The organism is Clostridiales bacterium (assembly GCA_017569285.1).
Lineage (GTDB): Bacteria > Bacillota > Clostridia > Christensenellales > Aristaeellaceae > Aristaeella.
In genome coordinates, this window is the sequence record CP069419.1 from 229,454 (window position 1) to 287,124 (window position 57,671).

Annotated in this window: 50 protein-coding genes and 1 other annotated feature (2 of these 51 running past the window's edge); of the genes, 38 read left to right on the plus strand and 12 right to left on the minus strand. The window is 55.0% G+C overall.

What is annotated here, in order from left to right; translation table 11 throughout:
- The 8 genes from JNO48_01095 to dnaX all read left to right on the plus strand — a co-directional run.
- Window positions 1-314, plus strand: the 3' end of a protein-coding gene (locus tag JNO48_01095; protein ID QTE68540.1) for a transketolase. It extends 499 nt beyond the left edge of the window; 314 of the gene's 813 nt are visible here — the last part of the coding sequence; the start codon falls outside the window, past its left edge; the stop codon is at window positions 312-314.
- 4 nt (window positions 315-318) lie between these two features.
- On the plus strand, window positions 319-1,236 hold the full coding sequence (locus JNO48_01100; protein QTE68541.1) for a transketolase family protein: 918 nt from the start codon (window positions 319-321) through the stop codon (window positions 1,234-1,236).
- A 24-nt stretch (window positions 1,237-1,260) separates the two neighbouring features.
- Window positions 1,261-2,130: a diacylglycerol kinase family lipid kinase gene (locus tag JNO48_01105; protein ID QTE68542.1), complete on the plus strand. Its 870-nt coding sequence runs from the start codon at window positions 1,261-1,263 to the stop codon at window positions 2,128-2,130.
- 23 nt (window positions 2,131-2,153) lie between these two features.
- Window positions 2,154-2,783 carry a hypothetical protein gene (locus tag JNO48_01110; protein QTE68543.1) on the plus strand — a complete coding sequence of 210 codons (630 nt, stop codon included), beginning with the start codon at window positions 2,154-2,156 and terminating at the stop codon, window positions 2,781-2,783.
- A gap of 139 nt (window positions 2,784-2,922) precedes the next feature.
- Complete coding sequence (locus JNO48_01115) at window positions 2,923-3,516, plus strand: hypothetical protein (protein ID QTE68544.1); 594 nt, start codon at window positions 2,923-2,925, stop codon at window positions 3,514-3,516.
- Window positions 3,513-4,919 (plus strand): cysteine--tRNA ligase, encoded by a 1,407-nt coding sequence (gene cysS, locus JNO48_01120; GenBank protein ID QTE68545.1) that lies wholly within the window; start codon window positions 3,513-3,515, stop codon window positions 4,917-4,919. Before JNO48_01115 ends, cysS begins: the two co-directional genes overlap by 4 nt.
- 163 nt (window positions 4,920-5,082) lie before the next feature.
- The gene (locus JNO48_01125; protein QTE68546.1) at window positions 5,083-5,277 is read left to right on the plus strand and encodes a helix-hairpin-helix domain-containing protein; all 195 of its coding nucleotides are present in this window, start codon (window positions 5,083-5,085) and stop codon (window positions 5,275-5,277) included.
- A 3-nt stretch (window positions 5,278-5,280) separates the two neighbouring features.
- On the plus strand, window positions 5,281-6,912 hold the full coding sequence (dnaX, locus tag JNO48_01130; GenBank protein QTE68547.1) for a DNA polymerase III subunit gamma/tau: 1,632 nt from the start codon (window positions 5,281-5,283) through the stop codon (window positions 6,910-6,912).
- 55 nt (window positions 6,913-6,967) lie between these two features.
- On the opposite strand, the gene yajC is transcribed toward dnaX, so the two are convergent.
- The 4 genes from yajC to JNO48_01150 all read right to left on the minus strand — a co-directional run bounded on the left by yajC (window position 6,968) and on the right by JNO48_01150 (window position 10,565).
- Entirely contained in the window at window positions 6,968-7,366 is a 399-nt protein-coding gene (gene yajC, locus JNO48_01135) for a preprotein translocase subunit YajC (protein QTE68548.1), read from the minus strand.
- 116 nt (window positions 7,367-7,482) lie between these two features.
- The gene (locus tag JNO48_01140) at window positions 7,483-7,839 is read right to left on the minus strand and encodes a DUF1667 domain-containing protein (GenBank protein ID QTE68549.1); all 357 of its coding nucleotides are present in this window, start codon (window positions 7,837-7,839) and stop codon (window positions 7,483-7,485) included.
- Window positions 7,840-7,843: 4 nt separating this feature from the next.
- Entirely contained in the window at window positions 7,844-9,103 is a 1,260-nt protein-coding gene (locus JNO48_01145) for an FAD-dependent oxidoreductase (protein QTE68550.1), read from the minus strand.
- Complete coding sequence (locus JNO48_01150) at window positions 9,096-10,565, minus strand: NAD(P)/FAD-dependent oxidoreductase (protein QTE68551.1); 1,470 nt, start codon at window positions 10,563-10,565, stop codon at window positions 9,096-9,098. Before JNO48_01150 ends, JNO48_01145 begins: the two co-directional genes overlap by 8 nt.
- 132 nt (window positions 10,566-10,697) lie before the next feature.
- Between JNO48_01150 and JNO48_01155 the strand changes: the two genes are divergently transcribed.
- The 27 genes from JNO48_01155 to rnhA all read left to right on the plus strand — a co-directional run bounded on the left by JNO48_01155 (window position 10,698) and on the right by rnhA (window position 45,062).
- On the plus strand, window positions 10,698-11,624 hold the full coding sequence (locus JNO48_01155) for a 1-phosphofructokinase family hexose kinase (protein QTE68552.1): 927 nt from the start codon (window positions 10,698-10,700) through the stop codon (window positions 11,622-11,624).
- 4 nt (window positions 11,625-11,628) lie between these two features.
- Window positions 11,629-12,084: a GNAT family N-acetyltransferase gene (locus JNO48_01160; GenBank protein ID QTE68553.1), complete on the plus strand. Its 456-nt coding sequence runs from the start codon at window positions 11,629-11,631 to the stop codon at window positions 12,082-12,084.
- A 12-nt stretch (window positions 12,085-12,096) separates the two neighbouring features.
- Window positions 12,097-12,876 (plus strand): alpha/beta hydrolase, encoded by a 780-nt coding sequence (locus JNO48_01165; GenBank protein ID QTE68554.1) that lies wholly within the window; start codon window positions 12,097-12,099, stop codon window positions 12,874-12,876.
- A 3-nt stretch (window positions 12,877-12,879) separates the two neighbouring features.
- A complete protein-coding gene (locus JNO48_01170; GenBank protein QTE68555.1) occupies window positions 12,880-14,481 on the plus strand; it encodes a UDP-N-acetylmuramoyl-tripeptide--D-alanyl-D-alanine ligase in 1,602 nt (533 codons plus the stop codon).
- A 62-nt stretch (window positions 14,482-14,543) separates the two neighbouring features.
- Window positions 14,544-15,761, plus strand: a complete 1,218-nt coding sequence (locus JNO48_01175) for a D-alanine--D-alanine ligase (protein QTE68556.1) — start codon at window positions 14,544-14,546, stop codon at window positions 15,759-15,761.
- 35 nt (window positions 15,762-15,796) lie between these two features.
- The gene (dxs, locus tag JNO48_01180; protein QTE68557.1) at window positions 15,797-17,671 is read left to right on the plus strand and encodes a 1-deoxy-D-xylulose-5-phosphate synthase; all 1,875 of its coding nucleotides are present in this window, start codon (window positions 15,797-15,799) and stop codon (window positions 17,669-17,671) included.
- Window positions 17,668-18,501 carry a TlyA family RNA methyltransferase gene (locus tag JNO48_01185; GenBank protein ID QTE68558.1) on the plus strand — a complete coding sequence of 278 codons (834 nt, stop codon included), beginning with the start codon at window positions 17,668-17,670 and terminating at the stop codon, window positions 18,499-18,501. Before dxs ends, JNO48_01185 begins: the two co-directional genes overlap by 4 nt.
- On the plus strand, window positions 18,498-19,325 hold the full coding sequence (locus JNO48_01190) for an NAD(+)/NADH kinase (protein ID QTE68559.1): 828 nt from the start codon (window positions 18,498-18,500) through the stop codon (window positions 19,323-19,325). Before JNO48_01185 ends, JNO48_01190 begins: the two co-directional genes overlap by 4 nt.
- 16 nt (window positions 19,326-19,341) lie before the next feature.
- Window positions 19,342-19,797 (plus strand): arginine repressor, encoded by a 456-nt coding sequence (locus JNO48_01195; GenBank protein ID QTE69647.1) that lies wholly within the window; start codon window positions 19,342-19,344, stop codon window positions 19,795-19,797.
- 21 nt (window positions 19,798-19,818) lie between these two features.
- On the plus strand, window positions 19,819-21,537 hold the full coding sequence (recN, locus tag JNO48_01200; GenBank protein QTE68560.1) for a DNA repair protein RecN: 1,719 nt from the start codon (window positions 19,819-19,821) through the stop codon (window positions 21,535-21,537).
- 139 nt (window positions 21,538-21,676) lie between these two features.
- On the plus strand, window positions 21,677-24,316 hold the full coding sequence (gene ppdK, locus JNO48_01205; protein QTE68561.1) for a pyruvate, phosphate dikinase: 2,640 nt from the start codon (window positions 21,677-21,679) through the stop codon (window positions 24,314-24,316).
- Between the two features lie 214 nt (window positions 24,317-24,530).
- Window positions 24,531-24,881, plus strand: a complete 351-nt coding sequence (gene rplS / locus JNO48_01210) for a 50S ribosomal protein L19 (GenBank protein QTE68562.1) — start codon at window positions 24,531-24,533, stop codon at window positions 24,879-24,881.
- Window positions 24,882-25,021: 140 nt separating this feature from the next.
- Window positions 25,022-27,091 (plus strand): glycoside hydrolase family 3 C-terminal domain-containing protein, encoded by a 2,070-nt coding sequence (locus JNO48_01215; protein ID QTE68563.1) that lies wholly within the window; start codon window positions 25,022-25,024, stop codon window positions 27,089-27,091.
- Window positions 27,092-27,105: 14 nt separating this feature from the next.
- Entirely contained in the window at window positions 27,106-27,789 is a 684-nt protein-coding gene (locus JNO48_01220; GenBank protein ID QTE68564.1) for a DUF2461 domain-containing protein, read from the plus strand.
- Between the two features lie 18 nt (window positions 27,790-27,807).
- Complete coding sequence (locus JNO48_01225; protein QTE68565.1) at window positions 27,808-29,319, plus strand: phosphomannomutase/phosphoglucomutase; 1,512 nt, start codon at window positions 27,808-27,810, stop codon at window positions 29,317-29,319.
- A 178-nt stretch (window positions 29,320-29,497) separates the two neighbouring features.
- Window positions 29,498-30,331, plus strand: coding sequence for a ribosome biogenesis GTPase YlqF (gene ylqF, locus JNO48_01230; GenBank protein QTE68566.1), 834 nt, complete (start codon window positions 29,498-29,500; stop codon window positions 30,329-30,331).
- Window positions 30,328-30,939, plus strand: coding sequence for a ribonuclease HII (locus tag JNO48_01235; protein ID QTE68567.1), 612 nt, complete (start codon window positions 30,328-30,330; stop codon window positions 30,937-30,939). The genes ylqF and JNO48_01235 overlap by 4 nt, the downstream gene beginning before the upstream one ends.
- Window positions 30,936-31,304, plus strand: a complete 369-nt coding sequence (locus tag JNO48_01240; protein ID QTE68568.1) for a YraN family protein — start codon at window positions 30,936-30,938, stop codon at window positions 31,302-31,304. Before JNO48_01235 ends, JNO48_01240 begins: the two co-directional genes overlap by 4 nt.
- A gap of 22 nt (window positions 31,305-31,326) precedes the next feature.
- Window positions 31,327-35,544: a phospholipid carrier-dependent glycosyltransferase gene (locus JNO48_01245; protein QTE68569.1), complete on the plus strand. Its 4,218-nt coding sequence runs from the start codon at window positions 31,327-31,329 to the stop codon at window positions 35,542-35,544.
- 28 nt (window positions 35,545-35,572) lie between these two features.
- Complete coding sequence (locus JNO48_01250) at window positions 35,573-37,111, plus strand: YifB family Mg chelatase-like AAA ATPase (GenBank protein ID QTE69648.1); 1,539 nt, start codon at window positions 35,573-35,575, stop codon at window positions 37,109-37,111.
- A gap of 6 nt (window positions 37,112-37,117) precedes the next feature.
- On the plus strand, window positions 37,118-38,236 hold the full coding sequence (gene dprA / locus JNO48_01255; GenBank protein ID QTE68570.1) for a DNA-processing protein DprA: 1,119 nt from the start codon (window positions 37,118-37,120) through the stop codon (window positions 38,234-38,236).
- A 27-nt stretch (window positions 38,237-38,263) separates the two neighbouring features.
- Window positions 38,264-40,387 carry a type I DNA topoisomerase gene (gene topA, locus JNO48_01260; protein ID QTE68571.1) on the plus strand — a complete coding sequence of 708 codons (2,124 nt, stop codon included), beginning with the start codon at window positions 38,264-38,266 and terminating at the stop codon, window positions 40,385-40,387.
- Window positions 40,380-41,690: a methylenetetrahydrofolate--tRNA-(uracil(54)-C(5))-methyltransferase (FADH(2)-oxidizing) TrmFO gene (trmFO, locus tag JNO48_01265; protein ID QTE68572.1), complete on the plus strand. Its 1,311-nt coding sequence runs from the start codon at window positions 40,380-40,382 to the stop codon at window positions 41,688-41,690. Before topA ends, trmFO begins: the two co-directional genes overlap by 8 nt.
- A gap of 13 nt (window positions 41,691-41,703) precedes the next feature.
- Window positions 41,704-42,243, plus strand: a complete 540-nt coding sequence (hslV, locus tag JNO48_01270) for an ATP-dependent protease subunit HslV (GenBank protein QTE68573.1) — start codon at window positions 41,704-41,706, stop codon at window positions 42,241-42,243.
- Between the two features lie 16 nt (window positions 42,244-42,259).
- Window positions 42,260-43,630, plus strand: a complete 1,371-nt coding sequence (gene hslU / locus JNO48_01275) for an ATP-dependent protease ATPase subunit HslU (GenBank protein ID QTE68574.1) — start codon at window positions 42,260-42,262, stop codon at window positions 43,628-43,630.
- A 100-nt stretch (window positions 43,631-43,730) separates the two neighbouring features.
- On the plus strand, window positions 43,731-44,543 hold the full coding sequence (gene proC / locus JNO48_01280) for a pyrroline-5-carboxylate reductase (GenBank protein ID QTE68575.1): 813 nt from the start codon (window positions 43,731-43,733) through the stop codon (window positions 44,541-44,543).
- Window positions 44,544-44,582: 39 nt separating this feature from the next.
- Window positions 44,583-45,062, plus strand: coding sequence for a ribonuclease HI (gene rnhA / locus JNO48_01285; protein QTE68576.1), 480 nt, complete (start codon window positions 44,583-44,585; stop codon window positions 45,060-45,062).
- Between the two features lie 46 nt (window positions 45,063-45,108).
- Here rnhA and JNO48_01290 read toward each other — a convergent pair whose 3' ends face one another.
- Window positions 45,109-45,612: an NUDIX hydrolase gene (locus tag JNO48_01290; GenBank protein ID QTE68577.1), complete on the minus strand. Its 504-nt coding sequence runs from the start codon at window positions 45,610-45,612 to the stop codon at window positions 45,109-45,111.
- A gap of 386 nt (window positions 45,613-45,998) precedes the next feature.
- On the opposite strand from JNO48_01290, the gene JNO48_01295 reads away from it, so the two are divergent.
- Window positions 45,999-47,123, plus strand: a complete 1,125-nt coding sequence (locus tag JNO48_01295; protein ID QTE69649.1) for a tyrosine-type recombinase/integrase — start codon at window positions 45,999-46,001, stop codon at window positions 47,121-47,123.
- Window positions 47,124-47,295: 172 nt separating this feature from the next.
- Here the strand turns inward: JNO48_01295 and JNO48_01300 are convergent, their stop codons facing one another.
- The 3 genes from JNO48_01300 to JNO48_01310 form a co-directional block, all read right to left on the minus strand.
- Entirely contained in the window at window positions 47,296-47,676 is a 381-nt protein-coding gene (locus tag JNO48_01300; protein ID QTE69650.1) for a hypothetical protein, read from the minus strand.
- Between the two features lie 43 nt (window positions 47,677-47,719).
- Complete coding sequence (locus JNO48_01305) at window positions 47,720-49,330, minus strand: MBL fold metallo-hydrolase (protein ID QTE68578.1); 1,611 nt, start codon at window positions 49,328-49,330, stop codon at window positions 47,720-47,722.
- Window positions 49,331-49,413: 83 nt separating this feature from the next.
- The gene (locus JNO48_01310) at window positions 49,414-49,608 is read right to left on the minus strand and encodes a hypothetical protein (protein QTE68579.1); all 195 of its coding nucleotides are present in this window, start codon (window positions 49,606-49,608) and stop codon (window positions 49,414-49,416) included.
- A 62-nt stretch (window positions 49,609-49,670) separates the two neighbouring features.
- Here JNO48_01310 and JNO48_01315 point away from each other — a divergent pair, with 62 nt between their 5' ends.
- Window positions 49,671-50,849 (plus strand): class I SAM-dependent rRNA methyltransferase, encoded by a 1,179-nt coding sequence (locus JNO48_01315; protein ID QTE68580.1) that lies wholly within the window; start codon window positions 49,671-49,673, stop codon window positions 50,847-50,849.
- A 12-nt stretch (window positions 50,850-50,861) separates the two neighbouring features.
- Here JNO48_01315 and era read toward each other — a convergent pair whose 3' ends face one another.
- From era to JNO48_01335, 4 genes are read right to left on the minus strand one after another with little or no spacing between them, the layout of a single operon-like run.
- Complete coding sequence (era, locus tag JNO48_01320; protein QTE68581.1) at window positions 50,862-51,761, minus strand: GTPase Era; 900 nt, start codon at window positions 51,759-51,761, stop codon at window positions 50,862-50,864.
- Window positions 51,758-52,657, minus strand: coding sequence for a cytidine deaminase (locus JNO48_01325; GenBank protein ID QTE68582.1), 900 nt, complete (start codon window positions 52,655-52,657; stop codon window positions 51,758-51,760). Before JNO48_01325 ends, era begins: the two co-directional genes overlap by 4 nt.
- Complete coding sequence (locus tag JNO48_01330) at window positions 52,644-55,013, minus strand: HDIG domain-containing protein (GenBank protein ID QTE68583.1); 2,370 nt, start codon at window positions 55,011-55,013, stop codon at window positions 52,644-52,646. Before JNO48_01330 ends, JNO48_01325 begins: the two co-directional genes overlap by 14 nt.
- A gap of 53 nt (window positions 55,014-55,066) precedes the next feature.
- Window positions 55,067-56,014, minus strand: a complete 948-nt coding sequence (locus JNO48_01335; GenBank protein QTE69651.1) for a PhoH family protein — start codon at window positions 56,012-56,014, stop codon at window positions 55,067-55,069.
- Window positions 56,015-56,209: 195 nt separating this feature from the next.
- Window positions 56,210-56,444: a binding site (T-box leader), on the plus strand.
- A 44-nt stretch (window positions 56,445-56,488) separates the two neighbouring features.
- Here JNO48_01335 and JNO48_01340 point away from each other — a divergent pair.
- A protein-coding gene (locus JNO48_01340) for a hypothetical protein (GenBank protein ID QTE68584.1) crosses the window boundary here: on the plus strand, window positions 56,489-57,671 show its 5' portion. It continues 236 nt past the right edge of the window; only the first 1,183 of its 1,419 coding nucleotides appear in the window; it begins with the start codon at window positions 56,489-56,491; its stop codon lies beyond the right edge, outside the window.

Sequence of the window (57,671 nt, forward strand, 5' to 3'; positions counted from 1 at the left end):
ATAACCTGACCGTCATCCTGGATCATAACGGAATGCAGATTGACGGAACCAATGACGAAGTCATGAGCCTTGGCGATATCAAGGCGAAGGCGCTTTCCTTCGGCTACGACGTCATCGAGGTGGCTGACGGAAATGATATGCAGCAGGTTGTGGATGCGCTTCGTGTTCCTGCCTGTCCCGGCAAGCCGCGCTATATTATCCTGAACACCGTAAAGGGGAAGGGCGTCAGCTTCATGGAAGGCCAGGTCGGCTGGCACGGAAAGGCGCCGAATGCTGAACAGGCCGCTCAGGCTTTGAAAGATTTGGAGGACTGAAACAATGGAAAAGAAAGCAGTTCGTGCCGCATATGGTGAAGCCCTGGTCAAGCTGGGCGAAAAAAACGACCGCGTCGTGGTACTGGATGCCGACCTGGCTTCCGCAACGATGACCGGCACCTTCAAAAAAGCATTCCCGGAACGTTTCTACGACTGCGGCATTGCCGAAGCCAACATGGTGGATATGGCAGCCGGTATCAGCACGATGGGCCTGATTCCGTTCTGCTCCACGTTTGCCGTGTTTGCCGGGCGGAACTATGACCAGATCCGGAACGGTGTATGCTATCCCAAATTCAATGTCAAATTCGGTTTCAGCCATGCCGGTATTACCCTCGGCGAAGACGGCGGCAGCCACCAGGCGATTGAAGATATCGCCCTGATGCGCGTTCTTCCGAACATGACGGTCCTTGTTCCTTCCGACGCAAATGAATGCTATCAGTGCGTGGAAGCAGCCGCACAGATTGAAGGCCCGGTTTATATCCGTACCTCCCGTCTGGCCACTCCGGTTTATGATCCCCGTCCTTTTACAGTCGGAAAGGGAACCGTAATCCGGGATGGTAAGGACTGTGCCATTTTTACCTGCGGCATCATGCTTGAGCATGTCCTGGAAGCCGCCGAGCTGCTGGCAGCCCGCGGAATTGACGCCGCCATCGTCTCATTCCATACGCTGAAGCCGTTTGATGAGGAACTGGCGCGTGCCTACACTGCCCGCTGCGGAAAAGTATTCACCGTTGAAGAACATTCCGTCATCGGCGGCCTGGGCGACACAGTCGCCTCTGCCATTATCGGAAACGGCGTAAAGCATTTTGAAAAGATCGGCATCAATGATATCTTCGGCCAGAGCGGAAAGCCGGCCGATCTTCTGGCAGAATACGGCCTGACCGGTCAGCAGATTGCGGACAGAATCGCCGGTGCTTTCTGAGCCCCGGCCCGGAGATAAAAGTCCATGCGGTATGAATTCATTCTCAATCCGGTTGCCGGAAACGGCTATTCCCTGCAGGCTATGAAGAAGGTGGAGGGTATTCTGAATACCCTGGGAGCTGAGTATCAGATCCATGAAACTTCTTTCCCGGGGCAGGCAACGGATATTGCCCATTCGCTGAGCGGTAATCCCGATATTTCCGCTGTCATTGCTGTCGGAGGAGACGGCACAGTGACGGAAGTGGCCGCCGGCCTTTCCGGCGGTTCCACTCCGATGGGAATTATCCCGGCCGGAACCGGGAATGATTTCATCAAGTCTGTCCGTATTCCGAAAGATCCTGAGACCGCAATGCGTTTTATGCTGGACCGTCCTGCCAGGCCGGTGGATACCGGTACCCTGAATGACGAATTCTTTCTGAATGTCTGCGGTACCGGGTTTGACGTAACCGTTCTGGAGTGCGCGGATGACAAAAAGAAAAAGTACCGGGGTCTGACACCGTATTTTCTCGGGCTTCTGCAGGCAATCCGGATTTTTGACCCGGTCAACCTGCAGATTTCCTACGACGGCATCCGTGCAGACGGTGAATACCTGATCTGTTCTGTTGCCAATGGCCGCTACATCGGCGGCGGGATCCCCATCTGTCCGGATGCGGATCCCGCGGACGGGAAGCTGAATCTGGTTATGATCCGAAAGCTTCCCCGATGGAAGATTCCGTTTTACCTTCCCGGACTGATGCTGTCCCGCGCATTGAAATTCAGGATTACCAATCATCAGCTCGCGGAATCGGTAACCATTCGCGGAAAAGGCCTCCGGTTCAATATCGACGGTGAAATCCGCCGCATGGATGAAGCGTGTTTTATGATCCATCCCAGATCACTGCTGCTGATCTGCTGATGAATCCCGGAAAGGAGAAACCCATGAGTGATTTCGGACTGAACCTCAGAGAACTGGTTTCAAAAGGAATGGAAGCCATCGGCAATACCGCGAGCAATATCGCGACATCAACCCGCCAGAAGGTGAATGAACTGAATACCGGTGCCCGGAAAAAAGAGCTCTATGAAGCGCTGGGGGAGCAGGTATATATCGCCTGGCTGAACGGCGAAGAATTCCCGGACACCATGACCGAAGCGCTGCGTGAACTGCTTCAGCTTGATCAGCATGACAGCAACGGCAGCCCGGCCGCGGAGAAAGAGCCGCAGGAGCCGGAAGTGCCCGAAGAAGAAGCAGAGCCGGCAGAACCCGTGGAATCGGTTGACTCTCCCGAACCGGAAGAGCCTGTTTCCATCCCTGCTGAAGAAAATCATTCCAATATTCCCGTGATCGAAATTCCGGAAACAGAGAAACCTGAAAAGGTGAATGAACCGCTGAGTTCTGCGATCAATTCACTGTTTGAACAGATACCGCCGGTCGACCAGCTCGCTGATAAGGTCAATGCGTCGCTGGATGAGATGGGGGAACAGCTGAAAAAGTTTTCTGATACTTTCGGAAAGCAGCTGAATGATATGACGGATGAACTGCTTGGAAAAAACGATCACCGGGATGAATAAGCCATCTGCTGCACACCGGCATCAGCATGCCGGCTGAGTTCCACGTAAAAACGCCTCTTCTTCGGAAGAGGCTTTTCCATTGAAATCCAGCCCTTATTTTGATATAATCCAGTAAGATTTTGAACGGAGGTGAACCCGTATGAAAGAGCGATGTTGCGCGCGATGTTTCATATTGCTGCTCCCTCTGCTGCTTTTCCTGATTTCATGTGCCTGCGCAGCCGGTATTACTTGTGAAATAAACCCGGCAGGCAGCTCCTGGATTCCCGGGGAATCCGCATTGTTTGAAGGCTGTATTTCCGCGGATGGAACCGTTTCGTCGGACAGCGCCACGATGAAGCTTTCCATCCGGACGGATCCTGTTCTTTCCGATCCCGGCACCATCGTTTTCTCGGAAGTGAACGGAAAGAAGCTCTCCATCCGAAACCAGAAGGATGAATACACGGTTTCCCTGCAGGCCGGCAGCGAGATCCGTTTTTCCGGAAGCTGGCTTATCCCGGAAAACATTCATGTTTCAGATATTGCGCTCGTCCTGACCGTTCTGGGCCCGGACGGCAGCATCCTGGATGAAGTGTCCGCACCCGTTTCCGGAAACGTGTCCGGTTCCGGCCCCTCCGGTACGATGTTTCCCGACTTGGCAGCCCCGATCCGATATGTATTGCTTGCCGCAGCAGCGGTCTGGATCCTGGCTGCCGTCCGAATTCTCATTCATCAAAAAAGGAGTAAACAAAAATGAATATATTCAACAGCATGTCCCGAAAGAAAGAAGAATTTATCCCGGTCCATGAAGGAAAAGTCGGTATCTACGCATGCGGTCCGACCGTTTATGACTATTTCCATATCGGAAACGCCCGTCCTTTCATCACTTTTGATGTGCTCCGCCGCCAGTTGGAGCGGGAAGGATATGATGTTACTTTCGTTCAGAATTTTACCGATATCGATGACAAGATGATCCGCCGCGCCAATGAGGAGGGCATCACCGTCAAAGAACTGGCTGACCGGTTTATCGGTGAATATTACACAGATGCCAGGGCGCTCGGCATCCATCCGGCTACCGTCCATCCCCGTGCCACGGAGCATATTTCCGAAATTATCACCCTGATCAGCCGGCTGATCGAGAACGGGCATGCTTACGCTGTTCCGTCCGGCGACGTCTATTACCGTGTTTCCGCTTTTCCCGGATATGGAAAACTTTCCGGACAAAACATCGAGGATCGTGAGATGGGCGCCAGCGAGCGCCTGAACGTGGAAACAGACAAGGAAAACCCGGCCGACTTTGCCCTCTGGAAGGCGCAGAAGCCGGGCGAGCCCGCCTGGGACAGTCCCTGGGGAAAAGGCCGTCCGGGATGGCATATTGAATGCTCTGCCATGAGCATGAAATACCTGGGAGAAACTTTTGATATCCATTGCGGCGGAAAGGATCTGCTTTTCCCGCATCATGAAAACGAAATCGCCCAGAGCGAAGGTGCTACCGGAAAGCCTTATGTCAAATACTGGATGCACAACGGATTCATCAACATCGATAATCAGAAGATGAGCAAGAGCCTGGGGAATTTCTTTACGATCCGCGATATTGCGAAGGAATACGATCTGGAAGCGGTACGCCTTTTCATGCTGAGCGCGCATTACCGCAGCCCGATCAATTTCAGCCGCGACCAGATCGAAGCCGCCAATGCCAGCCTCAACCGGCTTTACACTGCCCGTGACCATCTGCTTTTCCAGAAGGAAAACGGGGAGGACCGCCCGCTGAACGATGCGGAAAATGATTTCCTGGTTCGCGTTAAATCCTATGAGGACCGTTTTGACGCTGCTATGGATGACGATCTGAACACAGCCGATGCACTGGGTGCAGTATTTGAACTCGTCAAGGATGCAAATGTTTCCATCGGGGAAGGATCCTCCCGTCATGCCGCGGAAGCCGCACTGAAGAGCCTGAATGCCCTGTGCGGTGTACTCGGTTTCCTGACAAAGGAAAACAACGCGCTGCCGGATGAAATTGTCCGGATGGTCAGCGAACGGGAAGAAGCCCGGAAAAACAGGGACTGGAAGCGCAGCGATGAACTGCGGGACGCAATCCGCGCAGCCGGGTACATCATTGAAGACACCAAACAGGGGCAGAAGGTCCGGAAAGATGTCTGACCGTTTTCAGAAAGCCGCGTGTATCCTGCTGCTTGTTTTTGCAGGCTGTTTATGTTTCATTCCCGGAATCATGCAGCCCGTTCCTGATTCCGGTTCTGTTTATGCTGCATCCGGCCGTGATCTGTGGCCGCCTGTCCTTTCGCTGCCTTCGGGGACTGTTTCCGTGAATTCCGGAAGTGCGGAAGAGCTGCAGGCACTTCCCGGAATCGGCGAAACACTGTCGCAGCTGATCATATCCGAACGGGAAAACAACGGGAATTTCTACTACCCGGAAGACCTGACTGCCGTAAAAGGAATCGGAATAAAAAAGCTGGAACAGTTCCGTGAACTGCTGGACCTCAGCCAGGGAGGAGACTGAATCATGCCGTACCGTGCTTTATACCGCCAGTGGAGGCCGAAGGACTTCTCGCATGTGGTCGGCCAGAAAGCGATTATTGAAACCCTGCGGAATCAGGTAATCCATGATCGCATTGCCCATGCATACCTGTTCTGCGGCTCCCGCGGAACAGGTAAAACATCCACTGCCAAAATTCTTGCGAAAGCGATCAACTGCGAGCACCCCGTCAACGGCGATCCGTGCGGTGAGTGCAGCAACTGCCAGCGGATGGATCACGAGGAAAGCCTTGATATCATTGAAATTGACGCCGCCAGCAACAACGGCGTGGACGAAATGCGCGACCTGCGCGATACCGTTAAATATCCTCCCCAGTTCGGCCGGTACAAAGTATATATCGTGGACGAAGTCCATATGCTGTCTTCCTCCGCATTCAATGCCCTTCTGAAAACACTTGAAGAGCCGCCGGCCCATGTGGTTTTTATCCTGGCAACCACCGAACCGCAGAAGTTACCGGAAACCATTCTGAGCCGCTGCCAGCGCTTTGACTTCGGCCGTCTTTCCACTGCTGAAATCACTGGCCGCCTGAAGGAAGCATCCGAGCAGAGCGGCGCGGTTGTTTCCGACGGGGCACTGATGATGATTGCCCGTGCTGCCGAAGGCGGGATGCGGGATGCCCTGAGCATTCTCGATATGTGTCTGGGATACGGTGACCATATCGATGAACCCATGGTCCGAAGCATACTGGGAACCAGCGATCAGTCTTTCCTTTTTGATTTCGGAAAAGCACTGATTGATGAGAATCCCCCGGATGCTTTCCGGATGATTGATGAAATGATCCGGGACGGACGGGATCCTTCTGTATTCGCCCGTGAAGTCAGCCGTCATTTCCGCTGCCTGCTCCTGGCAAAAAGCTGTCCGGGGGATATCACCTCCATGCTGGATATTACCGAGGATGATGCCCGGGAATACGCCGGACAGGCATCCGGCTGCACCATGACCCGGCTGATGAAAATCCTGGACCTGTTTATGTCCCTGGAAACAGAAATGCGTTTCTCCGCCTCACCGCGCCTTGCGCTGGAAAACGCTTCCCTCAAATGCTGCATCCGGACTACCGAAGCTGATATGCAGGCGCTGACGGACCGGATTGCAGAACTGGAACAGAAAATCGCACAGCTTTCTGAGCAGGTCCGTTCCGGTATTTCCATGCCTGCCTCCAGCCCGGCTGAGAAGCCCCGCTCAGCTGTCGCCGCCGTCAAGGCTCCCGTACCTGCGGCATCCGTTTCCGGTTCTGTTCCTGCTGCCCCTGTTCCGGATTCCGGGCTGGCCGCCGTATGGAACCAGCTGATGGAATCCTACAAGAAGAATGATCCGGGAATCTGGAGCATGCTGAATCACGGAAAAATCATGGATGTCAGGGACAATGTCTTCCGCTGGCAGCCGAATTCAGAAAAGGACAGTTTCTTCCGAACCGCGCTTTCGGGTGAAGAGAAAAAGGCGCGGATCAGCAATGCCCTGACTGAGCTGGCCGGCAGGCCGTGTGTTTTTGAAACTGCCGAGCTGAACAACACTCCTTCTTCCACCGGTGACCCGGACCAGTCCTACATCGATTCTCTTTACCAGACATTCGGCAGGGAACCGGTAGACATTGTAGACTGAAAACAGCACAAAAAAAGCAGCCGAACGGCTGCTTTTTCAATTCCGTGGAACGCAATCAGTTCAGTTCCTGCGCGTCGTTTTCCACCATGACTTCTTCCACACCGCGGATTGCCCAGCGTGCAACCACCATGGACATATTGTCACGGCCGACTGACAGGGTCACATGATCATCCTTCAGTCCGGTAATCGTTCCGTAAATACCTCCGATTGTACAGATCCGGTCTCCGGCTTTGAGGTTGTTCAGCATTTCCTTGACCTGTTTGTCTTTCTTCCGCTGCGGGCGGATCATCATAAACCAGAAGATCACGAAGATCAGGATAATCGGTGCAAAGGTGAAAAGGTACTGCAGAGCGATCTGGCCGGGTTCCAGCTCAGCAGCAGCTTCCCCGGCGGCTGCGGCTTCCGTCGTTCCTTCCGCAATCGCAGCGCAGATTCCAAAGAGTTTGTCCAGCATGTCTTGAATTCTCCTTTCAAATCAGTAAATCGAGTATAACAAAAAAAACAGGCCTTATCAAGAACAAATCAGCAGCGGAAAGTGAATTTCAGGTGAATCTTCCATGAAAACACCCTTTACGGCAGATCCCGCGTCGCAATGATATCCGATCCGGTCTGAAGAATGTCCGGAACGATCACCTGTCCGGCACTCACCGGAAGCGTTATCTGAACATTGCCGAGGATATCCATCACCTGACGGATCATCGCCTTCGGAACCGGACGGGATGTCTTGACCGACAGCGGAACCGGCGAGCCTACTGCCGGGATCACCGCAGTGATCATACGGACCGGCAGTGTGCATTCCTGAACTGCATATTTTTCCCCGCGGGGACACGTATTTCCGCTTACGGAAAGCACATTCCCGTCCGGGGATAATTTTACTGTCATCCGGCATCCCATCGGGCAGTTGATACAGGTAATGTTCTGTTCCATTTTATCAGTTCCTTTCAATCCGGACCGTAATCCGGTTCCCGGGCAGCGTCCGGATCAGGTCCTTCTTCAGTACAACCGTCGCCATTTCGCCGGGGGTGAATACCAGGGCTTTCCGGGAGCATACCGTCTGTCCGCCGCATTCCACAACCGCTGTACTGTTCCTGAATACTGCAGAGGGTCGGAACATCAGACTTACGTCTTCATCTGTATTCCTGCGGATCAGCTGGGGAACCGTGCCGCGCACGCCGTCACCGTCCGCCACTTCAATCCGGCCACCTTCCTGTTTTCCGGAACGTACAAAAGCGGCAGCTGCTTTTCCGGCGCGGAAACTCTCGGCGGAAACATGATCCACCAGGTCATGCACATGCAGAACATTTCCGCATGCGAAAATACCCGGAACCGAAGTTTCCAGCGAATCATCCACCACCGCGCCGGATGTGGCTCCGGAAAGACATACGCCGGCTCCGAGGCTCAGTTCATTTTCCGGAATCAGGCCGCACGAAAGGAGAAGCGTATCACATTCAAAATCGATCTCCGTTCCGGGAACCGGATTCCTTCGTTCATCCACCCGGGATACCGTGACCCCCTCAAGCCGTTCGCGGCCGCGAATATCCGTTACCGTATGGCTGAGATACAGGGGAATCCCATAATCTTCCAGGCACTGAACAATGTTCCGGTTCAGCCCGGAAGAGTAGGGCATGATTTCCACACATGCCAGGACCTTTGCGCCCTGCAGCGTCATCCTGCGCGCCATAATCAGCCCGATGTCCCCGGAACCGAGGATTACCACCCGCCGGCCCGGCATCCATCCTTCCAGGTTTACAAACCGCTGGGCAGTACCGGCCGAATAGATTCCCGCGCACCGCGTGCCGGGTGTGCAAAGTGCACCGCGCGGCCTTTCGCGGCATCCCATCGCCAGAATCACCGCTTTCGCGTGAATCGTCTGAAACCCGGTGGCAGGGGAGACACACGTCACAACGTGATCCGGGGATACGGACAGAACCGTGGTGCCGCATTCCACCGGAATTCCCAGTTCCCGGACCCTGGCGATATCCCTGGCCGCATACTCCGGTCCGGTCAGCTCTTCCTGAAACCGGTGAAGCCCGAATCCGTTGTGAATGCACTGACGCAGGATGCCGCCGGGCGCATTCTCCCGCTCCAGAACCAGAATGGAGCTGATCCCGCTTTCCCGGGCAGCAATTGCCGCGGCCAGGCCGGCAGGGCCGGCACCGATAATCAGAATATCCACCTGTCTGTTACTCACGGTCTCCGCCTCCCTTCAGAAAAGAATCCAGCGGATCCGCGAGAATCCGGCTGCAGCCACCGTCCTTCGTCACTTCCGCCAGAGAACAGCCTGTTTCCTCTGCAATGATCGCAGCAACCCGGGGCAGACAGAAACCACCCTGACAACGTCCCATGCCGGCCCGGGTCCGGCGTTTTACACCATCAATCGTCCGGGCGCCGACCGGTCTCCGGACTGCCTGCCGGATCTCCGCTTCCGTCACCGTTTCACACCTGCAGACAATATTTCCGTAGAGCGGGTCTTTCCGAACCATTTCCGCGCGTTCTTCCGCCGTCATCGACGCGAATGCCTTCTCCCTTTTCAAGGCCGGACGAATCCCAATATCCGCTTTCCTGTTCCATTTCAGGTCTTCCGCAATCATTCGGCACAGATCCGCCGCGATTGCAGGTGCCGAGGACAGCCCGGGACTTTCAATTCCGACAGCCTCATACGCGTTTTTACACCCGCTGACCGGACCGACCATAAAATCATCCGTCGTCAGATGGGCACGGATCCCGCTGAAGTTCGTAATATTCGTCCGTGTGGAGATTCCGGGCCATGTTTTCCCGGCTTTCTGCAGTATTTCCGCCAGCCCTCCGGCCGTGGTTGCCGTATCCAGCGGATCATCAATATCCTCCGCCGTCGGTCCGAGCAGCAGATTGCCATGTACCGTCGGGCTGACCAGTACGCCTTTACCCATCCGGGAAGGGCACTGGAACACCGTCATGGCAAACGGCTGCTGTTCCGCCCGGTCCAGCAGGTAGTACTGGCCCCGGCGATGAATCATTTTCAGTTGAATATCCGAAATCATATTGTGCAGTTCCGCACCGGAAGCACCGGCACAGTTGACCACTGCCATGCATTCGTAGGTGTCTGTATCTGTACGGACATGCCAGCGGCCGTCTTCCGTTCTCCCGATGGACCGTACCGGCTGGCTGAACCGGAAATCAACACCGTTCAGCGCCGCATCATCCGCCAGAGCAAACGCCATTTCATACGGACTGACAATTGCGCTTGTCGGCACATAGAGGGCCGAACGGATATCCGGATTCAGGTTCGGTTCCATCTCCAGCGCCGCATTCCTGTCCAGAATCCGGAGTCCTTCCACGCCGTTTTGTATACCGCGGTCCAGGAGGTTCCGGAGTGTTTTCTCATCCGCCTCGTCAAAGCCGATCACCAGCGCACCGCAGCGTTTGTACGGAACGCCCAGTTCCCGGCAGAGCCCGGGATACGCTGCTGCACCGGCCACATTGTATTTTGCCTTGAGCGTTCCCGGAACCGCATCATAGCCCGCGTGTACGATTCCGCTGTTCGCCTTTGTCGCGCCTTCCGCCACATCGCAGGCGCGGTCAATTACCACACATGAAACATCATACCGGCTGATTTCCCGCGCAAGAGCGGTCCCGGTAATTCCGGCACCGATAATCAGGATATCCGTTGTCATATAACGAACCGACCCTTCGCTTTTCTTTACCGCCAATATACCATATTTCAAGCTTCCTGCGCAATGATAATATTGAAATAGGGCCTGTTGAATGGTATAATTGACAGGAATTTCACAAGGGGGTGGACCTGCGTGATTACCACCATCTGCATGAATCCTTGTTTTGACAGAACAGTCGAGGTGGACACACTTCAGATCAGCCGTGTCAACCGGATCCGGAATGCGCGTGACGACCTTGGCGGAAAAGGGATCAATGTCGCTGTGGTTGCCGGAAGGCTCGGCCTCGATGTCCAGTGCATCGGGATCATGGGGACTGACGGTTCTTCTGAACTCTGCGGCCTGATGGACCGTGAAGGACTTCAGCACCGTTTTCTGACTGTCCCCGGCCGCGTCCGTACGAACATGAAAATCTACAGCCGGGACGGACAGGGCGTTACTGAACTGAATGAGCCCGGCGCTGCTGTGGATGATTCCATTCTCCGTGAATTCTTTGAACTGACCCGTCAGGAAACAGCCGCCAGTGAAATTGTTGTGATGACCGGCAGCCTGCCGCCCGGATGCCCGGAAGGGACATACCGTGACCTGATGAACGCCCTGGACGGGAAAAAGTGCATCCTGGATACCGAAGGCAAAGAGCTTGAACTTGCTGCCAAAGGGGCAAAGCCTTATCTGATCAAGCCCAATCTGCGGGAACTGGAAACAACGCTCGGCATTGAGCTCCGCACAATCCGTGCGATCCGGGACGCCGCACTGCTGTTTATCCGTCTCGGCGTGGAACACGCCGTTGTTTCCATGGGCGAGATGGGTGCCATGTATGTATCCGAAAAGAAAACACTTTTTGCCCCCGCACTCCGGATTGAAGCCAAATCTACCGTCGGTGCCGGCGATGCGATGATCGGCGGTATGCTGATGGGATATGAAAAGACCGGCGACATGGCGAAGGCTTTCCGCTATGGAATTGCCGCAGGAGCCGCAAGCGTCATGACAGAAGGCACCCAGCTGATTGTCCGGTCCGATTTTGAAAAACTGCTTGCGCAGGTGAAAGTACAGGAAGTGTAAACGCTTGTTTTTTCGCAGAAACAGGGCGGAGTACTCTGACGGAATTATCGACCTGATTCCGCTCCAGGTCGCACCGCCTGATTCGGGACTGCAGTTCGGGCAAGAACGGGTCTGGAGAATTGCCGTCCACAACAGACGGAAGGAAATCGGCCAGCTCAGTTACCGCGACGGAGAGAGCCGGTGTGTCTATTATTTCGGCCATATCGGCTACCATATTGATCCACCGTACCGGGGTCATCACTATGCATGGCGGGCCTGCAGGCTGATCCGGGATGAAATCCTGATGAGCGGCAAGACCTCCGTTATCATCACCTGCGACCCGGATAACGAAGCAAGCCGAAAGACCTGTGAGCGGCTGAACTGTCTCCTGGAAGGGATTTCATCCGTTCCCCGGGATCTGCAGGAGAAATATGATCTCAGCAGCATGAAATGCCGGTATATCTGGCAGATCACAGCCTGACAGAAGGAACTTATGATAAAAGAAATTGACGGCGTCAAAATCCACTACGAAACTTCCGGGGACAGCGGAAGCCGTATCCTGCTCCTGCATGGATGGGGCTGCAGCATCCAGCTGATGAAGCCGGTTGCCGACCGGATCACCGGAAACCATCGTTTCATGATCATCGATTTTCCCGGGCACGGGGAGAGCAGCCGGCCTCCTGAACCATGGGGAGTTCCTGAATACAGCGAATGCCTGCTCCGTTTCCTCCGGGAAACCGGGTTTTATCCATGCCATATTATCGCGCACAGCTTCGGTGCCCGTATTGCCGCCTGGATTGCCTCCACACATCCGGAAATGGTGAACCGGATCATCCTGACCGGGGCTGCGGGCATCCGTCCGAAGCAGACGGAAGCCGCACGGAAACGCTCCGCGCAGTACACCAGGCTGAAGCATATCGCCGCCGCAGCCGGAAGGATTCCGTTCCTCCGCGGGATTTCCCGCAATATGGAGGAAGCACTCCGCCGGAAATACGGCAGCAAGGACTATAACAGCCTCGATGCGGAAATGCGGAAAACCTTTGTACGGATCGTCAGCCAGGACCTTACGGATCTTTACGGATCATTTCGCTCCGGCACACTGCTTCTGTGGGGCGACCGGGATACAGAGACACCGCTCTGGATGGGCCGTGAAATGGAAAAGCGGATCCCGGACAGCGCACTGATCATTCTGGAAGGCGGCACGCATTTTGCCTATCTGGAACAGGTGGACAGATTCTGCGCCATTGCTTCCGAATTCCTGAAGGAGGACTGATGCATGACCCCCCTGTCCCTGATCCTGATCCTGTCCCTCTCGGCCGGATGTGTCCTGGCCGGAAGAATTCTCTTTCATTATTTCCAGCTGGAGAGCTACCAGCACCCCGGGTATTTCCGGACAATCCGCCGCAATGCCCTGAAGGCGTTCCTGCCAGGCCTGATTGAAGCGCTGGCCTGGGCACTCTCCCTGCTGCTTTTCGCGGCTGTCATTCCGGAAGACAACGACTGGCTTCCGGTCGTCTGTGTTTCCGTTGTTGTCCTGGCCTGCGGCGTACTGCTTTACCGCCTGTCCCGGGATCAGAAAGCCAAGAAGCCGTTCCGGTTCACCCCGCGGATGAAACGGCTGTATGTCGTCTCATTTGTGGTTTTTGCCGGGATCCTGATTGCTTTCCGTTTCTGCACACCGCCGGCTGAAGCCGCCGCTGTCCTGCTGATGCTGTTCCCCCTGTTCCTCCCGGTATGGGTCGCGCTGGCCGGCCTGATTGCCTGGCCGATCGAGAAAGCAATCAGCGAGATGTATTTCCGTGACGCGCAGCGGATTCTCCGCGAACGGAAGGATCTGATCCGGATCGGCATTACCGGTTCCTGGGGAAAGACCAGCGTCAAATTTATCCTGGGAACAATCCTCAGCGAGAAATACAATACACTTGTCACACCGTCCAGCTTCAACACCCCGATGGGAGTCACCCGGGTAATCCGCTCTTCCCTGGAACCCGGTCACCGCGTTTTCATCGCGGAGATGGGTGCGCGGCATGTGGGGGACATTAAGGAGATGTGCCGCCTGGTCCATCCTGAAATCGGCATTCTGACTTCCATCGGACCACAGCACCTGGATACGTTCAAAACACTGGAACGTGTGACAAAAACCAAGTATGAGCTGATTGATGCCCTGCCGGACAACGGGCGGTGCTTTTTCCCGGATGACCAGGGGATCTGCCTGGAACTGTACCGGAAGACCGAAAAGCCGAAATGCCTGTCCGGCCTGGACAGCCAGGCAGATGACGTCTGGGCAGAAGATATCACCGTGTCACCCGAGGGGAGCCGCTTTACCCTTTGCACGCACGATTTCCGCATTCCCTGCCGGACCGCGCTGCTTGGTGAACTGAATATCCGGAATATTCTCCTGTGCGCATCTGTTGCTGTCAGCCTGGGACTCACCGGAGAGCAGATTGCCCGCGGGATCAGCCGGCTGACCCCTGTGGAACACCGGCTCCAGCTGATTCCCAATTCCGGCGGCATCACCATTATTGACGACGCATTCAACAGCAACATCCGGGGTGCGGAGCAGGCTTTCCACGTTCTGAAAGAATTCCCGCCGCAGCGCATCATCATTACTCCGGGCATGGTCGAGCTTGGCAAACTGGAGTATGAGATGAACCGTGAATTCGGGGAAAAGATGGCTGCCGGCTGCGATACTGCAATCCTGGTCGGCAAAAAGCGCAGCGCAGCCATTCGCGAAGGCCTGGCCGGATCCGGGTTTCCGGAAGAAAAGATCCGGATTGCCGAATCGCTGGACGAAGCCGTACGGATCATGCACGATATTGCCCGTTCCGGGGATACTGTGCTGTTTGAGAATGACCTTCCCGACAATTACAGTGAATAACTGTCCTGGGCCACCTGCCGGATACATCCGCTTTTCCGGTATATGAAACGGAGGAATCAGAATTGAAAAAGCAAATCGGCGTTATATTCGGAAGCCGCAGCTGTGAAAGGGAAGTCGCCATCATAAGCGCCATTCAGCTGATGCGCCATGCCGACACGGAGCAGTATGACGTGATTCCGGTTTATATTGATGAGCGCGGAAACTGGTATACCGGTGAAAAGCTGAAGGAGATTGATACCTTCCGGCCGTTCAAAGGCGAAACTGCCGGTATTGTCCGCGTATTTCCGGACCTGAGTTCCGGATCCGGCGCGCTGCTCCGCCTGGAAAAAGGCAAGGGGCTTTTCGGCCGGGAAAGGCTTGAGATCATTGCCAGGATTGATGTGTATATCGTTGTAATGCACGGTCTGAACGGCGAGGACGGCACCCTGCAGGGACTGCTGGAGCTGGCCAATATCCCGTATACATCCACCGGGGTTCCCGGCAGCGCAATCGGAATGGACAAAATCATCATGAAGCAGTTCTTCCGCGGCGCCGGTCTCCCGGTTCTTCCCGGAGTGGCTGTGACGCGGCATGAGTTTGAAAGCAGTGCCGATGATGTTGCCGCAAAGATCCGGAGTGAACTGGGATTCCCGGTATTTGTAAAACCAGCCAACCTGGGAAGCAGCATCGGCGTCAGCCGGGCTGATGATGAAGGCGGCCTGAAGGACAGCCTGTCCCTTGCATTTGAATATGACCGGAGGGTCCTGGTTGAAAAAGGACTGAACCAGCCCATTGAACTGAACTGCAGCGTGCTCGGCTATGACGATGAAGTGATGGCTTCCTCCATTGAAATGCCGCTGAACAGCACCGAATTCCTGACTTTCGGCGAGAAGTATCTTGCATCCGGCGGAAGCAAGGGAATGGCCAGCCTTCACCGCGTCCTTCCGGCTCCGATCGATGACGGGCTGAAAACGGAAATCCAGAACATGAGCAAGGATATCTTCCGGATGATGGACGGGAAAGGTGTGGTCCGGATTGACTACATGTTTGACCGCGACAGCGAAAAGCTGTATATCACTGAAATCAACACGATTCCCGGAAGCCTTGCATTCTATCTGTGGGAATATGACGGAATCCGGTACCGTGAGCTGATTGACCGGATGATCCGGTTTGCAGAAAAAGCGCATGAAGACCGTAACCATGCCAATTATGCCTATACCAGCGACATCCTGAAGAGCGTCGGATCAGGTGCCAAAGGCAGCAAGGGAGCCAAGGGCAGCAAAGGCGGAACAAAGCTGTAATCCGGATGAATAAGGCAGAGAGAGGCGGAAGCAGCATGCTGGAGAAAATCAATTCCCCTGCGGATCTGGCCCGTCTGAGTGAAAAAGAAATACAGGAACTGGCCGGAGAAATCAGGGCCGAACTGATCCGAACCGTTTCCGAAAACGGCGGACATCTGGCATCCAACCTGGGGGTTGTGGAACTGACGCTTGCAATCCACCGTGTGTTTCATCTGCCGGAGGACAAGGTCGTGTTTGACGTCGGCCATCAGTCCTACGTTCACAAGCTGATCACCGGCCGGTACAGCCGGTTCAGGACGCTCCGGGAATACGGCGGGATTTCCGGCTTCCCGAAGCGGGATGAAAGTGAATACGACTGTTTTGAAACCGGACATGCCAGTACTTCCATTTCCGCCGCCCTGGGACTGGCGCGTGCGCGGGATTACCGGAATGAACACCATCATGTAATCGCGCTGGTAGGAGACGGAGCCATGACCGGCGGTATGTGCTATGAAGCGCTGAACGATGCCGGTCACAGCCATACACGCCTGATTGTGATCCTGAATGATAATGAGATGAGCATTGCGCCGAACGTCGGCGCCCTCAGTTCCTACCTGACAGACCTGAGAATCAGTGCCGGGTGGCAGAGTGCCAAACAGCGGGTCCGTCGCCTGAACCGTTTTCCGGTTTTCGGAAAACTGATCTACCGGGCAATGCATGGAACCAAGAAGCTGGTAAAATCCATGCTTCTCCGCAGCGGAGACCTGGGTTTCTTCGAAGCGCTCGGCTTTCAGTATTTCGGACCCATCAACGGACATGACCTGTCCAGCCTGGAAAAAACACTGAAAAAAGCCGGCGAATGCACCGGCCCCTGCGTCATTCATGTGCTGACCAAAAAAGGGTACGGATATGAGCAGGCGGAAGCCCGTCCGGAAGCCTTCCACGGAACACCGCCCTTCTACATCGAATCCGGAAACCGGATCCGGAAACCGGATTATCCTTCTGCCGGTCATGTCATGGCGGATACCCTGGCCGGGATGCGTTCCTCTGACAGCCGGATTGTAGCGATTACCGCAGCGATGAAACTCGGAACCGGCCTGGATCATTTCGCGGAAAAATACCCGGATTCCGTCATTGATACCGGAATCACCGAAGAGCATGCCGCCACACTGGCTGCCGGCCTTGCTGCCGGCGGAATGCGTCCCTATTACGCCGTTTATTCCACTTTTTTCCAGCGTTGTTATGATCAGATGATCCACGATGTCTGCATGCAGAACCTCCCGGTCGTTTTCCTGCTGGACCGGAGCGGGCTCGGCGGGGAAGACGGCCGGACCCATCACGGCCTGTTTGATCTTGCGGAAGTTCTGCCGGTTCCCGGTATGACCGTTCTGGCCCCCTGTGACGCACTGGAGCTCAGCGAGATGATCCGCTGGACGCTGACACAGGACGGTCCATGCACAATCCGTTACCAGAAGGACGGAACACCTGTTCCGTTCTGTCATCCGGAAGGCCGTCACTTTGTTCCCGGAAAATGGTATACCATTTTTGAGGGATGCGATCTGATGATCCTTGCTGCCGGCAATATGGTCCAGCAGGCGGTATCTGTCCGCTCCCTGCTCGAAAAAGAAGGGGTTTCCGCCGCGGTAATCCAGTGTACCTCCCTTAAGCCGGCGGACGAGGAATTCCTTTCCCGCATAAGTCCTGATACTCCTTATTTCACGCTGGAGGAGCACATGGAAACCGGCGGATTCGGGGCCTATATTTCCGGACTCTGCCGGAAAAAAGGGTTCCCGCAGCCGGCCGACTGCATCGGCGTTCCGGACTGTTGGATTGAACATGGGAACCATCAGCTGCTGATGAAAGATGCCGGACTCTGCCCGGATCAGATTGCCGGCAGGATCCTGCGCAAACTCGGGAGGGCTGAGCAGTGACGGAAAAAACACGCGCGGATGTCGCGCTGGTAGACCGCGGTCTTGCGGAAAGCCGTGAAAAAGCACAGGCTGCCATTATGGCCGGGCAGGTTTTTATCGGTGAACGCCGTGTGATGAAAGCATCCGAAGCAGTCCGGCCGGAAGATCCTCTGCTGATCAGGCAGCCGGAAAAAACCTATGTCAGCCGGGGAGCTCTGAAGCTTGAAAAGGCAGTCCGCGTTTTCAGCGCCAGCCTGAAGGACCGGGTGATTCTGGACGCCGGTGCCAGCACCGGCGGTTTCACCGATGTCTGCCTTCACAGCGGCGCACGGCATGTATACGCAGTGGATGTCGGATACGGCCAGCTGGACTGGAAGCTCCGGAATGATCCAAGGGTTACGGTTATGGAACGGACCAATGCCCGTTTCCTGACGGCAGACATGTTTCCGGAAAGGCCGGAAATAGCCGTGATGGATGTCAGTTTTATTTCCATCCGGCTGATCCTGCCGGCTCTGATCAGCGTTATCGGGGACCAGGGGGTCATCTATTCCCTGATCAAACCGCAGTTTGAGGCCGGCCGGGACAAGGTCGGAAAAAAAGGGGTGGTCCGTGACCCCAAAACCCATGAGGATGTAATCCGGACCATTTCCGAATTTGCCCGGTCTGTCGGATGGAATGTCCGCCGGCTGGATTATTCTCCGATCACCGGTCCCGAAGGAAATATCGAATTCCTGTCCGAAATCCGGAAATCGGATGATTCCTCTGCCGGAATCACAGACGCCGATATCCGTTCCGTTGTGGCGGAAGCCCATCGTAAACTGACGAATGAACAGGGAGATGGTCATCTTTGATTCGCTGTATCTGTCTTCTGGCAAATCCGGACCGACCGGATGCCATCAGCCTGGCTTCCACGGCTGAATCCTACCTGAAAGTGCATGGGATTGAATGTATTTCCCCGGAATCCGGCAATGAAACGCTTCCGGGCTGTGCAGGAATTATCCTGACGTTCGGCGGCGACGGAACGCTCCTGATCGGTGCCCGGTATGCGATGAAATATCACATTCCCCTGATGGGATTCAATCTCGGAACCACCGGATTCCTGACCGAGGAAGAACCGGAGCGCCTTCAGGAAGCCCTGGATGCAATCCTGGCCGGCCGCTACGAGACAGAAGAGCGGATGCTGCTGGATGTGACCAACGTCAAAACCGGCGAGCATTTCAGTGCACTGAATGACGCCGTAATCACCCGCGGCGGGTATGCCCGCCTGATCCGGGTGGATTGTACGGTGAGCGGGGAGGCTTTCGGTACATTCACATCCGACGGAATGATTGCCGCAACACCCACCGGATCTACCGGTTACTCTCTCTCTGCCGGGGGACCGATTGTGGAACCGTCCATGCGGTGTATCGTACTGACACCCGTATGCGCCCACAGCCTGCAGCAATGTCCGTGCGTTGTCTCAGAGGGATCAGAAATCCGTTTCCGCCTGCAGAAAGAGCGGAATCAGACTGCAGAACTCCAGATCGACGGCATGAACCGCGGAACCCTGGAGGCGGGGGATGAGATTATTGTGACCGGTTCCCCCGATACCGTACGGCTTCTTCGGCTGCACCCGTATCATTTTTACAGCCTGCTGCATATGAAGCTGCGGGAATGGGGTTCCAACCACGAGTAATGACGGAGGTGCAATGATGAAATCCACCCGCCAGAATGATATCATCCGGATCATCTCGGACAAGGAAATCGAGAAACAGGAAGAGCTCGCCGGCGAACTGCGCGCGCTCGGTTACCAGGTTACCCAGGCAACCATTTCAAGGGATATCAAGGATCTCCACCTGATCAAAGTCATCGGGGAAAGCGGCAAGTACAAATATGCCCAGCCGGACCGCAACCGTTCAGCCGTGAATGTCCGGCTGACGCGGATCCTGTCTGATTCCCTGGTCAGCGTGGAGCAGGCCGGCTATATGATTGTGGTCAAAACGCTGAGCGGATCAGCCGGCGTTGCCGGCGAAGCAATTGACACCATGCAGTGGTCCGGAATACTCGGGACTATTGCCGGAGACAATACCATTTTCATCGTCGCACGAAATGAAAAGGATGCCGATGAGATCACCGCGCGCCTCCGGAAGCTGTCCAGCGATGAATAACATGCGGGAGGAAAGCACGGTATGATTCAATCGATATCCATCCGGAATATTGCATTGATCGATCGCCTGACCATCTGTTTCCATTCCGGGCTGCAGGTGCTTTCCGGAGAAACCGGGGCCGGAAAAAGCATTGTTGTGGATGCCATGAAGCTGATCCTCGGCGGGCGGGCCGACCGTACACTGATCCGCTCCGGATGTGAAAAAGGATCGGTTGAAGCCGTTTTTGACATACCCGGCTCCGATACCGCAGCCCGGCTTCTGGAGCGGGAATCCCTTGAGTTTGATGGTTCTTCCATTACAGTTTACCGGGAAATATCTGCCACCGGAAAAAACATCTGCCGGGTCAACGGCGTAATGATGCCGCTGTCGTTCCTGAAGGAACTTTCACCGCTGCTCATGAATCTCCACGGGCAGAGTGAGCACCAGTTCCTTGCAGATCCGGAAACCCACCTGGCCTATCTCGATCATCTCGGAGACCAAGCCCATATGCTGCTTCTCGGAGATGTCCGCGATGCCTGTATGCGGTTTATGGCCAATCATCGTGAATATGCCCGCCTGGTCAGAATCAGCCGGGATAAGGAGCCCCGGATCCGGCAGATTACCCGGGAGCTGGAAGAACTCCGCAGTGCTGCGCTGCAGCCGGGTGAAGAGGAATCCCTTCGGGACAGTCTCCGTGGATTGGAAAAAGCCGGCCGGATCTCCGGCTCCCTGAAAAACGCATACGGCCATCTGGTACACGGAGAGGCATCGGAAGACGGCGCACTATCCGCTGTCCGGGAAGCCGGAAACGCGCTGAAATCGATCACAGAAGAGGATGATCTCATCCACGGACTTTCCGCCCGTTGTGAGAACCTTTATTATGAGCTGGAAGACATTGCGTTTCAGCTCTCCGGCCTGATCGAAAAGAATGATTTTGATCCCGTGCGGCTTGAACAGACGGAAAACCGCCTGGACCAGATCCGCCGGATTGAAAAAAAATACGGAACATCTGCGGATGAAGTCCTGCAGACAGAAGACAACCTGGCCGCCGAGCTGGAAGACCTGAACCGGCTGGACGACCGTCTGGAACAGATGGGTGCTGAACACCGGAAACTCCTGGCTGAATACCGGGAAGCCGCACGCAGGCTGACCGCTTCCAGAAAAGCACTGGCCGAAGTTTTCAGCATGCATATGATGCAGGAACTTCAGCAGCTTGGCATGGCCCAGACCGTTTTCAGTGTGCATTTTGAGGAAAATTCGGATGGTAAGCCGAAAATGCCGACGGAAACCGGCGATGACCGCGGCGAATTCCTGATATGCCCCAATCCGGGAGAACCCCTGATGCCGCTGAAGGATATTGCTTCCGGCGGCGAACTGTCCCGCCTGATGCTGGCCATGAAAACCCTGGAAGCCGGACACACCGGTGTTGACTGCATGATCTTTGATGAAATCGATACGGGTATCAGCGGTAAGATGGCACAGACAGTTGCTGAAAAGATGATCGCGATTTCCAGGCATCACCAGGTGATCTGCGTCAGCCATCTGCCTCAGCTGGCTGCTGCCGGGGACTATCAGTACCTGGTCAGCAAAGGTGTTGTCAACGACCGGACAGAGACCAATGTCTCCGAGCTGGACAGGGAAGGACGGATCCGGGAAATCGCCCGGATCATCAGCGGTGCCGACGGAATCTCCCCGGATGCAGTCACTTACGCCGAGCAGCTTCTTTCGGCAGCGGATCATAAAAAACAGTGCCTTCCGTAATATGCGGAACGCCTGCACAGTATACAAAAAGCTTGCCAAGTGACTGTTCAGGCAGTATAATCATTTGTTGTACGGTATTGTGGACGTTGCACTGTTCTGACAAACTGTTACACGCGAATTGAACGAGGAGGAATTTTGTATGTCCAAAAAGTATGTGTACCTCTTCAGCGAAGGGAATGCCACCATGCGTGAACTTCTGGGCGGAAAAGGCGCCAACCTGGCTGAGATGACCAACATCGGCCTGCCTGTTCCCCAGGGATTCACGATTTCTACCGAGGCCTGTACCCAGTATTATGAAGACGGACGCCAGATCAATGATGAAATCCAGGCGCAGATCATGGAGTATATTGCGCGGATGGAAGAAATCAACGGCAAGAAGTTTGGGGACCTGAAAAACCCCCTGCTTGTTTCCGTCCGTTCCGGTGCCCGTGCTTCCATGCCCGGTATGATGGACACCATCCTCAATCTGGGCTTGAATGACGACGTGGTTGCCGCCATGATTGCCGGAAACGACGACCCCAAATTCGCGCGTTTCGTATATGACAGTTACCGCCGTTTTATCCAGATGTACTCCGATGTCGTTATGGAAGTCGGCAAGAAATACTTTGAACAGCTCATCGATGAGATGAAGCAGAAAAAGGGTGTCACATACGACGTGGATCTGACTGCCGATGACCTTAAAGAGCTGGCCGCCGCTTTCAAGGCGGAATACAAGGCCAAGATCGGTGATGACTTCCCCTACGATCCGAAGGATCAGCTGATGGGAGCCATCAAGGCTGTTTTCCGTTCCTGGGACAATCCCCGTGCCAATGTCTACCGCCGCGACAATGACATTCCGTACAGCTGGGGAACCGCTGTCAATGTCATGCCCATGGTATTCGGAAACCTGAACAACAACTCCGGTACCGGCGTTGCCTTCACCCGCGACCCCGCAACCGGCGAAAACAAGCTGATGGGTGAGTTCCTTGTCAATGCCCAGGGCGAAGACGTGGTCGCCGGCGTCCGTACGCCGATGCCGATTTCCCAGATGGCCGAACAGTTCCCCGCAGCCTATGATGAATTCGTCAAGGTTTGCGGAACCCTGGAAAAGCACTACCGTGACATGCAGGATATGGAATTCACCGTGGAAAACGGAAAGCTGTATATGCTGCAGTGCCGCAGCGGCAAACGTACTGCGCAGGCCGCACTGAAGATTGCATGCGACCTCGTGGACGAAGGAATGCGTTCTGAAGAGGAAGCCGTTGCGATGATCGATCCCCGTAACCTGGACACCCTGCTTCATCCGCAGTTTGACGCCACAGCCCTGAAAAAGGCTGCTCCGATCGGCCGCGGCCTGGGTGCTTCTCCCGGCGCCGCCTGCGGTAAAATCGTGTTCACCGCTGAAGACGCCGAAGCATGGGCCGCCCGGGGCGAGAAAGTCGTCCTGGTCCGTCTGGAGACCTCTCCTGAGGACATCACCGGTATGAAGAGCGCCCAGGGCATCCTGACCGTCCGCGGCGGTATGACCAGCCACGCAGCCGTCGTTGCCCGCGGAATGGGAACCTGCTGCGTTTCCGGATGCGGCGACATTGCCATGGATGAAGAAAACAAGAAATTCACGCTTGCCGGGAAAACCTTCCATGAAGGTGATTTCCTCTCCATCGACGGAACGACCGGCAATATCTATGACGGCCTGATCCCGACTGTGGATGCCAAGATTGCCGGAGAGTTCGGCCGGATCATGGCATGGGCGGACAAATACCGCCGGCTCCGCGTGCGGACCAACGCCGATACGCCCGCCGATGCAAAGAAAGCCCGTGAGCTCGGCGCGGAAGGTATCGGCCTGTGCCGTACCGAGCATATGTTCTTTGAGCCGGAACGCATCGCTGCTTTCCGCGAGATGATCTGCTCCGACACGGTGGAAGAACGCGAAGCTGCGCTGGATAAAATCCTGCCGTATCAGCAGGGCGACTTTGAAAAGCTCTATGAAGCGCTGGAAGGCTGCCCGGTCTGCATCCGGTTCCTGGATCCGCCGCTGCATGAGTTCGTTCCCACCACGGAGGAAGAGATTGCACTGCTGGCCAAAACCCAGGGCAAGAGTGTAGAAACCATCAAGAACATCATCGCTTCCCTGCATGAATTCAATCCCATGATGGGCCACCGCGGCTGCCGCCTGGCTGTCACTTATCCGGAAATCGCAAAGATGCAGACCCGGGCCGTTATCCGCGCTGCCATCAACACGCAGAAAGCGCATCCCGACTGGACGGTTCGTCCCGAAATCATGATTCCGCTGGTCTGCGAGGAAAAGGAACTGAAGTTCGTCAAGAAGATCGTTGTGGAAACGGCCGATGCTGAAATCGCCGCCAGCGATGTGAAGATCGAGTATGAAGTCGGTACGATGATCGAAATCCCGCGTGCCGCCCTGACCGCGGATGAAATCGCCAAGGATGCTGATTTCTTCTGCTTCGGCACCAACGACCTCACGCAGATGACCTTCGGGTTCAGCCGCGACGACGCGGGCAAGTTCCTTTCCGCGTACTATGACACCAAGATCTTCGAGAGCGATCCGTTCGCCCGCCTGGACCAGAACGGCGTCGGCAAGCTGATGGATCTTGCCATCAAGCTGGGACGTCCGGTCAATCCGAAGCTGCACATCGGTATCTGCGGCGAGCATGGCGGTGATCCGACCTCTGTGGAATTCTGCCATAAGATCGGCCTGGATTATGTGAGCTGCTCTCCCTTCCGTGTGCCGATTGCCCGGCTCGCTGCCGCACAGGCTGCCATTGCCGCGAAGAAGTAATTTCTCCTGGTATACCGGGAACTGTTCCTCCGGGAACAGTTCCTTTTTCTTCCGGTTTCCGTGTATCATGCAGAAAAATAATGTTTGCAATTTGTTTTTCTTTATGATATTATGTCTGGTGTTATGCGGGCGGTCCTCTGTCCGGGCTGAAACGGCGAATCGTTCGGTTCGCTGACCGGGTCATGAACGTCTATGAGGGAAGGAGGAACCTGTCATGAATGAAATCATTCGTTCCATTGAAGCCAAGCAGATCCGCAGTGATATGCCCCAGTTCAACGTCGGCGATACCGTCCGGGTCTGGGTGAAGGTTGTTGAAGGCAACCGCGAACGTCTGCAGGCTTTTGAAGGAACTGTTATTGCAAAGCGGAACGGCGGAGTCCGGGAAACATTTACCGTGCGTCGTGTGTCCTACGGCATCGGCGTAGAGCGTACTTTCCCGATCCATTCCCCCCGTGTTGACCACGTGGATATGATCCGCCGCGGTAAAGTCCGCCGCGCCAAGCTGTACTATCTGCGTGAGCGCCAGGGCAAAGCTGCCAAGATCAAGGAGATCAAGCGCATCTGATTTTCCGCTTAAAACCGGCTTCAGAATTTATTCTGAAGCCGGTTTTTTGTTTCCCATGAGCAGGAAAAAACCACCGGAATGTATAATTTTTTAAGGTAAGAATCAATCATTCAAACTGAATTCACGATCGGAGAAGCACTATGAGAGACAGGGCAGAAGCAACGGCTCAGGCCAAAGAACTGGTATCACGGATGACACTGGAGGAAAAAGCATCCCAGCTCAGATATGATGCACCGGCAATTCCCCGCCTGGGCATTCCTGCATACAACTGGTGGAATGAAGCTCTCCACGGCGTGGCCCGGGCAGGTACCGCCACCGTTTTCCCGCAGGCAATCGGCCTGGCTGCAATGTTTGATGAAGATCTTCAGGAGGAAATCGCTTCTGTCGTTTCTGATGAGGCCCGCGCGAAATACAACGGGCAAAGCCGTTTCGGCGACCGGGATATTTATAAGGGGCTGACCGTATGGAGCCCGAATATCAATATTTTCCGGGATCCCAGATGGGGCCGCGGACATGAAACCTACGGTGAAGATCCGTATCTGACCAGCCGGCTCGGAATCCGATATATTGAAGGCCTGCAGGGACACGGAAAATACCTGAAGACTGCCGCCTGCAGCAAGCATTTCGCTGTTCATTCCGGTCCGGAAGCCCTACGCCATGAATTCGATGCGAAAGCCAATCCTAAGGATATGGCCGAAACCTATCTGGCCGCCTTTGAAGCCACCGTAAAGGAAGCGGATGTGGAATCCGTCATGGGCGCCTACAACCGTGTCAACGGAGAACCGGCCTGCGGCAGCAAAGCGCTGCTGAAGGATACCCTGCGCGGAAAATGGGGATTCCGGGGGCATGTAGTCAGCGACTGCTGGGCCATCCGGGATTTCCATGTCAATCACAAGGTAACCGCTACAGCCCCCGAAAGCGCAGCCCTGGCCATCCGGAACGGGTGTGATCTGAACTGCGGCAATACGTATCTCCATATGATGCAGGCATACCAGGAGGGGCTGGTTACTGAAGAGCAGATTACCACCGCCTGTGTGCGTCTCTTTACCACCCGTTTCCTGCTGGGGCTTTTTGCCGATGACTGTGAATATGACGGTATTCCGGTAACCGATACCGATACGGACGCTCACGACGCACTTGCCCTGAAGGCAGCGGAAAACAGCATGGTGCTGCTGGAAAATGACGGAACCCTTCCGCTGTGTGCGGACCGGATCCGGACCGTTGCCGTGATCGGTCCGAACGCCGACAGCATTCCGGCCCTGGAAGGCAACTACAACGGTACCAGCAGCCGATATGTCACCTTCCTGGAAGGAATCCGTTCCTATTGTGCTGCCCACGGAATTCGTGTCCTTTACAGTCTCGGAAGCCACCTGTACAAGGACCGGACGTCCGGCCTTTCCAAACCCGATGACCGGCTGGCTGAAGCGGCCATGTACTCCGAGGCTGCCGATGTGACGATTGCCTGTATCGGTCTTGACGCCACCCTTGAAGGGGAAGAAGGGGATACCGGCAATGAATATTTCAGCGGTGACAAGAAAGACCTGCTGATTCCGGAATCCCAGCGGCGGCTGATGGAAATCCTCTGCCGGCACTCCCGGAAACTCATCACCGTCATTGCGGCCGGTTCCGCCCTGAATGTCAGCGGCGGCAACGCCAAGCTTTTGTCCTGGTATCCCGGACAGGCCGGCGGAAAAGCGCTTGCCGAGCTGCTGTTCGGCGAGAAAAACCCCAGCGGCCACCTGCCGGTAACCTTCTACAAAAGTGTGGATGATCTTCCTGCTTTTGAAGACTACAGCATGGAAAACCGGACCTACCGTTATTTCACCGGTGAACCGCTCTATCCGTTCGGGCATGGACTCAGCTACACCTGCTGGGAGCTGTCGGATGCATCCCTGGAAGACGGCCGGATCCGGGTCAGTGTCCGCAATACCGGCAGTATGGACGGCGATGCTGTGGTACAGGTATATGCCGAAGCCGACAGTCCGTATGCACCAACCCACCCCCGGCTCTGCGGTTTCTGCCGGATTCCGGTAAGAGCCGGCGAAACCGTTTCGGCTGTGGTCCGGCTGGATCCGCTGACCCGGACCGTAATTGATCCGGATGGGAACCGTATTCCTGTTGAGCACCTGACATTCCATATCGGTATGAGCCAGCCTGATCCGCAAAGCGTCCGGCTTTCCGGTGTCACGCCTGTCCGGCTTTCCGTCTGAAAGGGAGGCACCGTATGTTCACCGGTTTCAGTGAGGATACTATTTCCTTCTTCCTGGATCTGAAGTTTCACAACAATGCCGCCTACTTCCATGAAAACCATGACCGGTATGTGGAGGTTGTCCAGCGTCCGTTCTATGAATTCATCGAAGATCTCGGACCTGCAATGAGGAAAATTGACCCGCGGATGGAAATCCGTCCGCACAGGTGTCTTTCCCGGATTCACCGGGATACCCGCTTTTCCCGGGATAAAAGCCCGTACCGGGATCATCTGTGGCTGCTGTTCCGTCGTGAAGGAGAGCCCCGGGAGCAAAGCCTGATGTACTGGTTTGAACTCGGACCGTCCCGCCTGGACTGGGGGATGGGATTCTGGGGTGAAAACAGGGAAGCGCTGGACCTTTTCCGGAAAAGGATGCGTGCCAATCCGGACGGTACACTGGCGATACTGGATGACCTGGATCTGGCCGGCCGGGGCCTGCTTCTGAACGGAAGTATCCATAAAAGGATGGAAGTGCCGCCGGAAATACCGGACCGTCTGCGGCGATGGTACTGTACCAAGGAGATGTATATCAACAAGATTTCCCCCGATTTCAGGAAGGTTTTCTCTGAGCGCATCCTGACCGAGGTCCGGAAGGATTTCCAGCAGCTTGCGCCATTGTATCATATTCTTCGCGGGTACTGTGACGAACTTGACGCATAGCAAACGGAGGCGATTGTTATGACAGACTGGTTGTCTTTGAAAAGCGGTTCTGATGTCCGGGGAACAGCCGTGGGCGACAACGCCGCACTGACCACGGATATCGCACAGGCACTGGGTATGGCATTTGCTCAATGGGTGGCTGCCAAAAAAAGCAAACCTGCTTCGGCACTGAAAATCGCCGTCGGCCGGGACAGCCGCATCACCGGCCCCGCCCTCCTGCAGGCCGTTTCAGACGGCATCTGCCGTTCCGGTGCTTCCGTAGCCGACTTCGGTATGTGCACCACTCCGGCCATGTATATGTCCACCATTACCCCGGGATTTGAAGCAGACGGCGCAGTGATGATTACTGCCAGCCACCATCCCTGGGATAAAAACGGGCTGAAGTTCTTCACATCTGAAGGCGGACTGGAAAGCAAGGATGTGGAATCTCTGCTTCGGGTTGCCCGGGACCTGCGGCCGGAGGATGCCGAACCTGCCGGTTCGGTCCAGCCGGAGGAATTCCTTCCTGTGTACCAGCGCCAGCTGGCAGACCGGATCCGAAGCGGGCTGGGCACTGATGCGGACAAACCGCTTGCCGGGCTTCATGTGGTGGTGGATGCCGGAAACGGAGCCGGCGGCTTTTATGCAGACATGCTCCAGTCCCTGGGCGCCAATACCGCCGGAAGCCAGTTCCTGAATCCGGATGGGATTTTCCCGAACCATATTCCAAATCCGGAAAATGCTCAGGCAATTGCTTCACTCCGTTCTGCCGTACTCCGCGCCGGCGCAGATCTCGGTGTAATCTTTGATACCGACTGCGACCGGGCTGCGGTTGTGGACGCCGACGGAAAAGAAATCAACCGGAACCGCCTGATCGCGCTGATCAGCGCCATCCTGCTGGAGCAGAATCCCCGCCAGGTGATCGTGACGGACTCGGTCACATCGTCCGGCCTCAGTCTCTTTATCCGCCGGAAGGGCGGGGAACACTACCGCTTCAAGCGCGGTTACCGGAATGTGATTGATGAAGCGATCCGGCTGAACCGGGAAGGTTCCGACTGTCCTCTGGCCATTGAGACCAGCGGTCACGCTGCCCTGCGGGAAAACCATTTCCTGGATGACGGAATGTACCTGGTGACGGTTCTTATCGTGACCGCCATGCAGATGAAGCAGCAGGGGAAAAACCTCGGCAGCCTGATTGCAGACCTGAAAGAACCGGCAGAAAGCACCGAGATCCGGCTCAATATTACGGATCCGGACTTCCGCCCGCGCGGCCAGGAGGCCATTCAGCGAATCCTCGACCATGCTGAAATTACGGACGGGTGGCATATCGCACCGGATAACCGGGAAGGGGTCCGGATCAGTTTTGATCTGGGCGGTGTTCCGGATTCTGCCTGGTTCCTGCTCCGGCTGAGCGTTCATGACCCGGTGCTTCCGCTGAATGCGGAAAGTGATATCCCGGGAGGTATCAAGACCATGCTGGCTGCTCTTGCCGAGGTACTGGACGGAACACCGGGAATTGATATGACCCCTCTCTATGCTGTTATCCGTTAACCGGATGCTGCCTTTCAGCGGCGGAAAGCTTACGCTTTCCGCCGCTTTTTTCCTTCTATGTTCGCTTGACGCAATATTGTTCATGGGATAATATAATGAAGGAATTTTTTCGGAGAAGGGCAGGCACCCGTTTTTTATGAGTATTTCTGAGCAACCAATTAACTGGTACCCGGGGCACATGGCCAAAACCAGGCGTCTTCTGCAGGATCAGCTGAAACGGGTCGACCTGGTGATTGAAGTCTGTGATGCCCGTCTTCCTTTTTCCAGCCGGAATCCGGAGCTGCTCCGTATGACAGCCGGAAAGCGGCGGATTCTGCTGCTGAACAAGGCAGATCTGGCTGATCCGGAAGCGACCCGCAGATGGGTTCGTTTTTTCCAGGCCCGGGGCGAAACCGCCTATCCCGTCCACGCCATTTCCCTGAAGTCCAAGGAGCTTCTCGGTACCATTGACCGTTCTGTACGCGACGTTGTTGAAACCGCAGAAGAAAAGGGGATCCGGAAAACAATTCGCGTGATGGTGATCGGCGTTCCGAACGTCGGCAAAAGCACGCTCATCAACCGGCTCCGCGGAACCAGTATCGCAAAAACCGGCGACCGTCCCGGCGTGACCAAAGGCAACCAATGGATTCATGTAGCACCCTACCTGGACCTGATGGACACTCCCGGTATGCTGTGGCCCCGGCTGGATGATCAGCTCGCTGCCCGCAGGCTTTGCTATATCGGTTCCGTAAAGGACGATGTCGTTGATATTTACGCGCTGGCCATCTCGCTGCTGGAGGACCTGAAAGCCAGCTGTCCGGAAACATTATCCGTCCGGTTCCACGTGGAAGACCTGAACGTGGAAAATGTGGAACTCCTCGATGCCGTCTGCCGCGGAAGGGGATGGCTGCTCCGGGGCGGCCGTTTTGACTATGACCGCTGCTGCAATGTGGTACTCGATGAGTTCCGCAGCGGAAAGCTCGGCAAAATCACCCTTGAACTTCCCGATGCACAGACAGGAGAAGCTTTATGATCGACAGGAAAGCACACGCACTGGAACTGCAGGCCTTTGATTCACAATACCGTTCCGGTAGCCTGGTCATCGCCGGAATGGATGAAGTCGGGCGCGGACCGCTGGCCGGAAATGTTGTGACCGCCTGTGTGGTGATTCCGGAAAGCCCGCTGATTGAGTGGATTGATGACAGCAAAAAGCTGAGTGAAAGCCGGCGGGAAAAAGTTTACGACCAGATTATGGCCAATGCCCTGTATGTCGGTATCGGCCAGGTCAGTCCGGAGGAAATCGACCGGATCAACATCCTGCAGGCCACAAAAAAAGCCATGCGTATGGCCGCGGACTCCGTTCCCGCTGATATTTTCCTGATCGACGCGGTCACCGGACTGGGGCTGAAGGGCAGGGAAGTCGCCGTAATTCATGGGGATGCCTTCTCATACAGTATTGCTGCCGCAAGCATTGTCGCCAAGGTGGTCCGGGACCGGCAGCTGCAGGAGCTGGATGCCCTGTATCCCGAGTACGGATTCGCCCGCAACAAGGGATACGGCACCCGGGAGCATATCGAAGCGCTCCGGAAGTACGGTCCATGCCCGGAGCACAGAAGAAGCTTTATCGGTAATTTTGTATGAAGCAAACCTATGAAACCGGCCTGCAGGGTGAAAATACCGCCGAGGCCTATCTTCATGACCGGCTGGGGATGATTTGCCTCGAACGCCGGTACAGAACCCATTGCGGCGAAATCGACCTGATTATGCTCGACCGGGATACAGTCGTTTTCGTTGAAGTCAAAACCCGACTGACCGGACCGCCCGGCCAGGGACTGATGTCCGTTACGGAAGATAAACAAAAGCGGATATCCCGGGCGGCTGTCCTCTATCTTCAGAAAAACCGCCGTCTGAACAGTCCCGTCCGGTTTGATGTGATTGAGATTCGTCCGGATTCCGTCCGGCACATTCCGAACGCATTCCAGCCGGGCAGTATGTTTTACCGCTAAAGAGGAAAGGAATGTCCTGTCCATGAAATATACCCGCATCCCGAAGCGCCTGCTCATTCTGCTGGTTCTGATTCTTGCCGGCGTTTTTGCCGTCTGCATCTCTGCGTCCGGTGAGGAAAACCCGGATGACAGCAATCTGATCTGGAACAGCGGTTTTGAACTGCTGGAGGATGAGAACCTTCCGGATGGCTGGTATACCGATGCCTGGTACAGTCAGATCGGTTATACTGAATATCGTGTCATCCAGGATGAAGACCCGGAACGCGGCCAGGTTTTCGAAATCCGGAATAACGCCCCGAATGATGCCCGGATTGCACAGGTTGTCGATGTGGATCCCGATACCGTATACTGCCTGAGCGGCTATATCCGCGCCCAGGGTATTGAAGGCGGACGCGGTGCGAACCTGAGCATCGAGGGACTTTATGCTTTTTCGGAAGACTTTGCTGACACCGAAGGCGAATGGCGTTATGTGGAATACTACGGCGAAACCGGTCCCGACCAGACCTGGGTCACGATCTATGCCCGGGTCGGCGGCTACGGGGACCTCGGTACCGGCACTGCATGCTTTGATGATATCCGCCTGACCGCCGTGGATTCCATCCCGGATGACGTTATTGCCGACCGCTGGTATTCTGTTCAGGATACCGGCCGGGAGACTGCTGATGATGAGGAGCCCGAATCCCGGAAAGCCTGGCCTCTGCTGACAGCCGGCGGCCTGCTGTGGTGTATCCTGCTCATCTGCGCGGTAATGCTGTATGCAATGCGTCCGCATTCTCTCCAGGGAACCGCCGGACTGCAGAAACGGACCGATTCATGGAGTTTGGGGCTGATCCTGCTGATATCCCTGGCACTTCGGTTGTTCATCAGCGCCAGTGTTGAGGGGTATCAGGTGGATGTCAACTGCTTCCTCAGCTGGGGCGGAACCATGGCTGCCCATGGTCCTTTGGATTTTTACCGGGTGACCGGTTTCTGCGATTACCCGCCGCTGTACACCTATATCCTTGGGCTGAATTCATGGATTTCCACCCAGACAGGAGCATCCTCCGCCTGGACGAATGTTATTTTCCGGCTTATTCCGAACCTGTGCGATCTTGCGCTCTGCTGGCTGCTCTTTGCTTACATGCGCTGCCAGCATCCGGAACACAGCCGCTTCTTCATTGTGCTTTTCGCGCTGCTGGCCTTCAATCCGCTCCTGATTCTGAACAGCGCCGCCTGGGGCCAGATGGACAGTGTCCTGTGCCTGATGATGGTGCTGGTTGTCCTGTGCGCAGTTAAAAACAAATGGACGGCAGCACTTCCGATATACGCGCTCAGCGTACTTGTCAAACCCCAGGCGCTGATGCTCGGCTTTCTCGGACTGGCAGCAATCATTTTCACCTGGATCCGGCAGAAGGAGACCCGGAAGTCCATCCTTGCCGGAATCCTGATCTCCATTGCCGTTCTCATTGCCGGAATCCTCCCGTTTGGGCTCCGCCAGCCCTTCGGATGGCTGTTCAACCAGTACCGTGAGACCTTGGCATCCTACCCCTATGCCACACTGAACACCGCGAATATCTATTATCTTTTCGGTGCCAACTGGACCCGGCTGGAAAACACCGCCCATATTGCCGTTCCGCTTCTTTTCGCTTTCTCTTCCCTTGTTTTTGCAGTCCTGTGGACATGGAAACACCGGGATGTCCGTTTCTGGGGAATCGAGGCCACAGCCGCCGGATGCCTGTCGGTCGGATTTATTGTATGCGCAGTCTGCGGCGCCCCATGGACTTATCCCGGTATCGGTGCCATGGCGTTCGCTTTCCTGATCACCATTTCCCTGTTTATCCGCAAATCGGATATCCGTTTCCTTCCGTATCTGGGCGCCCTGCTGTTTATCCTGCTCTATGTATTCGGCATCAAGATGCATGAACGGTATCTGCTTCCCGCAGTTTTCCTGCTGGCCTGCGCCTATGCGGTCCAGAGGGACCGCCGGATCCTCTGGGTTCTGGCGTTGTTCACCTTCACTGTTTTTATCAACGAAGGAATCGTTCTGGACAACAGCATTCGTCTCGGATCAGAATCCGGCCATCTGCTTTCGGATACCACCGCACTGGCAGACGGGCTCAGTATCCTGAATATTCTCGGATCCGTCTATGCCGTCCTGCTCGGTTACCGGATGCTTCAGGGATCTGATGCAGACTGGTCTGCTGCTGAGCCGTCCATCCTTCCGGATACCCATCCGGTTCCTTCCAGGACCCCGCTGGATTACCATCCGGACCGGAAGCTGCACTGGAACCGGAAAGATACCATCATTCTCACTGTGGTTACACTTCTTTACAGCCTGGTCAGCCTGACAACGCTCGGAAGTACAAAAGCCCCGCAGAACGGATGGTCCTCCTCCGGCATCAACGAGGAAATCGTCTTTGACCTCGGGCAGCCCCATGATGATATTCGGGTCCTCTATTTCGGCCAGGTCAGTATGTTTGATTTTTCCCTGTCTGACAGCACGGACGGAGAGACATGGTCCGAAGACCGTCCCGCCTTTATGGCCGAGGGAGAGTGCTGGAAATGGAAGTATGCGATCCGCCCGTTTGAGGATGCGGACGGAAATCTGAAATACTATAACAACGAATCCAATATCGTCCATTTCCGGGGCCGTTATATCCGCCTGAAGGCTGAACAGATCGGCCTGAAACTGAACGAAATCATCTTCCGTGACCCGGAAGGGAATGCCATTCCGGCTACGGTCGCTTCCCATACCGGAGCTGAACCGGAATCCATGCTGTATTCCGATCCCTCCGCCCTGCTGGATGAGCCGGACACCCTGGAAGCGACACCTGTCCTGTTCGGAAGCAGCACGGGCGAACCCCAGCCGTCCTGGTGGAACAGCACCTATTTTGATGAGATCTACCATGCACGTACCGGATTTGAATTCACACAGGGAACTGTTCCCTATGAAACGAGCCATCCGCCTCTCGGGAAAGTATTTATCAGCTGGTGTATCACCCTGTTCGGCATGACGCCGTTCGGATGGCGCTTTGCCGGTGCGCTGGCGGGAATCCTGATGCTGCCGGGAATCTATCTGCTGACAAAGCAGCTGACCAAAAAAACACTTCCGGCTGCCGTTGTATGCGTCCTGATGTCCCTGGACTGTATGCACCTGACCCAGACCCAGATTGCGACAATCGACAGTTATCCGGTCCTGTTTATCATTTTTGCCTATTTCTTTATGCTGCGTTATATGCAGACGGATCTTGCCAGGGAACCGTTCCGCCATGCATTGGTTCCGCTGGCGTTCAGCGGCCTTTTCATGGGGCTGTCCATCGCCAGCAAATGGATCGGAATCTATGCCGGCGCCGGCCTGGCTGTGCTGTATGCCTGGCACGGAATCCGCCATATCCGGCTGCGCGCTGAGGCGGACCGCCTCCTTCAGTCCGCCGGTCTTTCTGAAGAACAGGCTGCGGAACTGCTTCCGTACAGCAGTTCCCGCAACCGGATTGTTTCCCGCCTGATCCGTATTTCCCTGTGGTGTGTTCTGTTCTTCATTGCTGTTCCGATTGCCATCTATCTGCTCAGCTATATTCCGTATATGGCATACAATACGCGGATCCACTCCCTGTGGGACTATCTTTCCGCTGTATGGCAGTCCCAGGTGGGAATGTTCCGGTATCACAGCAAACCCGGACTGGGCATGGATCATTATTACTACTCTCCCTGGTATGAATGGCCTGTTATCTATAGGCCGATGTATTATGCGATGGAGGAGTTTGTACCTTATTCATCGCCAGTCCATCACAGCATTTTCAGTTTCGGCAACCCCGCCGTCTGGTTTGGCGGGCTGTTCACCCTGCTGGTATGCCTGCTCTGCTGGCTGTCCCGCAGACGGTATATCCGTTCCGATGCGGATTACCTTTCCGGACTTCCTGTCATCCGCTGGCACTTTACTGCTCCGACATATGATGTCCGGTACGGGTTCCTGTTCATCGGGCTCCTGGCCCAGTATCTTCCATGGGTGCTGGTACCAAGAGGCACATATATCTATCATTACTTTGCCAGCATTCCGTTCCTTCTGGTTTCCATCGGGCTCTGCCTGGCTGCCATTCCCGGCCGGATGAAAGCATTCCGGGGGATTGCCGCAGTCCTGTCCTGTGTCCTGGCGGCCGCCGGCTTTATCATTTTCTTCCCGTACGCGAGCGGGATTATGGTTCCGCGGGAATGGCTGGATATCGGCGGAAAGATCCTGACCGTCAGCTATCCGGGTATGTAACGGAGGAACGAAGATGAGTAAACAGGCAATGGCGAAAACCCTGAGCTTCGGCGTCAGCGGTGTCAACGGGTTTCCCGTGCAGGTAGAAGTCTTCTGTGTGGACGGTATGCCGATGATGGAGATCATCGGCCTTCCGGATACGGCTGTCCGTGAAAGCAAGAACCGGATCAATGCCGCAATCATCAGCAGCGGCGTGGAGCTTCCTGTCAACCGAGTCACCTTTAACCTTGCACCTGCGGATATCCGGAAAGAGGGGCCATCCTTCGATCTCCCCATGGCCGTCGGTTTACTGATCGCTTCCGGAAACCTGTTCCCCCGGGATGATTTTGATCCGGACAGCACTGCGTTCTTCGGGGAGCTCGGCCTGGATGGCTGTATCCGCCGTGTGAACGGCGTGCTTCCCATGGTAATCAGTGCGAAAGAGAATGGGGTAAAAGAGGTCATCCTGCCCGCCGGGAATGCCCGGGAAGCTGCCTGCATTGAAGGTCTTCGGGTTATTCCGGTTTCCCATCTTTGTGAAGTCATCCACTATCTGGACGGAACAGAGGACATTACCCCGGAGACCCCGGTTGCCTTTGAGCAGCTGAAGCGCGAGGCGGTATGTGCAGTCGATATGGCCCAGATCCGCGGGCAGTCCGCTGCCCGCAGAGCCCTTGAGGTTGCCGCCGCAGGCGGCCATAACCTGATTATGATCGGTGTTCCCGGGAGCGGAAAAACCATGCTGGCACGGTGTGTTCCCGGGATTCTGCCCCCGATGACTTTTGAGGAATCCCTGGAAACCACACGGATCCATTCCATCAGCGGACGCCTGCCGGCCGGCAGCGGCCTGATGGTCACCCGGCCATTCTGCGCCCCGCATCACAGCGCGTCTGTTGCCTCGCTGATCGGCGGGGGACAGGATGCGCGCCCCGGGGAAGTTTCCCTGGCGCATAACGGCGTCCTGTTTCTGGATGAACTCCCTGAATTCAGCCGGAGCGCGCTGGAAGCCCTCCGCCAGCCTCTTGAAGACGGCATTGTCTCGGTTTCACGGGTGAAACGCCAGGCTCAGTATCAGTCCTCCTTCATGCTGATCGCTGCAATGAATCCATGCCCCTGCGGCTATTACGGCAGCTCCCAGCGTGCATGCCGTTGCACACCTCCGGAAATCCGACGGTATCTCGACCGGGTTTCCGGTCCGCTCCTGGATCGGATCGATATTCAGATTGAGGTGGATTCTGTTCCGGTCAGCGCTATCACCGGCAGCACGGCTGCTGAATCATCTGCCGCAGTTGCCGCAAGGGTGGCGGCTGCCCGTTCAATGCAGTATGAACGTTACAGAGGAACCTCCCTTTTCTGCAATGCCCAGCTGGACAGCAGTTCCGTCCGCAGGTTCTGCGTTCCGGACGCAGAAGGCTCCCGTCTTCTGCACGCTGCGGCTGATTCCATGCACATGAGCATGCGGGCTTATCACCGGATTCTGAAGGTTGCCCGAACAATTGCGGACCTGGCCGGTGAGGGAACAATCTCCTCCGCCCATATTGCCGAAGCCGTTCAGTACCGGGAACTGGACCAGAAATACTGGAGATAACGACAGATGATGAATGATGCCGCCATTGAAACCGCATACCTGGCATGGATTGCGGACCAGCAGATTCCGGCAGATGTGCTGCTGGCGGTTATCCGGGAGTACCGGACCGGAGAGGCTGTTTTCCATGCAGTCACAGAAGGCGACCCGCATCTCGATGAAATGATCCGTCCCGATGTGATCAGCCGGATGAGAGCTTCCGGAACCCGTGAGAACCTCCGCCGGCTGTATGACCTGACCGTTCAGCACCGGATCCTGTCCGTAACCGCCGTGAATGACTCTTTTCCGGCTGTTCTGTCCGAAATTCCGGATCCTGTTTCCATTCTTTTCTACCGGGGAGATCTTTCCTGCCTGCAAAAGCGGAAAATCGCGATGGTCGGATCCCGGCATGCTTCCTATGCGGGGCTGAAGGCAGCAGAGACCATTGCCCGGGAACTGAGCAGCAGCGGGATTGCCGTCATCAGCGGATTCGCAAACGGGATTGATACGGCCTGCCATGAAGGCTGCCTGAAAGGCGGGGCGCCGACCATTGCCGTTCTCGGCTGCGGACTGGATCAGTCTTACCCGGCTGCCAACAGCGGTCTCCGGAAGCGGCTGCTGGAAAACGGCGGACTGCTGATCAGCGAGTTTTCTCCCGGCCAGCCGCCCCTGTCATACCATTTCCCATACCGCAACCGGATCATCTCCGGGCTGGGGGATGCGGTCATCCTGATGGAGGCCCGGATCAGGAGCGGAAGCCTGGTAACCGTCAGCCATGCGCTGAACCAGGGAAAGGAAGTTTTTGTCTATCCGGGCGACCCCTCATCCCCGTATTCGGAAGGAAACCGACAGCTTCTGAGGGAGGGCGCCACCTATTTCACCACTGCCCGCGATATCCTGGCCGATATGAATTGGCTTGACAATCCGCCGGATGAAGTGCACAATAGCGATTGCTCCGTACTCTCAAAGGCGCGGACAGGAACGGAGACAGCCGTGCTGAACTGCCTTCTGCCCGGTCCCCGGAGTTTTGACCAGCTTTCTGACGCATGCGGGCTTCCGCCCGCCGAACTGCTCAGTGTTCTGACAATGCTGCAGATCCGCGGAATGGTTGAATCCGTTCCCGGAAAAAAATATCAGATCATTCAATAAAACCTATTTGATTCGGAGGAATCACGGATGGCAACGGCAAAACAGAAACTGATTATTGTGGAATCTCCCGCCAAGGCAAAGACAATCGGGCGGTACCTGGGAAAGGGATATAAAGTGGAAGCCTCCCAGGGGCATGTATGCGACCTGCCCAAAAGCCAGCTGGGTGTGGATCCCGATCATGACTTTGATCTGAAATATATCACAATCCGCGGCCGCGGAGATATCCTGAGCCGTATCCGCAAGGAAGCCAAAAACGCTTCCCAGATCTATTTCGCGACAGACCCTGACCGCGAAGGGGAAGCCATCAGCTGGCACCTTTACCATGTCCTGGGTGTCGATGAAAACAAGGCCTGCCGGATTGAATTCAATGAAGTGACAAAGAAAGCCGTCCAGGCTGCCATCAAGCATCCCCGCCAGCTGGATATGGGACGCATTGACGCCCAGCAGGCCCGCCGGGCTCTGGACCGGCTGGTCGGTTACAAAATCAGCCCGCTTCTCTGGGCAAAAGTCAAAAAGGGATTGTCTGCCGGCCGTGTACAGAGTGTCGCGACGCGGATGGTTGTGGACCGTGAAAATGAGATCAACGCTTTCATTCCCGAGGAATACTGGGATATTTCCGCAAAATGCGCCATCCGCACCGGAAAGAAAGACCAGCTGTTCACCGCACGCCTTGCGACCGTGGACGGGAGCAAAGTCCAGGTCCACAATGAGGAACAGGCTTCCGAAATCAGAAAGCTGATTGAGAAGGACAGCTTTATCATTTCCGATGTAAAAACCAAGGAAAAGAAAAGAATGCCGGCGCCGCCGTTCACCACTTCCAGCCTGCAGCAGGAAGCCGGCCGCAAGCTGAGCTTCACCACTTCCAGAACCATGCAGGTTGTACAGCAGCTGTATGAGGGCATTGACCTGGAAGGCGAGGGAACCCAGGGCCTTGTAACCTACATTCGTACCGACAGCGTCCGTATCAGCGATGACGCCCTGGATGCCGTCCGTGCCTTTATCCCGGTGAAGTATGGGCCTGAATACCTTCCGGAAGAAAAGAATGAATTCAAAGGCCGTAAAAATGCGCAGGATGCCCATGAGGCCATCCGGCCGACCGATGTGACCCGGACACCGGAATCCATCAAGGCATCCCTGAACCGGGAACAATTCATGCTGTACCGGCTGATTTACAACCGTTTTGTTGCCAGCCAGATGGCGCCAGCGGCCTATCAGACCATGACTGCCGAGATTTCCGGCAAGCGGATCGGCCTGCGCTTCTATGGCGAGCATAAAACATTTGCCGGTTTCACTGCCCTTTACGAAGAAGGAACCGACGATGCCGTCAATTCCGTGGAAATGACTCTTCCGGTGCTGGAAAGCGGCCTGAAAGTCACAATCCAGGATATCATCAGCGACCAGCACTTTACCCAGCCGCCGAGCCGCTATACGGAAGCCAGCCTGGTCCGGACGCTGGAAGAGAATGGAATCGGCCGTCCGTCCACATATGCGCCGACGATCTCCACCATCATCTCCCGCGGCTATGTTTCCCGGGAGAAAAAGCGCCTGTATCCGACTGAGCTTGGCATCATGGTTACCGATATGATGGAAAAGTATTTTGCCGAGATCGTGGATACGGAATTTACCGCCAATATGGAGACCCGGCTGGACCAGGTCGAAGAGGGAAATGCCGACTGGAAACAGATTCTTCGTGAATTCTATCCGGGTTTCCAGAAAACGCTGGCGGTCGCCGAAAAGGAAATTGAAAAGATTGAAGTCAAGGACGAAGTCAGCGATGTCCCCTGTGACCAGTGCGGTGCAATGATGGTCTACAAGATGGGGCGTTTCGGGAAATTCCTGGCCTGCCCGAATTTCCCGGACTGCCGGAATACCAAACCCCTGCTGACATATATTGATGCCTCCTGCCCGAAGTGCGGGAAACGCCTGCTGGAAAAAATCAGCCGAAAAAGCCGCAAGTTCTATGGCTGCGAAGGATATCCGGAATGCGATTTTGTCAGCTGGGACAAACCGGTTTCCGAGAAATGCCCGCAATGCGGATCCTATATGGTGGAAAAGCGAAATAACCGCGGGGAACTGATTCATCTTTGTTCCAATGAGAACTGCCGCTTCAAAACAGTGGTCAGTGAAGCAGAGGGCGATCTGAATGAGTGAGCTTCATGCCACGGTGATCGGCGCCGGGCTTGCCGGCAGTGAAGCAGCCTGGCAGCTTGTCCGGAAAGGGATTCCGGTTACAATTGTTGAAATGAAGCCGGTGCAGCAAACCCCGGCGCACCATACGGAATACTTTGCGGAACTGGTATGTTCCAACAGTTTCCGCGGAAGCCGCCTGTCCAGTGCCGTCGGTCTCCTCAAAGAGGAAATGCGGTGCATGGGCTCCCTGATCATGCAGTGCGCGGATGACAACCAGGTACCGGCCGGTGACGCGCTGGCTGTGGACCGGGAAGGTTTTTCCCGCCAGGTAACAGAAACCCTTCTCCGTCATCCGCTTGTCACCCTGGAGAAGCGGGAAGCATCTGAAATTCCGGACGGTCCTGTCATCATTGCCACCGGTCCACTGACCAGTCCGGTTATGGCGGATGCCATCCAGTCCCTCCCGGGCCTGGATACCCTGAATTTCTACGATGCTGCCGCTCCGATCGTCCTTCGGGAATCCCTGGATGAAAGCAGGATGTTCCGTCTCAGCCGCTACGGGCGGGGAGACGATTACCTGAACTGTCCGTTTACCGAAGAGGAATACAACCGGTTTATTGACGCGCTGCTGACAGCCGAAACAGCGGAAGTCCACGGTTTTGAGGAAACCCGGGTATTTGAAGGCTGTATGCCGATTGAAAGCATGGCCCGCCGCGGACGAATGGTACCGGCCTTCGGACCGATGAAGCCCGTCGGCCTCCGGGATCCGCGGACCGGAAAAGAACCTTTTGCCGTGGTTCAGCTCCGGCAGGATGACGCCGGGGAAACCATGTACAATATTGTCGGATTCCAGACACGCCTGAAATTCGGGGAACAGAAGCGGGTATTCGGCCTGATTCCCGGACTGGAAAACGCGGTGTTCTCCCGTTACGGTGTCATGCACCGGAATACTTTCCTGAAAAGCCCCGGATTCCTGAACAGCCGTTTTGAAATGATCCACCGGCCGATGTGCTATTTTGCCGGCCAGATGACCGGTGTGGAAGGATATGTGGAAAGCGCCGCCAGCGGGCTTGTTGCCGGCCGCTCCCTTGCCGACCAGCTGCTGGGCCGGGAACCGCTTGAACTGCCCGGATTCACCGCTCTCGGCGCCATGGGACGATATGTTTCCACACCGAATTCCAGCTTCCAGCCGATGAACTGTACATTCGGCCTGATTGATCCGCTTCCCGTGATCCCCGGGGCAAAGAAAATCCGCGACAAAAAAGAACGATACGAAGCCATTTCCGACAGAGCGCTCCGGTATATCCGGAGTATTGACCAGTAAACGGAGGAATAAAATGAGCAGCGTTTTCAAGGGAACTACCATCTGTGCCGTCCGCAAAAACGGGCAGATCGCCATCGCAGGCGACGGTCAGGTCACCATGGGGGAGAATACAATCTTTAAAACCTCCGCCAAAAAAGTCCGCCGCTTGTTCAATGGACAGGTTGTTGCCGGATTTGCCGGCAGCGTAGCCGATGCTTTCACGCTTTGTGAAAAATTCGAGGAAAAGCTGCAGCAGTGCAGCGGCAACCTGGAAAAGGCAGCTGTCCAGCTGGCTCAGACCTGGCGCGGCGATCAGGCTATGCGCCATCTTGAATCCATGCTGATCGTGGCAGATCATGACCATCTGCTGATCCTCAGCGGTACCGGTGAGGTGATTGATCCGGATGAGGGCATTGCCGCGATCGGATCCGGCGGAAATTACGCCCTGGCTGCTGCCCGGGCGCTGGTGCAGAACACTGATCTTTCCGCCGCTGAAATTGCGGAAAAATCGCTCCGGATCGCAGCCAGCATCTGTGTCTTTACAAATGACCATATCATTGTCGAAACGCTGTAAAAGCGAAGGAGGCAGTATGAACCAGCAGCTTACCCCCCGCCAGATTGTCCATGAGCTGGACCGTTTTATTGTCGGCCAGGATGAAGCCAAGAAGGCGGTCGCAATCGCCCTGCGGAACAGATACCGCAGAAGCCGTGTGGAAGAATCCCTCCGGGATGAAATCATACCGAAGAATATCCTGATGATCGGCCCGACAGGCGTCGGCAAAACCGAAATTGCCCGCCGGCTTGCCAAGCTGGTTAACGCGCCGTTTATCAAAGTGGAAGCAACCAAGTTTACCGAAGTCGGCTATGTCGGCCGTGATGTGGAAAGCATTATCCGCGATCTGACGGAGAATGCCGTACGCCTCGTGCAGAAGGAGCATAAGGAACGCGTCCTCCCGAGAGCCCGTGTGCTGGCTGAAGAACGCCTTTCCGAACTGCTTGCCCATCCGCCGAAAAAAAGCAATGCAGGCAATCCGCTTGATTTCCTGCTTGGCCGTCAGAAGGAATCCCAGCCGACTGACGAGGAAGCGGTTGCGCTGGCCCGAAAAAAAGAGGAAATCCGCCAGCAGCTGATGCGGGGAGAAATCGAAGACCTGGAACTGGACCTTGAGGTGGAGGAGGAAGCCCCGACGCTGGAAGTCGGCGGCAGCAGCATCAGCCTTGGAGACATGATGGGGAATATGATGCCCAAGCGCACCCGCATCCGCCATGTGAAGGTCCGTGAAGCCCGCAAGATCATCACCGACCAGGAAGCCTCCCGCCTGATTGACAATGACGCTGTACAGGAAGAGGCAATCTCCCGGACGGAACAGAACGGTATCGTCTTTATTGATGAAATTGACAAGATCGCCGGCAGCAATGGCGGACACGGCCCGGATGTCAGCCGGGAAGGCGTACAGCGGGATATCCTGCCGATCGTTGAAGGCTGTACCGTCAACACCAAATACGGCGCTGTCAAAACCGATTTCATGCTGTTTATCGCCGCCGGCGCCTTCCATGTCAGCAAGGTGTCCGACCTGATTCCCGAACTGCAGGGACGTTTCCCGGTGCATGTCCATCTCCAGAGTCTCTCAAAGGAAGACTTCCGCCAGATCCTGACCACACCGGAAAACGCGCTGACAAAGCAGTACAAAGCGCTGCTGGAAGTGGACCGTGTGCTGCTGACATTTGACGAATCCGCGATTGATGCGATCGCAACCGCTGCCTGCAACGCCAATGACAACTCCGAGGATATCGGCGCCCGCCGGCTGCATGCGATCTTCGAGCAGCTCCTGGAGGATGTCTCCTTCAATGCCGGGGATGAAAACATGCCGCCCTTTGAGCTGAAAATCGACGGCGATTATGTCAACGCCCACCTGAAGGGTGAAAACAAACCAATGGATATCAAAAAATACATTCTTTAAATCCTGAAAACACTGTCCGGAGCTTTCCAGACAGTGTTTCTCATGTTATAATGGACCATCAGAAGCCGGGAGACCGTTCCCGGCACGGGAGGAAAGTCACATGATTCAGCAAATCGGCATGATCGGTACGGGCAATATGGGCTCCGCCATTCTCCGCGGCATTGTGGAAGCAAGATATATCCGTTCATCCATGATCACCGCATTTGACGCGAGCAGCAAGCGGATGCGTGAACTGGAAGAAGATATTCCGGGCGTCTGCCTGGCCGCCGACTGCCGGGAGGTTGCTGAGAAATCCGACCTGATTATCCTGGCGGTCAAACCGATCTACGTCCAGGAAGTCATTGATGAAATCCATCCGTACGTCAACGGAAAATCTGTGCTGAGTATTGCGGCCGGCTGGACAGTCAGCATGCTTTCCAAGGCCCTGGAAAACTCCGGAGCGGCTTACATGCGCGTGATGCCGAACACACCGGCCCTGGTGGGGGAAGGCATGACCGCCCTCTGTGATGATTCCACTTTCTCCCGCGAAGACTTTGATTACGTCAAGGGCATTTTTGATTCCATCGGCAAGACGAGAATCCTGCCCGAACGCCTGTTTGACGGTGTGACCGCCATCAGCGGCAGCAGTCCCGCCTATGTATATATGATGATTGAAGCCATGGCAGATGCGGGCGTGCGGGAAGGCCTTCCGCGCGTTTATGCATACGAAATGGCCGCACAAAGCGTACTGGGAAGCGCCCTGATGGTATTGTCTTCCGGCACCCATCCCGCCGCGCTGAAGGATGCTGTCTGCTCTCCCGGCGGAACGACAATCGAAGCCGTGGAGGAACTGGAGCGCAAGGGATTCCGCGCGGCCATCATGGACGCCATGAAAGCATGTGCCGAAAAAAGCCGGGAATTGTCCAAATCGTAACGGCAGGGAAGGATTATCCGCATTCTTATGGATACATCAATGAAGAAGGTTAACATATATACAGACGGTGCCTGCAGCGGCAATCCCGGCCCCGGCGGCTGGGCTGCCATTCTGGAATTCGGCCCGCACCGGAAGGAAATCAGCGGTTATATGGCCGGAACCACCAATAACCGGATGGAACTGTTCGCCGCTATCAGCGGCCTCGGTGCGCTCAAGGAGCCCTGTGAGGTAACCCTGTATTCCGATAGCAACTATCTTGTACAGGCCTTCAATGACCACTGGATTGAAGGCTGGAAAAGCCGGGGCTGGAAAACCAGCAACGGGACTGCAGTGGAAAACCAGGACCTCTGGTTTATCCTGATGGCCCAGACAAAAAAACATCATGTTACGTTTGTCAAAGTCAAGGGTCACTCGGATCATCCGGAAAACAACCGCTGTGATGAGCTGGCCCGTGCTGCGATTGACGAATACCGGAAAACCTATCCGGAGCCCGAGCAAACCGCTGCCGAAAACAAATGATCCGGATTTTAAAAAAGCACGCCTGAAGACGTGCTTTTTCCCATTTTCAGACCCATTCCTCCGGTTTCCCGGTATCCCTGATCCCATAATTCTGACAGATGATATCCCGGGCTTTCATAACCTGTGCGGTCCCGACATCGCCCCAGTCCAGCAGTTCCGCCGCTCTTTCTGCGGACACCATCAGGCGGTCATAGATCCTGCCATTATCCGGATCCGGCTTTTTGATACCGATTTTCCGGATCAGCGCCGCCATCCGGATCTGGGCATAAGCCGGTGTGCCGTCTTCCTTATCAACCTGCTGGTAACCAATATAGACCGGAGTCTCTATTTCCGTATTGACCTCTTCCAGCAGCTCCCGGCGGCATGTATCCTCCATTCCACTGTCAAAAGGCTCCGGACGTCCGCCGGCCAGCGAATACCGCGTCCTGCCGTCCGGTGTTTTCTCCACCCGGAGCATGACCCGGCCGTCCCGGTCCAGTGTGACTGCATAAACCTGGGTGATTTTCATTCCTGCCGGAACCGGCGCATCAACCCATCGGAATTCTGCCATATAAGCAACCTGCCTTCTGATCATTCTGGAAAGCATTGTATCATAATTCGCCGGGTGGAAGAAGGGGAGAGAAGAATAACCGCATGGTTCAAATTCAAGCGGAATGACAATTAAATGATTTACTTTCGAATATATTTTTTTCCCGGTTTATAACAAACATTCTTCGCAATACTGATTTGATGGTTTGTGAAGAATGAGTTAAGTTTCATCACAGGGAAGTAAGTATATCGCTGAATCCCTGGGAAGGCAATTATCCGGACCTGGAAACTTGACATAAACGGAAGGGTATGGTAATATCTAACTATTCGCTAAACCACAGTTTTACGAATAGTTATGCATATTTCAAACGGTTTCCCGAGCATCCTGGCAGAAAGGTCGGATTCATGATGACAGAACACCATCCGCACGCTGCTCCTTCCTTCAAGGAACAATCCGATGCAAAGCGGATTCTCCAGATTCGCGAAATCATCCGTGAGCTTCCTCAGGCTTGCTCTGATTTCATCCGTTCGATTGCTGTAACGACCGGAACATTTACCCGCCTCGCTTATGCGATCGATCTGCGCACGTTTTTCAACTTCCTGCACACCGAACGCGTCGCGTTTGCTGATAAACCAATCCGGCTTCTGGAAGACTCAGATCTTGAAAAACTGACCCGGAACGATATCACCGCCTACACCGAGTACCTGACCTACTACCTGAAAGATACAGACGATGATTCGGTACCTAATAAAGCATTCGTCAATCATGATCTGTCCATCAAGCGGAAACTTTGCTCCATCCGTTCCTTTTATGATTACCTTTTCAAGAACCAGCGGATTTCTTCCAATGTCACGGAGCTCGTTCCCCTGCCGAAAATCCATGAAAAACCGATTATCCGCCTTTCCCGGGATGAGATGAGCCGGATCCTGTCAGTTTCCCAGACCGGTGAAGCCCTGAGCAAAGGACAGCAGAAATTCCAGAAAATCACGGCCAAACGCGATTTTGCCATGCTTTCCCTTTTCCTGGGCACCGGAATCCGTGTCAGTGAATGTGTCGGAATCGACCTGAACGACCTGGATATGGAAAACAACGCTTTCCTGGTCACACGGAAAGGCGGCAATCAGGTGGTGCTTTACTTCCCTCCTGAAGTCGCTGATGCTCTCGGCGAATACTTGGATGAACGGATGCAGATTGAACCGCTGCCGGGCCATGAAAATGCGCTGTTCCTCAGCCTGCAGCGGAAAAGAATCACCCAGCGTGCTGTTCAGAACCTGGTGAAAAAATATGCCGCTGTCGCGGCGCCGCTGAAACAGAAGATCAGTCCGCACAAGCTTCGCAGCACATATGCCACCAATCTGTACCAGGAAACCAGCGATATCTATCTGGTTGCGGATGTGCTGGGCCACACCTCCGTGGATACCACCCGGAAGCATTACGCAGATATGACAGACGCGCGGCGCAGAATGGCCGCACGTCATGTTCACCTGCCCGGAGATCCGGAGTTCTCCACCCGCAAAGACGATGACGAATAAACCTGATTCCTCAGATAAATACAGCAGACAAAATACACTCCCCCTCATCTGCTTTGGTTGGTGCAAAGAAGTGAGTGCATTTTTAATAAAGGCCTTGAAACTACTGCTGTCAGTTTAACTTCCGAGATAATTGACTATGTCCCGCCCCGACAAGCTGGGATTCGCAAATCTCTTAAACAGAATATCCCAAATTAATATCAAAAGGTGCAATCAGCATCTTTTGCAAATCTTTATTGTATTGATCAAAATAAGTTTTTATGGCCTTGCCATAGTTTTCTTTTGTGTCAAACTCCCAGTATGAAAAATATTTAACGCACTTTACGATTTTGGTTAACTCCCTTGGCGGCTCACCAAGTTCTATTCCATCTATGGTGTAAAATCTCTTGAAATACTTCAGGGATATGCAGCCTTCACATTTGCGCTGATTTGCTGACATTTCCTCAATCTTTGCCTCAAATTGCTCGAGTCTGTCGGGCTTTACCTGAAAGAGTTTCATCTCAATAAAGGTTTTTTCCATTATGCGTCCCCCAAAAGTTTCTTCGTTTCTCTGCAGGCTCTGATTTGTCGATCATAAACAAAATCAAAAGATAATCGTACTATTTCATCAGCGTACGGATTTTTCCTGTCAGCGACTTGATCTCAGCGTTGGAATGCCCCTCCAGATCCCGGATCTTCTGCATCAGGCTTTCGCCTGCCTGCAGCAGTTCGCGGTACAGCTGTTCCTTTTTCACTGCCGGAGCGGTATTTCCGCTCTTTTTCTTTTCTTCCTTTTTGTATACAGGATCCGTCAGCCGGACCCATTCACCTGCAGCCAGGTCATAGCATGATCCGGAAAAGGGCGCATATGCCGGTATGCCGAACCGTTCGGTAATCGCGGCCGCCAGGCCGGTACATGATTCATCATCCCCGTGGTTGACAAATACGGCCGCAGGTTTCCGGGTAAAGGAATCCACCCAGGCCAGCAGTCCGTTCCGGTCCGCATGCCCGGAAATCCCGCTCAGCAGCGTAATCTCTGCTTTGACATCGATTGTTTCACCGAGGATTTTGACTTCCCTGGCTCCGTCATAGATAATACGGCCGAGTGTACCGACTGCCTGATACCCGGCAAACATCACGGTGTTCCGCTCATCCCAGAGGTTGTGCTTCAGGTGATGGCGGATCCGTCCGCCTTCGCACATTCCGCCGGAAGCAATGATTACCTTGGCTGTATCATCCGTGTTCAGTGCTTTGGATTCATCAGAAGACACCACGGTATGCAGTCCGTCAAACCAGATCGGGTTTTCACCGGAAATCATGACGGCCTTTGCGTCGTCATCCAGGCAGGCTGTATCGCACTGGAGAAAAATCGCGGTCGCTTCATTGGCCAGCGGACTGTCCACGTATACCGGAAAGTCCGGAAATTCCGGAAGCAGTTGCTTCTGCTTGATTTCCCGGAAGAAATACAGCAGTTCCTGCGTCCGGCCGACTGCAAAGGACGGGATAATCAGGGTTCCGCCCCGGCTGAATGTCCGCCGGAGAATATCCGTCAGTACCGGAATCGGATCTTTCCCGCCCTCATGAGTCCGTGTACCGTATGTGGATTCAATCAGCAGGTAATCTGCTTCCGCAATGGTCTGCGGATCCCGGATGATCGGCTGGTTGGTGTTTCCGACGTCGCCGGAGCACACGAGCTTGACCTTTTTCCCTTCATCCTCCAGGAAAAGCTCAGCAAAAGCCGACCCAAGCAGGTGCCCCGCATCCTGGAAGCGAACCGAAAGGCCCTCGTCAATCCGGATCAGGTCATCATATGCGCACGGCCGGAACATCCGCATGACGTTTGCCGCATCCTCCGCAGTAAATGCCGGTTTCACCTCCGGAAGTCCGGTCCGCAGGTTTTTCTTTGTCTGATAGGCCGCGTCCGTCTCCTGGATGTGTGCGCTGTCCGCCAGCATGATATTGCAGAGATTCTCCGTTTCAGGCGTTGAATAGATCTTTCCCCGGAATCCCTGCTGGTAAAGCAGCGGAAGATTGCCGGAATGATCAATATGGGCATGCGTCAGGATTACATATTCAATCTGGCCGGGCTGCACAGGCAGTTCCTGCATCTGATAGCAGTTTTCTCCCTGTTCCATCCCGTAATCCACAATCAGATACCGGCCGGATTTCCATTCGATCAGCGTACAGCTGCCGGTTACCTGGTGAGCTGCTCCGAGCAATGTCATCTTCATGGGTCAACCGCCCTTTCATGATGTTTTTATTTGATTTTGCCGCAGACTGCGAATATAATACAATTCGCCGGAAGGAACAGGCGTCAGGTCTGTTCGCCGGAAGGAATCTCCCCTTCCAGAATCACCCGGTCAATGGATACAGCACGGTATTCTGCGTCCCCGTTCACACATTTCATGCAGTTGTCGCAGATTTTCTCCGGATCCAGGTCGCACCGGTCGCATTCTCCGCATCCGATACACTCCCGGTCATACAATACACACTGGCGATGGACAGCCATCCCGGAATCACCTCCGTTTAGTTTATTATACCCCTGTGGGAAAAGAAAGGTCAAGAAAGCATATGGCGTCTAAGGTTTATCTGATTCCCGGCAAGGAAAAGCGCGTATACAGCCGGCATCCCTGGGTTTTCCGCAGCGATATCCATCATACGGAAGGTCCGTGCGCTCCCGGAGATGTGGTAAGTATCTATTCCGACAAGGGGCGTTTCCTGGCAAAGGCGTTCTACAACCCCAACAGCCAGATCGCGCTTCGTATTCTCACCTGGCAGGATGAGGAAATTGACCGCGCCTTTATCTTCCGGCGTGTTCACGATGCTGTTGAATACCGCCGGTCTTTCGCCGATCTCCGCAGCTGCCGGCTGATCTTTGCGGAAAGTGACCGCCTTCCAGCTCTGATTGCCGACGTGTTTGGCAGCACGGTGGTTATCCAGTGCATGTCGCTGGGAATGGAGCGTTTCAAGCAGGACGTAATCGATGCAATCGTTGAGGAAATCCATCCCGACGGCATCTGGGAACGGGATGACATTCCCGTCCGGAAGCTTGAAGGAATGGAAATGAGGACCGGTCTGCTGTATGGAAACGTTCCGGACCGGGTGGAAATGACGGAAAACGGAATTCGTTTCCTGGTGGATGTCAAGGAAGGACAAAAAACCGGTTTCTTCCTCGATCAGAAAGAAAACCGGGCTGCGATTGCTCCGTTTGTAAAGAATAAAAAAGTCCTGGACTGTTTCACGCACACCGGCTCTTTCGCGCTCCATGCCGCACATTACGGCGCCGCGGATGTCACCGGTGTTGATATCAGTGATTACGCCTGTGAGTTTGCCACCGAAAATGCCCGCCTCAACGGGTTCGGGGACAATGTCCGCTTCATCGCGGCAAACGCATTTGACCTGCTCTCCGAGCAGAGCAAGGCCGGTCAGAAATATGATGTGATTGTCCTGGATCCGCCGGCATTTACCAAAACACGCTCCGCTGTGGAAAGCGCCCTGCGCGGATATAAGGAAATCAACCTGCGCGCCATGAAGATGGTGGTTCCGGGTGGATATCTGATTTCCTGCTCCTGCAGCCAGCACGTGACGCCGGATCTTTTCAAAAAAATGATCCAGGATGCCGCGTATGATGCCCGGGTTTCCCTCCGGCAGGTGGAATTCCGCAGTCAGGGAAAAGATCATCCGATCCTCCCCGCCGCTCCGGAAACCGAATACCTGAAATGCGGTATCTACCAGGTGTTCCCCGTCTGATAAAGGCAGGCGTTATTTGTCCTCATAGCCGAGTGTTTTCAGGTCCGACGCGTTGTTCCGCCAGTCGGGCCTGATTTTTACCCAAAGCTTCAGATTGATATGGGTATCCAGGAGCCGCTCAATATCCAGCCGGGCTTCGGTGCCGATTGTCTGCAGCATGGCTCCGTGTTTCCCGATAATGATGCCTTTGTGGGCATCTCTTTCACAATAGATCGTTGCGTTGATCTCCGTCAGGTCGTCCCGGATCTTCTCGATTCCGAGGATTTCAACCCCGATTCCGTGCGGCACTTCATCCCGCAGATGACAGAGTGCCTTTTCGCGGATGATTTCCGCGCAGAGGACCCGTTCGGGCTGATCGGTCATCATATCGTCCGGGAAGTACTTCGGTCCTTCCGGCAGATATTTCCGCAGGTTGGCATTCAGCTCCTCGAGCCCGGCGCCGGTCTTTGCGCTGACGGGGATAATTTCGTCAAACGCATATTCAGCAAAACGTGCTGTCGCTTCCAGAACAGCATCCGGCCGGATCAGGTCAATCTTGTTCAGTGCCAGGATCTTCGGTACCTTCCGGGATACCACATCCGCCGCGATCGCCATGTCCCTGTCCGTGATATGGGACGCGTCGGCGATCATCAGCACGCAGTCCATCCCGTCCATTGCGGTATGAACGGACTGCATCATATATTCCCCGAGGCGGGTCCGCGGCTGGTGAATACCGGGCGTATCCAGGAATACCATCTGGTCATGCTCATGCGTCACTACACCCATAATCCGGTTCCGGGTCGTCTGCGGGCGGTTGGATACAATCGCTACCTTTTCACCGATCATGGCATTCATCAGCGAAGATTTTCCGACATTCGGAAGGCCGACAATGGTAATAAACCCGGAATAAAAAGCATTCTCTGCAGGCTTCATTTCTCTGACTCCTTTGTTTCCAGTTCGATGCTGAATGGCAGCAGCTCGGAAAGATTCTTCTCAATCACCTGTCCGTTCGAGCACAGCAGGATCCGGATGGCCGGTGCGAATTCAGCCAGCACCTGGCGGCATGCGCCGCAAGGCCAGGGGGTCTGGTTCGCGGCAATTGCAATTGCGTCAAACGACCGCGTTCCCTCGCTGACTGCTTTGAATACCGCCGTTCTTTCCGCGCAGTTTGTCAGTCCGAATGAAACGTTCTCAATATTGCACCCGGTAAAAACACGTCCGTCTGTACCCCGGATTGCAGCGCCGACCGGAAACCCGGAATAAGGAGAATAGCTCTTTTCCATTGCTTTTACCGCTGCCTGAACCAGTTCCCTGTCAGCATCCGTTATCCCCGTTTCCCGGAGAACCGATACTTCAGAAAGGACTTTTTCTTCCATCCTGCGCATTTTTGCCTTGTCCCCCTCTTCCATATGGTCATACCCCATCAGGTGGCAGATTCCATGAACCAGCAGATAGGCCGCTTCCCTCTCCGGTGAATGGCCGTATTCCGCTGCCTGGGCAAAGATATGCGGTACCGCAATCACAATATCTCCCAGGAAGCATGCATTCAGTTCATCGTCATATTCCTGCTGCAGCAGTTTTCCGCACTGTCCTGCTGTCATGCCGGCAGGATAATCAACCGTCGGAAAGGACAGCACATCCGTGCTCCGGCTGATACCGCGAAATTCGGAGTTGATTTCCGATATGGCATTGTCATCGCACAGCCGGACAGAAATCGCGACAGGCACTTCAATCCCTTCGGATACTGGACACTGGTCCGCTGCTTCCTGCATCTTTTTCCGGATCGAAGGATCAAGCTCCTGCTCACCGGTCCATTCAATTCTCATCATTCGGTTCCTCTGCCGTTTTTTCAGCGGCTGTTGTATCTTCGGATGCCGCTGCCGTCCGGGCGGGCGCTTCCGGTGCCTGAACGGTTTTTTCCACCGTGGGAGCCGGTGCTGCCTTTTCCGGACCAGCTGCTGCCGGCTGAGGCTCTGCCTTAGGCACCGCAATATCCTGAACCGTGCCGTTCGCGTTCACATAATGGCGGACGGTCGGATATTCAATCCGCTCATGGTACACACCCCGCAGGATTCCGGAAAATGCCTTACAGATATCATCAATATCCGACAGGGACAGCGGGCTTTCGCTCAGCTGGCCGTCCTCCAGTTTCGACCGGACCAGACGTTCAATAAACTGGTCGATTTCCTTCGGGGTCGGATCCTTCATGGAGCGGACCGCCGCTTCAATCGTATCGGCCAGCATGACAACGGCCGCTTCTTTGGTATTGGGTTTCGGGCCGGCATACCGGAACTCATTGATGTCCACATGATTTCCGTCGGACATCTGCAGTGCCTTGTGATAGAAGAACATTACGGGAGTATCGCCATGATGCTGCAGGATAATGTTCTGGACCTCCTCCGGAATATGTTCTTTCTGGGCCAGCAGCGCACCATCCATCGTATGGCTTGTAACGATTGCAGCGGAAATATACGGATCCGTCCGTTCATGCGGATTGTCGCCGGTCTGGTTTTCCTTGAAATATCCGGGCCGCTTCAGTTTTCCGATATCATGGTAATAGGCGCCGGCCCGCGCAAGATACGGATTGGCCTGGATTTTGTCAGCAGCCGCTTCCGCCAGATTGGCCACGATAATGGAATGATGATAGGTGCCGGCAGCTTCAATCATCAGCCGCTTCATCAGCGGCTGATTCGGGTTGGTCAGCTCCAGCAGGCGGCTGGGTGTTGCCAGCCGGAATACGACTTCAAACGCAGGCTGCAGTGCAACCGCAAACAACCCGCTCAGCATCCCGCCGCCAAGTGTCCAGGCTCCATCCGTCAGAATGCTCAGCGATTCCACAGATGTGAGCCACTTGACAATCACCAGCAGCAGGATCCCCGCAATGCCGGACAGCAGTCCGGCGATCAGAACCCGTACACGCTGCGGACGTCCTTTCAGGAACCAGATCGACAGCGTGCCTTCTGTCAGCGTCATCGCCATCAGGAGTACCACTTCATGGAATGTACTGCTGCTCCTTCCTGCAGTCAGGAATGAAATCAGCAGTGTAAGTGCCAGCGTCAGGCAGATACCGGCCCGGTATCCGATCAGCATCGTCCCCAGGATGGATCCGAGGGCAAGCGGAATCAGGAATGAACTGGGGAGCAGCTGGAAAACCGCTGCCAGGATCATGCACAGAATCAGGATCAGCAGTACCACAGACAGCTTCCGGACATCGGTCAGGATATCCCGGTTCAGAAGCTTCAGGCACATGATCAGGATCACCATGGACAGGATTACCGCGGCCAGGGATCCGCCATAGGCAGAGTAATCATAGGTACCGTCCTTGAGCAGGTTCAGCGACCTGAGCACCTGGATCTGCGCGTATGTAATTGTATTTCCCTCAACGATAACCGGTTCGCCCTGCAGGATGGTCACCGGATCAACAGAATCCATAGCCTCGCTGCGGGCTCTTTCCGTTGCTTCCGTATCGATGATGTAATTCGGCCGGATGCACTCCCGCAGGATAGTGGGAATGATATCATTCATGCGCATTTCAATATCCAGTTCCGGATAATACGCATTGAAGTCCTCCACCATCACTTTGATGAGATCTTCCGTCTGTCCTTCGTACAGATTGGAGTTCATTTTGATGGAAACGGCTTTGGTCACGATGGAAACCATGGTCTCAAAGTCGGTATAGTTTGTTTTCATCAGAATCCGGATCTGGTTCCCGGACAGCGGAACGGAATTGAGGTACTCAATTGTAGCGTATTCTATTTCGTCTTCGGTAAAGCGGTCGCCCCGTCCGGGCTCGCTTGTGCGCAGCTGTTCACCGTAGCGCTGGATGGACCGGAGTTCATCGAAAGCGGATTCCAGGGAAGCCATCACATCCTGCTTGACGTTGGAGTAGACATACTGGATTTCCGTCTTGGCTGCTGCCGTTTCCCGCCTTTCCTGGGTCCGGACCTCATCCACCACATCACGGGTCGCCCAGATCGTCTCATGGGCTACCGCGCCTTCCTTCAGGTCATACTTTTTGGGTGTGCAGACAAAAAAGAACAGCACAAAAATGATCAGTGCGGATGCAATCACCAGTAAAGTACACCTGCATGCGGGGGAGCCAAACCATTTCCTGAGCTTTTCGCCGGCTATCCGGCTGTTCCGCGCCTTTCCGGCTTCCGCATGGTTTTCCTGGGCGTTTGTCATAAAGTTTTTCACTCCCGTCTGCATCCATTCCAATCCGTTATGCCGGAATGGCGTTATGCCGGATCGTGCTTCTTTTCGTATGCTTCCACGATTCTCTGCACCAGTTCATGGCGGACAATGTCTTTCCCCGTCATCTCCACAATACCGATTCCGGGGATTCCCTTCAGCAGGGAGATCGCTTCCGCCAGTCCGGACTGCTTGCCCTGCGGCAGGTCCGTCTGGGTGATGTCCCCGGTCACGATCACCCGGGAGTTGAAGCCCATCCGCGTCAGGAACATTTTCATCTGTTCCGATGTGGTGTTCTGGGCTTCATCCAGGATAATAAAGGCATCGGACAGCGTACGTCCACGCATATAAGCCAGCGGTGCAACCTCCACCGTTCCCCTTTCCATCAGGCGGGTATACGAATCGGCGCCCATAAAATCATACATGGCATCGTACAGCGGGCGGAGGTACGGATCCACCTTCTGGGTCAGGTCGCCCGGAAGGAAGCCGAGCTTTTCGCCGGCTTCCACAGCCGGCCGGGTCAGGATGATCCGTTCAACTTCCTTGTTTTTCAGCGCCATAACCGCCAGGGCCATCGCCAGGTATGTTTTTCCGGTTCCGGCCGGGCCGATCGCAAAGGTGAGCATGTTCTGCCGGATTGCATTCACATACTGCTGCTGTCCGATCGTCTTGCAGGTAATCTGCTTTCCCCGGTGGGTTACCGCAATCACATTTTTGAATGTTTCTTCGATCTGCTCTTTTTTGCCTTCCCGGATCATGGCAATTACATACCGGATCCGGACACGGTCCACATATTCATGCCTTCTGATCATGGAAAGCAGGGTTTCGATCACCTGTTCCGGCAGATCCAGGCGGTCTTCCTCGCCCTGGATCACCAGCTTGTTTCCCCTCAGCGCAGTTGTAACGCCGCATTCCTGTTCAATCAGTGCGATATTCTGGTCATTCAGACCGAACAGGGATACATATGCATCCATGGAATCGGCGGACAGGATCATTTCCCGGCTCGTCATCAATCCATATGACTTCCCTTCACCAAAACTTCCATTATATGATACTATTTTTATCACTTTTGTCAAATAGGATCCTGGCCGGTTTTCCGTTGTCCCGAACAGAAAAAAAACACCTGCTTCTCCTTGTCATTCCGTTGACACAATGCCCCATTTATGATACGATTCCGCTTGAATTTAACATGAATGACGATGAAGGAAATGAAGCTTCCCGCGTTGATTTCAGAGAGCCGTCGGTCGCTGCGAGACGGTACAAAGACGGAAAGTCACTGCTTCCTGAGTTGGTTCTGTGAACATGCGGATGCATCAGTAATGGAACCCGGCCGCCCCGTAATCGGCTTTGGACTTGTTGGAGTCCGAGAGTGACTGCCTTACGGCAGTAAAATGGGTGGTACCGCGGATTGATTTCGTCCCTGATGCATATTTGCTTCAGGGTTTTTATTTTTCAGGAGGATATCGGATATGGAAAAACAGATCATGACTATCACAGACTGCACGCTTCGGCAGAAGAACAGCCTTCCCGATCTCAGCTTTCGCGAAAAGCTGGAGCTGTGCCGCCTGATTGACCGCCTGAATGTGGACCTGATTGAAATGGAGGAAATCCGGCAGGTCAAGATTGACAGCCTGCTGATCAAATCCGTCTGCACGGCCGTTTCCAGTTCCAGGATTGCCGTCCCTGTGGCATTGAATGAGGAGAGCGTCCGGATCGCCCGGGAAGCGCTCAGAAACGCGGTCCATCCGCGCCTTCAGGTGCCGGCTCCGGTCAGTTCGGTCCAGATGGAATATCTCTCCCATATGAAACCGAAAGCCATGATTGCCGCGGTCGCCGATACCATCCGGAAATGCCGGGAATTCACAGATGACGTGGAATTCATCGCGGAAGACGCCACTCGCAGCGATGCTGCTTTCCTGCGCAGCATCATCACCGAAGCCGTCAGCGCCGGTGCCCGGACGGTTACGCTGTGCGATACGGCGGGAGCCATGCTCCCGGATGAAACCGCGGCCTTTATCTCTTCCCTGTACCAGGATATTGAATGTCTGAGCGGGGTTACTGTCGGTTTTTCCTGTACGGACCAGATGAATATGGCAGACGCATGTGCTGTCTCCGCCGTCCGTTCCGGAATCCGGGAAATCAAAGCCGCTTCCTTCCGGACCAACGCAATTTCCCTGATGAATATCGTGCGGATCCTGGACATCAAAGCCAACCAGTTTGACGTGCGCTGCCGGATTGGTACGGAACAGATCCGGAACCTCACCAGCAAAATTGAGATGCTGTGCCGCACCGGCCTCAGCCGGTCTGTCAGTGCCGGCACGGGTACGGATGACCATGATTCCGGTGTCATGCTGAGTACTCATGACTCCCGTGAATCCGTGATGAAGGCGGTCGACAAGCTTGGATATGACCTGACGGCGGAGGATATGGAAAAGGTCTGGCAGTGTTTCTCCGAAATTGCGGAGAAGAAGGACCTGATTTCCCTTCGGGAACTGGATGCGATCGTGGCGACCGAAGCCATGCAGGTTCCACCGGTATACCATGATATCCAGTATGTCATCAATACCGGCAATACCATCAATGCCATGGCGCATATGAAGCTCATGTACCATGACCGGGCAATTGAGGGAATGGCCGTCGGGGACGGTTCCA

Excerpts from the sequence above, each read along its gene's own strand:
- JNO48_01100 (QTE68541.1), top strand. The coding sequence starts at position 319 with ATGGAAAAGAAAGCAGTTCGTGCCGCATATGGTGAAGCCCTGGTCAAG.
- JNO48_01105 (QTE68542.1), top strand. The coding sequence starts at position 1,261 with ATGCGGTATGAATTCATTCTCAATCCGGTTGCCGGAAACGGCTATTCC.
- JNO48_01110 (QTE68543.1), top strand. The coding sequence starts at position 2,154 with ATGAGTGATTTCGGACTGAACCTCAGAGAACTGGTTTCAAAAGGAATG.
- JNO48_01115 (QTE68544.1), top strand. The coding sequence starts at position 2,923 with ATGAAAGAGCGATGTTGCGCGCGATGTTTCATATTGCTGCTCCCTCTG.
- cysS (QTE68545.1), top strand. The coding sequence starts at position 3,513 with ATGAATATATTCAACAGCATGTCCCGAAAGAAAGAAGAATTTATCCCG.
- dnaX (QTE68547.1), top strand. The coding sequence starts at position 5,281 with ATGCCGTACCGTGCTTTATACCGCCAGTGGAGGCCGAAGGACTTCTCG.
- yajC (QTE68548.1), bottom strand. The coding sequence starts at position 7,366 with ATGCTGGACAAACTCTTTGGAATCTGCGCTGCGATTGCGGAAGGAACG.
- JNO48_01140 (QTE68549.1), bottom strand. The coding sequence starts at position 7,839 with ATGGAACAGAACATTACCTGTATCAACTGCCCGATGGGATGCCGGATG.
- JNO48_01150 (QTE68551.1), bottom strand. The coding sequence starts at position 10,565 with ATGACAACGGATATCCTGATTATCGGTGCCGGAATTACCGGGACCGCT.
- JNO48_01165 (QTE68554.1), top strand. The coding sequence starts at position 12,097 with ATGATAAAAGAAATTGACGGCGTCAAAATCCACTACGAAACTTCCGGG.
- JNO48_01170 (QTE68555.1), top strand. The coding sequence starts at position 12,880 with ATGACCCCCCTGTCCCTGATCCTGATCCTGTCCCTCTCGGCCGGATGT.
- dxs (QTE68557.1), top strand. The coding sequence starts at position 15,797 with ATGCTGGAGAAAATCAATTCCCCTGCGGATCTGGCCCGTCTGAGTGAA.
- JNO48_01195 (QTE69647.1), top strand. The coding sequence starts at position 19,342 with ATGAAATCCACCCGCCAGAATGATATCATCCGGATCATCTCGGACAAG.
- recN (QTE68560.1), top strand. The coding sequence starts at position 19,819 with ATGATTCAATCGATATCCATCCGGAATATTGCATTGATCGATCGCCTG.
- ppdK (QTE68561.1), top strand. The coding sequence starts at position 21,677 with ATGTCCAAAAAGTATGTGTACCTCTTCAGCGAAGGGAATGCCACCATG.
- rplS (QTE68562.1), top strand. The coding sequence starts at position 24,531 with ATGAATGAAATCATTCGTTCCATTGAAGCCAAGCAGATCCGCAGTGAT.
- JNO48_01215 (QTE68563.1), top strand. The coding sequence starts at position 25,022 with ATGAGAGACAGGGCAGAAGCAACGGCTCAGGCCAAAGAACTGGTATCA.
- JNO48_01220 (QTE68564.1), top strand. The coding sequence starts at position 27,106 with ATGTTCACCGGTTTCAGTGAGGATACTATTTCCTTCTTCCTGGATCTG.
- JNO48_01225 (QTE68565.1), top strand. The coding sequence starts at position 27,808 with ATGACAGACTGGTTGTCTTTGAAAAGCGGTTCTGATGTCCGGGGAACA.
- ylqF (QTE68566.1), top strand. The coding sequence starts at position 29,498 with ATGGCCAAAACCAGGCGTCTTCTGCAGGATCAGCTGAAACGGGTCGAC.
- JNO48_01235 (QTE68567.1), top strand. The coding sequence starts at position 30,328 with ATGATCGACAGGAAAGCACACGCACTGGAACTGCAGGCCTTTGATTCA.
- JNO48_01240 (QTE68568.1), top strand. The coding sequence starts at position 30,936 with ATGAAGCAAACCTATGAAACCGGCCTGCAGGGTGAAAATACCGCCGAG.
- JNO48_01245 (QTE68569.1), top strand. The coding sequence starts at position 31,327 with ATGAAATATACCCGCATCCCGAAGCGCCTGCTCATTCTGCTGGTTCTG.
- JNO48_01250 (QTE69648.1), top strand. The coding sequence starts at position 35,573 with ATGGCGAAAACCCTGAGCTTCGGCGTCAGCGGTGTCAACGGGTTTCCC.
- dprA (QTE68570.1), top strand. The coding sequence starts at position 37,118 with ATGATGAATGATGCCGCCATTGAAACCGCATACCTGGCATGGATTGCG.
- topA (QTE68571.1), top strand. The coding sequence starts at position 38,264 with ATGGCAACGGCAAAACAGAAACTGATTATTGTGGAATCTCCCGCCAAG.
- trmFO (QTE68572.1), top strand. The coding sequence starts at position 40,380 with ATGAGTGAGCTTCATGCCACGGTGATCGGCGCCGGGCTTGCCGGCAGT.
- hslV (QTE68573.1), top strand. The coding sequence starts at position 41,704 with ATGAGCAGCGTTTTCAAGGGAACTACCATCTGTGCCGTCCGCAAAAAC.
- hslU (QTE68574.1), top strand. The coding sequence starts at position 42,260 with ATGAACCAGCAGCTTACCCCCCGCCAGATTGTCCATGAGCTGGACCGT.
- proC (QTE68575.1), top strand. The coding sequence starts at position 43,731 with ATGATTCAGCAAATCGGCATGATCGGTACGGGCAATATGGGCTCCGCC.
- rnhA (QTE68576.1), top strand. The coding sequence starts at position 44,583 with ATGAAGAAGGTTAACATATATACAGACGGTGCCTGCAGCGGCAATCCC.
- JNO48_01290 (QTE68577.1), bottom strand. The coding sequence starts at position 45,612 with ATGGCAGAATTCCGATGGGTTGATGCGCCGGTTCCGGCAGGAATGAAA.
- JNO48_01295 (QTE69649.1), top strand. The coding sequence starts at position 45,999 with ATGACAGAACACCATCCGCACGCTGCTCCTTCCTTCAAGGAACAATCC.
- JNO48_01305 (QTE68578.1), bottom strand. The coding sequence starts at position 49,330 with ATGAAGATGACATTGCTCGGAGCAGCTCACCAGGTAACCGGCAGCTGT.
- JNO48_01310 (QTE68579.1), bottom strand. The coding sequence starts at position 49,608 with ATGGCTGTCCATCGCCAGTGTGTATTGTATGACCGGGAGTGTATCGGA.
- JNO48_01315 (QTE68580.1), top strand. The coding sequence starts at position 49,671 with ATGGCGTCTAAGGTTTATCTGATTCCCGGCAAGGAAAAGCGCGTATAC.
- era (QTE68581.1), bottom strand. The coding sequence starts at position 51,761 with ATGAAGCCTGCAGAGAATGCTTTTTATTCCGGGTTTATTACCATTGTC.
- JNO48_01325 (QTE68582.1), bottom strand. The coding sequence starts at position 52,657 with ATGATGAGAATTGAATGGACCGGTGAGCAGGAGCTTGATCCTTCGATC.
- JNO48_01330 (QTE68583.1), bottom strand. The coding sequence starts at position 55,013 with ATGACAAACGCCCAGGAAAACCATGCGGAAGCCGGAAAGGCGCGGAAC.
- JNO48_01335 (QTE69651.1), bottom strand. The coding sequence starts at position 56,014 with ATGATCCTGTCCGCCGATTCCATGGATGCATATGTATCCCTGTTCGGT.